50 protein-coding genes, 4 tRNA genes, 1 rRNA gene and 1 pseudogene are annotated in these 55675 nt (G+C 43.7%); 29 read left to right on the forward strand and 27 right to left on the reverse strand.

Annotated features, from left to right (window positions below):
- A pseudogene (locus VJY63_RS04610) lies at positions 1 to 747 on the forward strand (transposase); the annotation flags it as partial.
- A 228-nt stretch (positions 748 to 975) separates the two neighbouring features.
- Here VJY63_RS04610 and VJY63_RS04615 read toward each other — a convergent pair.
- Entirely contained in the window at positions 976 to 1770 is a 795-nt protein-coding gene (locus VJY63_RS04615) for an enoyl-CoA hydratase (RefSeq protein ID WP_324048580.1), read from the reverse strand.
- Between the two features lie 53 nt (positions 1771 to 1823).
- Between VJY63_RS04615 and VJY63_RS04620 the strand changes: the two genes are divergently transcribed.
- Positions 1824 to 2216: a CoA-binding protein gene (locus VJY63_RS04620; RefSeq protein WP_324048581.1), complete on the forward strand. Its 393-nt coding sequence runs from the start codon at positions 1824 to 1826 to the stop codon at positions 2214 to 2216.
- A 12-nt stretch (positions 2217 to 2228) separates the two neighbouring features.
- On the opposite strand, the gene VJY63_RS04625 is transcribed toward VJY63_RS04620, so the two are convergent.
- Complete coding sequence (locus VJY63_RS04625; RefSeq protein ID WP_324048582.1) at positions 2229 to 3161, reverse strand: AEC family transporter; 933 nt, start codon at positions 3159 to 3161, stop codon at positions 2229 to 2231.
- A 95-nt stretch (positions 3162 to 3256) separates the two neighbouring features.
- On the opposite strand from VJY63_RS04625, the gene VJY63_RS04630 reads away from it, so the two are divergent.
- Positions 3257 to 3769 carry a hypothetical protein gene (locus VJY63_RS04630; protein WP_324048583.1) on the forward strand — a complete coding sequence of 171 codons (513 nt, stop codon included), beginning with the start codon at positions 3257 to 3259 and terminating at the stop codon, positions 3767 to 3769.
- Positions 3770 to 3781: 12 nt separating this feature from the next.
- Here the strand turns inward: VJY63_RS04630 and VJY63_RS04635 are convergent, their stop codons facing one another.
- Genes VJY63_RS04635 through metX form a run of 6 tightly spaced genes read right to left on the reverse strand, consistent with a single transcriptional unit; the run spans position 3782 to position 8941 of the window.
- Positions 3782 to 4798 (reverse strand): PHB depolymerase family esterase, encoded by a 1017-nt coding sequence (locus tag VJY63_RS04635; RefSeq protein WP_324048584.1) that lies wholly within the window; start codon positions 4796 to 4798, stop codon positions 3782 to 3784.
- 29 nt (positions 4799 to 4827) lie between these two features.
- Positions 4828 to 6045 (reverse strand): radical SAM family heme chaperone HemW, encoded by a 1218-nt coding sequence (gene hemW / locus VJY63_RS04640; RefSeq protein ID WP_324048585.1) that lies wholly within the window; start codon positions 6043 to 6045, stop codon positions 4828 to 4830.
- Positions 6038 to 6670: an RdgB/HAM1 family non-canonical purine NTP pyrophosphatase gene (gene rdgB / locus VJY63_RS04645; protein WP_324048586.1), complete on the reverse strand. Its 633-nt coding sequence runs from the start codon at positions 6668 to 6670 to the stop codon at positions 6038 to 6040. The genes hemW and rdgB overlap by 8 nt, the downstream gene beginning before the upstream one ends.
- Positions 6671 to 6685: 15 nt before the next feature.
- Entirely contained in the window at positions 6686 to 7150 is a 465-nt protein-coding gene (locus tag VJY63_RS04650) for a DUF4426 domain-containing protein (RefSeq protein ID WP_324048587.1), read from the reverse strand.
- Between the two features lie 21 nt (positions 7151 to 7171).
- Positions 7172 to 7762 carry a methionine biosynthesis protein MetW gene (metW, locus tag VJY63_RS04655; RefSeq protein ID WP_324048588.1) on the reverse strand — a complete coding sequence of 197 codons (591 nt, stop codon included), beginning with the start codon at positions 7760 to 7762 and terminating at the stop codon, positions 7172 to 7174.
- A complete protein-coding gene (gene metX, locus VJY63_RS04660) occupies positions 7763 to 8941 on the reverse strand; it encodes a homoserine O-succinyltransferase MetX (RefSeq protein WP_324048589.1) in 1179 nt (392 codons plus the stop codon). It abuts the gene before it with no gap.
- Positions 8942 to 9152: 211 nt separating this feature from the next.
- On the opposite strand from metX, the gene guaB reads away from it, so the two are divergent.
- The 3 genes from guaB to tadA are packed head-to-tail and all read left to right on the forward strand — an operon-like array spanning position 9153 to position 12679.
- Positions 9153 to 10622, forward strand: a complete 1470-nt coding sequence (gene guaB / locus VJY63_RS04665) for an IMP dehydrogenase (protein ID WP_324048590.1) — start codon at positions 9153 to 9155, stop codon at positions 10620 to 10622.
- A 14-nt stretch (positions 10623 to 10636) separates the two neighbouring features.
- Entirely contained in the window at positions 10637 to 12208 is a 1572-nt protein-coding gene (gene guaA, locus VJY63_RS04670; RefSeq protein ID WP_324048591.1) for a glutamine-hydrolyzing GMP synthase, read from the forward strand.
- A gap of 15 nt (positions 12209 to 12223) precedes the next feature.
- Positions 12224 to 12679: a tRNA adenosine(34) deaminase TadA gene (gene tadA, locus VJY63_RS04675; protein WP_324048592.1), complete on the forward strand. Its 456-nt coding sequence runs from the start codon at positions 12224 to 12226 to the stop codon at positions 12677 to 12679.
- 38 nt (positions 12680 to 12717) lie between these two features.
- Here the strand turns inward: tadA and VJY63_RS04680 are convergent, their stop codons facing one another.
- Positions 12718 to 13902: a GGDEF domain-containing protein gene (locus VJY63_RS04680; protein ID WP_324048593.1), complete on the reverse strand. Its 1185-nt coding sequence runs from the start codon at positions 13900 to 13902 to the stop codon at positions 12718 to 12720.
- Between the two features lie 180 nt (positions 13903 to 14082).
- On the opposite strand from VJY63_RS04680, the gene mutY reads away from it, so the two are divergent.
- From mutY to VJY63_RS04705, 5 genes are all read left to right on the forward strand, one after another.
- Positions 14083 to 15162 (forward strand): A/G-specific adenine glycosylase, encoded by a 1080-nt coding sequence (gene mutY, locus VJY63_RS04685; protein ID WP_324048594.1) that lies wholly within the window; start codon positions 14083 to 14085, stop codon positions 15160 to 15162.
- A gap of 37 nt (positions 15163 to 15199) precedes the next feature.
- On the forward strand, positions 15200 to 15475 hold the full coding sequence (locus VJY63_RS04690) for an oxidative damage protection protein (protein ID WP_324048595.1): 276 nt from the start codon (positions 15200 to 15202) through the stop codon (positions 15473 to 15475).
- A gap of 110 nt (positions 15476 to 15585) precedes the next feature.
- Positions 15586 to 15661, forward strand: a tRNA-Phe gene (locus tag VJY63_RS04695).
- Positions 15662 to 15694: 33 nt separating this feature from the next.
- A tRNA-Gln gene (locus tag VJY63_RS04700) sits at positions 15695 to 15769 on the forward strand.
- 17 nt (positions 15770 to 15786) lie between these two features.
- Positions 15787 to 15862: transfer RNA gene (locus tag VJY63_RS04705), tRNA-Thr, on the forward strand.
- A gap of 99 nt (positions 15863 to 15961) precedes the next feature.
- Here VJY63_RS04705 and VJY63_RS04710 read toward each other — a convergent pair.
- Positions 15962 to 16843: a DMT family transporter gene (locus VJY63_RS04710; RefSeq protein WP_324048596.1), complete on the reverse strand. Its 882-nt coding sequence runs from the start codon at positions 16841 to 16843 to the stop codon at positions 15962 to 15964.
- Between the two features lie 231 nt (positions 16844 to 17074).
- Here VJY63_RS04710 and VJY63_RS04715 point away from each other — a divergent pair, with 231 nt between their 5' ends.
- On the forward strand, positions 17075 to 17677 hold the full coding sequence (locus tag VJY63_RS04715) for a peroxiredoxin (RefSeq protein ID WP_324048597.1): 603 nt from the start codon (positions 17075 to 17077) through the stop codon (positions 17675 to 17677).
- Positions 17678 to 17780: 103 nt separating this feature from the next.
- Positions 17781 to 18737, forward strand: a complete 957-nt coding sequence (gene trxB / locus VJY63_RS04720; RefSeq protein ID WP_324048598.1) for a thioredoxin-disulfide reductase — start codon at positions 17781 to 17783, stop codon at positions 18735 to 18737.
- On the opposite strand, the gene VJY63_RS04725 is transcribed toward trxB, so the two are convergent.
- Genes VJY63_RS04725 through VJY63_RS04735 form a run of 3 tightly spaced genes read right to left on the reverse strand, consistent with a single transcriptional unit; the run spans position 18713 to position 20959 of the window.
- Positions 18713 to 19510 (reverse strand): tRNA-uridine aminocarboxypropyltransferase, encoded by a 798-nt coding sequence (locus VJY63_RS04725; RefSeq protein WP_324048599.1) that lies wholly within the window; start codon positions 19508 to 19510, stop codon positions 18713 to 18715. The two genes, trxB and VJY63_RS04725, sit on opposite strands and share 25 nt — an antisense overlap.
- Before the next feature lie 14 nt (positions 19511 to 19524).
- Complete coding sequence (gene trmB / locus VJY63_RS04730; RefSeq protein WP_324048600.1) at positions 19525 to 20199, reverse strand: SAM-dependent methyltransferase; 675 nt, start codon at positions 20197 to 20199, stop codon at positions 19525 to 19527.
- Positions 20189 to 20959 carry a ParA family protein gene (locus VJY63_RS04735; RefSeq protein WP_324048601.1) on the reverse strand — a complete coding sequence of 257 codons (771 nt, stop codon included), beginning with the start codon at positions 20957 to 20959 and terminating at the stop codon, positions 20189 to 20191. Before VJY63_RS04735 ends, trmB begins: the two co-directional genes overlap by 11 nt.
- Positions 20960 to 21168: 209 nt before the next feature.
- On the opposite strand from VJY63_RS04735, the gene VJY63_RS04740 reads away from it, so the two are divergent.
- From VJY63_RS04740 to VJY63_RS04750, 3 genes are all read left to right on the forward strand, one after another.
- Positions 21169 to 23346 (forward strand): DUF1302 domain-containing protein, encoded by a 2178-nt coding sequence (locus tag VJY63_RS04740; RefSeq protein ID WP_324048602.1) that lies wholly within the window; start codon positions 21169 to 21171, stop codon positions 23344 to 23346.
- Positions 23347 to 23391: 45 nt separating this feature from the next.
- On the forward strand, positions 23392 to 24747 hold the full coding sequence (locus VJY63_RS04745; protein WP_324048603.1) for a DUF1329 domain-containing protein: 1356 nt from the start codon (positions 23392 to 23394) through the stop codon (positions 24745 to 24747).
- A gap of 96 nt (positions 24748 to 24843) precedes the next feature.
- Positions 24844 to 26760: a beta-ketoacyl synthase gene (locus tag VJY63_RS04750; protein ID WP_324048604.1), complete on the forward strand. Its 1917-nt coding sequence runs from the start codon at positions 24844 to 24846 to the stop codon at positions 26758 to 26760.
- A 69-nt stretch (positions 26761 to 26829) separates the two neighbouring features.
- Here the strand turns inward: VJY63_RS04750 and hpaE are convergent, their stop codons facing one another.
- From hpaE to hpaH, 5 genes are read right to left on the reverse strand one after another with little or no spacing between them, the layout of a single operon-like run.
- Positions 26830 to 28365 carry a 5-carboxymethyl-2-hydroxymuconate semialdehyde dehydrogenase gene (gene hpaE, locus VJY63_RS04755; protein ID WP_324048605.1) on the reverse strand — a complete coding sequence of 512 codons (1536 nt, stop codon included), beginning with the start codon at positions 28363 to 28365 and terminating at the stop codon, positions 26830 to 26832.
- An 18-nt stretch (positions 28366 to 28383) separates the two neighbouring features.
- Positions 28384 to 29166 (reverse strand): fumarylacetoacetate hydrolase family protein, encoded by a 783-nt coding sequence (locus tag VJY63_RS04760; protein ID WP_324048606.1) that lies wholly within the window; start codon positions 29164 to 29166, stop codon positions 28384 to 28386.
- A 3-nt stretch (positions 29167 to 29169) separates the two neighbouring features.
- Positions 29170 to 29838: a fumarylacetoacetate hydrolase family protein gene (locus tag VJY63_RS04765; protein ID WP_324048607.1), complete on the reverse strand. Its 669-nt coding sequence runs from the start codon at positions 29836 to 29838 to the stop codon at positions 29170 to 29172.
- Positions 29839 to 29853: 15 nt separating this feature from the next.
- Positions 29854 to 30660, reverse strand: coding sequence for a 4-hydroxy-2-oxoheptanedioate aldolase (hpaI, locus tag VJY63_RS04770; RefSeq protein ID WP_324048608.1), 807 nt, complete (start codon positions 30658 to 30660; stop codon positions 29854 to 29856).
- A 23-nt stretch (positions 30661 to 30683) separates the two neighbouring features.
- Positions 30684 to 31487: a 2-oxo-hept-4-ene-1,7-dioate hydratase gene (gene hpaH / locus VJY63_RS04775; protein ID WP_324048609.1), complete on the reverse strand. Its 804-nt coding sequence runs from the start codon at positions 31485 to 31487 to the stop codon at positions 30684 to 30686.
- 152 nt (positions 31488 to 31639) lie between these two features.
- Here hpaH and mnmC point away from each other — a divergent pair, with 152 nt between their 5' ends.
- Entirely contained in the window at positions 31640 to 33466 is a 1827-nt protein-coding gene (gene mnmC, locus VJY63_RS04780; RefSeq protein WP_324048610.1) for an FAD-dependent 5-carboxymethylaminomethyl-2-thiouridine(34) oxidoreductase MnmC, read from the forward strand.
- 6 nt (positions 33467 to 33472) lie between these two features.
- On the opposite strand, the gene VJY63_RS04785 is transcribed toward mnmC, so the two are convergent.
- Both VJY63_RS04785 and typA read right to left on the reverse strand, forming a co-directional pair.
- Positions 33473 to 33940 carry a hypothetical protein gene (locus VJY63_RS04785; RefSeq protein WP_324048611.1) on the reverse strand — a complete coding sequence of 156 codons (468 nt, stop codon included), beginning with the start codon at positions 33938 to 33940 and terminating at the stop codon, positions 33473 to 33475.
- Between the two features lie 96 nt (positions 33941 to 34036).
- On the reverse strand, positions 34037 to 35851 hold the full coding sequence (gene typA / locus VJY63_RS04790) for a translational GTPase TypA (RefSeq protein ID WP_324048612.1): 1815 nt from the start codon (positions 35849 to 35851) through the stop codon (positions 34037 to 34039).
- A gap of 157 nt (positions 35852 to 36008) precedes the next feature.
- On the opposite strand from typA, the gene VJY63_RS04795 reads away from it, so the two are divergent.
- Positions 36009 to 36440 carry a YqaA family protein gene (locus tag VJY63_RS04795; RefSeq protein WP_324048613.1) on the forward strand — a complete coding sequence of 144 codons (432 nt, stop codon included), beginning with the start codon at positions 36009 to 36011 and terminating at the stop codon, positions 36438 to 36440.
- 143 nt (positions 36441 to 36583) lie between these two features.
- Positions 36584 to 37990, forward strand: coding sequence for a glutamate--ammonia ligase (gene glnA / locus VJY63_RS04800; protein ID WP_324048614.1), 1407 nt, complete (start codon positions 36584 to 36586; stop codon positions 37988 to 37990).
- A 93-nt stretch (positions 37991 to 38083) separates the two neighbouring features.
- Here the strand turns inward: glnA and mltF are convergent, their stop codons facing one another.
- Complete coding sequence (gene mltF / locus VJY63_RS04805; protein WP_324048615.1) at positions 38084 to 39532, reverse strand: membrane-bound lytic murein transglycosylase MltF; 1449 nt, start codon at positions 39530 to 39532, stop codon at positions 38084 to 38086.
- 332 nt (positions 39533 to 39864) lie between these two features.
- Between mltF and purL the strand changes: the two genes are divergently transcribed.
- Entirely contained in the window at positions 39865 to 43773 is a 3909-nt protein-coding gene (purL, locus tag VJY63_RS04810) for a phosphoribosylformylglycinamidine synthase (protein ID WP_324048616.1), read from the forward strand.
- A 1-nt stretch (position 43774) separates the two neighbouring features.
- On the forward strand, positions 43775 to 44002 hold the full coding sequence (locus tag VJY63_RS04815) for a YheV family putative zinc ribbon protein (RefSeq protein ID WP_324048617.1): 228 nt from the start codon (positions 43775 to 43777) through the stop codon (positions 44000 to 44002).
- A gap of 111 nt (positions 44003 to 44113) precedes the next feature.
- Here the strand turns inward: VJY63_RS04815 and VJY63_RS04820 are convergent, their stop codons facing one another.
- The 3 genes from VJY63_RS04820 to rsmD all read right to left on the reverse strand — a co-directional run bounded on the left by VJY63_RS04820 (position 44114) and on the right by rsmD (position 45592).
- A complete protein-coding gene (locus tag VJY63_RS04820; protein WP_324048618.1) occupies positions 44114 to 44368 on the reverse strand; it encodes a YfhL family 4Fe-4S dicluster ferredoxin in 255 nt (84 codons plus the stop codon).
- A 51-nt stretch (positions 44369 to 44419) separates the two neighbouring features.
- Positions 44420 to 44917, reverse strand: coding sequence for a pantetheine-phosphate adenylyltransferase (gene coaD / locus VJY63_RS04825; protein ID WP_324048619.1), 498 nt, complete (start codon positions 44915 to 44917; stop codon positions 44420 to 44422).
- A gap of 81 nt (positions 44918 to 44998) precedes the next feature.
- Entirely contained in the window at positions 44999 to 45592 is a 594-nt protein-coding gene (rsmD, locus tag VJY63_RS04830; protein WP_324048620.1) for a 16S rRNA (guanine(966)-N(2))-methyltransferase RsmD, read from the reverse strand.
- Positions 45593 to 45693: 101 nt separating this feature from the next.
- On the opposite strand from rsmD, the gene ftsY reads away from it, so the two are divergent.
- From ftsY to VJY63_RS04855, 5 genes are all read left to right on the forward strand, one after another.
- Complete coding sequence (gene ftsY / locus VJY63_RS04835; protein ID WP_324048621.1) at positions 45694 to 46839, forward strand: signal recognition particle-docking protein FtsY; 1146 nt, start codon at positions 45694 to 45696, stop codon at positions 46837 to 46839.
- Positions 46840 to 46866: 27 nt separating this feature from the next.
- Positions 46867 to 47535 (forward strand): cell division ATP-binding protein FtsE, encoded by a 669-nt coding sequence (gene ftsE / locus VJY63_RS04840; RefSeq protein ID WP_324048622.1) that lies wholly within the window; start codon positions 46867 to 46869, stop codon positions 47533 to 47535.
- On the forward strand, positions 47532 to 48623 hold the full coding sequence (gene ftsX / locus VJY63_RS04845; RefSeq protein WP_324048623.1) for a permease-like cell division protein FtsX: 1092 nt from the start codon (positions 47532 to 47534) through the stop codon (positions 48621 to 48623). Before ftsE ends, ftsX begins: the two co-directional genes overlap by 4 nt.
- Before the next feature lie 96 nt (positions 48624 to 48719).
- Positions 48720 to 49586 carry an RNA polymerase sigma factor RpoH gene (rpoH, locus tag VJY63_RS04850; RefSeq protein WP_324048624.1) on the forward strand — a complete coding sequence of 289 codons (867 nt, stop codon included), beginning with the start codon at positions 48720 to 48722 and terminating at the stop codon, positions 49584 to 49586.
- 62 nt (positions 49587 to 49648) lie between these two features.
- Positions 49649 to 50785, forward strand: a complete 1137-nt coding sequence (locus VJY63_RS04855; RefSeq protein ID WP_324048625.1) for an NnrS family protein — start codon at positions 49649 to 49651, stop codon at positions 50783 to 50785.
- On the opposite strand, the gene VJY63_RS04860 is transcribed toward VJY63_RS04855, so the two are convergent.
- Positions 50782 to 52683 (reverse strand): diguanylate cyclase domain-containing protein, encoded by a 1902-nt coding sequence (locus VJY63_RS04860; RefSeq protein ID WP_324048626.1) that lies wholly within the window; start codon positions 52681 to 52683, stop codon positions 50782 to 50784. The two genes, VJY63_RS04855 and VJY63_RS04860, sit on opposite strands and share 4 nt — an antisense overlap.
- A 249-nt stretch (positions 52684 to 52932) precedes the next feature.
- Between VJY63_RS04860 and VJY63_RS04865 the strand changes: the two genes are divergently transcribed.
- Together VJY63_RS04865 and yaaA are read left to right on the forward strand one after the other, a co-directional pair.
- Positions 52933 to 53017 (forward strand) — tRNA-Leu (locus tag VJY63_RS04865).
- Between the two features lie 73 nt (positions 53018 to 53090).
- Positions 53091 to 53864 carry a peroxide stress protein YaaA gene (yaaA, locus tag VJY63_RS04870; RefSeq protein ID WP_324048627.1) on the forward strand — a complete coding sequence of 258 codons (774 nt, stop codon included), beginning with the start codon at positions 53091 to 53093 and terminating at the stop codon, positions 53862 to 53864.
- Between the two features lie 70 nt (positions 53865 to 53934).
- Here yaaA and VJY63_RS04875 read toward each other — a convergent pair whose 3' ends face one another.
- The gene (locus tag VJY63_RS04875; RefSeq protein ID WP_324048628.1) at positions 53935 to 54831 is read right to left on the reverse strand and encodes a Tim44 domain-containing protein; all 897 of its coding nucleotides are present in this window, start codon (positions 54829 to 54831) and stop codon (positions 53935 to 53937) included.
- A gap of 140 nt (positions 54832 to 54971) precedes the next feature.
- Here VJY63_RS04875 and VJY63_RS04880 point away from each other — a divergent pair, with 140 nt between their 5' ends.
- The gene (locus tag VJY63_RS04880) at positions 54972 to 55517 is read left to right on the forward strand and encodes a hydrolase (RefSeq protein WP_324048629.1); all 546 of its coding nucleotides are present in this window, start codon (positions 54972 to 54974) and stop codon (positions 55515 to 55517) included.
- A 66-nt stretch (positions 55518 to 55583) separates the two neighbouring features.
- On the opposite strand, the gene rrf is transcribed toward VJY63_RS04880, so the two are convergent.
- Positions 55584 to 55675, reverse strand: a 5S ribosomal RNA gene (gene rrf, locus VJY63_RS04885); the annotation flags it as partial.

Consider the following 55675-nt stretch of genomic DNA (forward strand, 5'->3'; position numbering starts at 1 on the left):
CAGTCAGATGCGTACCGTCATTCTGCAACGCGCTCTGGGCTGGTTTGACCAAAGCGATACTCAGGTTCTGGCTGGTGATCCTCTGTGGCACTTGGCTTGTAGTGATGCACGAGGGCTGACACCACTGGAAGAAAAAGACATTCACTACCTGGGACGCCTGAAAGGCAATTCCCGCCTGCAAAAGCTCGCTCAACCCTACCTGAAAAAACCTGTCGTCCATCTGATGAACTGCGAGAATGGTGCCATGACCTGAGCTATCAGGCCGACAGCTGGGCAAACCCGCGCAGGGTGGTACTGGTCGTGCAGGAAAAACCCGATGACCTTTTCCTGCACGCCTTCTTCATCGTCACCAACCTGCAGGAATATGAGTGCTCTGCCGAACAGTTGCTGGATCTGTACCGCAAAAGAGGCAAGGCCGAAGCCCATATGGGCGAGTTAAAATCCACCCTGGACCTGCACCTGCCTTCAACCAATCGAGGGGCATCAACGGTTCAGCAGGTGATGGCCCGTAATCAGGTTAACCTGCTGCTGAGTCTTTACGCCTATCAGCTGATGCACAGCTTGCGCTACCTGATGGAAGAAAAAACCGGCAAGGGCTGGAGCCTGAGGCGTCTGAGAGAGCAGCTGCTGAAAGTGGCCGCCACCCTGACCGTTCATGCCCGGCAGATCAAGGTCAATCTGGGTGCTGCCGCCAACAAGTGGTGGCCGATCTTGCTGGAAGCCCTTTATCGACCACAAACAGAATAACCACCGTCAGCAGGCAGTCAGGCAGTTATCCACAACGCATTATCGGCAACAGCCGAGAATCACGGCTGCCTGCGAGTCGAAAATCAGGCTCAGGAAAGCTGGAAAGTGACAAAAAATCAGTTAAAAAGGCCACATAGGGTCGCTGGTAGCAGGGTCAAACAGCGGTTCGGAGAGGCTGATTCACAGCCTCATGAATAATGCGGGTTAACCATTATTCATCACACCCCTTTACTTACCCTGCCATTGGGGATGACGCTTTTCAACAAAAGCACAAATGCCTTCTTTGGCATCTAAAATATCTAAGTTTGCCGCCATTACTTTAGCTGTGTAGTTATAAGCTTCACTTAATGACATAGAGTTTTGGGTATAAAAAGCTTCTTTGCCTATCGCCAAGGTTTTAGGTGATTTAGAAGCAATTAACTCGGCTAACTCTAAGGTTTTTTGCTCCAACTCATCATCGGCAACCACTCGGTTAACTAAGCCGATTTGCTCAGCTCGTGCGGCAGAAATCATTTCACCGGTTAACAACATTTCCATAGCATGTTTAGGGTGTACATTACGGGTTAAAGCCACCATGGGTGTAGAGCAAAACAAGCCAATATTTACACCAGGGGTAGCAAAGCGTGCGGTTTCTGCTGCTACGGCTAAATCACAACTAGCCACTAGCTGACAACCGGCAGCGGTGGCTACCCCTCTTACGCTAGCAATCACAGTTAGTGGCAATTCAACAATTTTTTGCATCACTTCGCTGCAACGCTTAAATAATTTTAACTGCGCTTGATGGTCGCCTAGCTGACCTTGCACTTCTTTTAAGTTATGCCCTGCACAAAACACCTTGCCTGCTGCGGCAATAACAATCACTTTAAATGCTTTATCGTCTTTAACTTCATCTAAACGCTGGTCTAATAACTCTAGCATCGCCAGCGATAAGCTATTGCGGCTTTCTGGCTGGTTAAGGGTTAATAAAGCCACACCCTTACCTAAATCAGCTAGCGTAATGGCATCATTTGTTGTATTTGTCATGCTATGCTCTCTTAAAATTGAGTTGTTATTTATCTGCAAAAAAAGGAAGAACTATGAATACCACTGCACAAAAATTGATGCAAGACACAAAATCCATCGCTATTGTTGGTATTTCTAACAAAGCAGACCGTGCCAGTAATCGAGTTGCCGTGTATTTAAAAAATGCTGGCTACAAACTTTACTTTGTAAATCCTCAATATGAAGAAGTCTTAGGTCAGCCTTGTTATGCCAGCCTAAGCGATATTCCTGACCCAGTTGAAATGGTTGATATTTTTCGTAAAGCAGAAGATTGCCTGCCCGTTGCTGAAGAAGCAGTAAAAATAGGTGCTAAGTCTATTTGGCTACAATTAGGTATTAGTAACCCAGACTGCAAAGCTTTAGCCGAGAAGCATGGCATTGCTTATGTTGAAGACGAATGCACAAAAATTGTTCACGCTAATCTTTAAGCCTAACTAACTTTAAACCAAGCCAAACGCCAACTGGTTTAAATAAATAACCAGCGGCAAAGTAACCATCGCTACCAGTGTTTGTGCTGTCACTATCGCCGCCATTAAGGGTGCATCACCGCCTAATTGACGGGCTAGAATATAAGCGCTGGTTGCGGTTGGCATGGCCGCAAAAAGCACCAACATGGCCTGTTCTTGTACTTCAAGTTTAAGTAACAGGCTAATACCCACAGCCACCAAAGGCATTATCAACAGCTTGGCTAAATTAGAATAAAACAGCGCTTTACTAGCCGAGCGCAACGCCTCTAAATTCAGCGCCACACCCACAGCCAATAATCCTAAGGGCAGAGCAGCCCGAGAAATAATTTCCATCACTGGCTGAGTCCAACCAGGCATTCCTATGCCAGTAATATTTAAAAATATACCTAGCAAACAACCCAGTATTAATGGATTTTTAATCACCGTTATAAAGGTTCTACGTGCATTCATACGCTCTTCACCTGCATAAAGTGAAAAGATAAACACGCACAAAATATTCAGCAAGGGAATCATCACTGCCATAATGACTGCTGCCAAAGCTAAACCTAAGCCGCCAAACAATTCAGCCGAAGCCGCTATAGCAACATAGGTGTTAAACCTAATTCCACCTTGATAGATAGAAGTAAACTCTGGCCCAGAGCGGCTAATAAAACGACGTAGAATAACAAGCAGAAGTGTCATTGCTATTAACAATAAAAATACTGCCAGTAAAACTCGACCCACCGCCACACCAGAAAAATCGGCAAGGGCTAGGCGGGTGGCCAGCATGGCAGGGAATAAAAAGTAATAAACTAAGCGCTCTAATTGTGGCCAAAATTCAATGGAAGGAAACCTTATTTTTTTAAGCAATGCGCCAATTAGAATAACCATAAAAACTGGGCCAAGCGCATGGACTAATGACAACATATACTTGAAAATCCTTATTTATGCGTCATCTGACCACAGGCGGTTTAGATAACGCTTTGTTAAGCTGGTGGACTGCTTTTTTGAGATGTTGATTAATGAACTCTATACCGGATAAGCGTAAAACGCCCTACCCTATTAACTTGTTAATACTCATTACTCTTGTGGGTATTTTGTTAGCTATTTGGTATGTCACTAACTACCTCCATACTAAGCAGGCTGGACAAGTCACTTGGTATTCTGCCGCTAGCTGCCAGCTTCCACAAGACACCTGTTTTGTTAAGCTAGATGGACAAAAACACCTAACATTTAGGCTAGACAAACAAGAACCCAAACCCTTAGAGAGTCTACCTATTCGTGTACAGCTAGAAGGTTACAGTGAAGAAGAGCTCAAAAACCTACAGCTAGAAATCGACTTGCAAGGCCGTGATATGTACATGGGTTATAACCGTACACCCATGATTTATCAAGGCGAGGGACTATTTACTGCCAACCCTATTCTTAGCATTTGCACTGAAGCGGTTATGGTGTGGCGAGCTAGTGTATTAATTAATAACCTAACCACTAGCACCACCTACGGCAGCTATTTCGACTTCACCGTTAAAAGCTAATTCAGCAAAACGCTAAGGCGCTGAATTTAAGTGCTGCCACATGGCATGAATTGCCTGCATTTGCGGCCCTTCACGAGTAGCAAAGGCTTTTGATTCATAACCCCACCAATCCCAGCAGCCTTTAGGGTTAGGCAAACTGTTTTTTGCTTGAGGAAAAAGTACAACTAGATCACGAGCATCGGCCTGCTGCAAATAACCACTTAACCGCATAAAGTCTTCGCCTACTTCTTCTGCACCCTGCTCACAACCATGCAAAACAACCTGCAAACCACAGCCACCAGCTACACATTGTTCGGGTACATAATAAAAACCTTCTTCGGCTAAACCTTTGCTTTTTTCTGCCTTAAACGTATTTTGATTAAACGATAATAACTGACCCGTGGCTTCAGCTTGAACCGCTTTTTTGGCGGGTCCATCAAGGTAATTCAAGCTTTCTGCTGCGCCAGAATAGCCACAGGCATTCACATAGGGTGCGGCGGTTTTTTCACAAGCAACACCTTTATCTAAAGTGGGCAAACCATGACCGGCTAAAGCTTGTGTATGAATTTCCAAACCTTCAGGCGCCAGCTGTGCATAAGTTTTTTCTAAGGCAATAGAGACAGCTTGTGCGACCACTGGATCTGCCTCTGCTTTATAAAGATAAACGCGGCTATTGGCCACTAATTTAGGATCACCTAGCTCGTCTTCTTTAGCTGCTTCTTCAATCAGTGCCAAGCTTTTTTCGGCGCTGGGCGCACCACGGCTAACCGCCATGCAGTTGAATAAAGCAGCGGTAACACCGTCTTTAGCACAAGCATAAGGACCTGCCGCAAACACAGCCACGCCACGTATTTCATCCGGCCAAGCTAGGTGTAACTGGTGTGTCAAATAGCCACCTGAAGAAATACCAGCTATGTATAAGCGCTCAGTAGTTGTATTCAGTTTTGGCAACTCTGGGTGCTTTGATTCATTACTAGAACAAGCCGTTAACAGCACTAAGCTTGCTAACAAAAAACTTACACCTAGCCAAGATTTTTTATGTTTTTTCATACTGATCCACCTGTGGATAACTTTGTTAGTTAAATTTTTATAAACTGTTCAAGCGTTGTGTTTAACCAGCGCCAGCCTAAAGCTGAACAAGCAATTCTATTATTGTCATTTGTCCAGAGTTCTCGCTGCTTTAAGGCCTGAATTTGTGGCTGTAAATCGGCTAAATTTAACCCCGTTCTCAGTGGATAACTTTTTGCCTCCACTCCATCGGCTAAACGCAGCGCATTCATCATAAATTCGATGGGTAATTCATCGGCGGTTAAAACTTCCGTACCGGCTAAAAAATCACGATTCTCAATTAAACGTGATAAATAAGCTTGTGGCTGACGGGTTTTCCAACGCCTTTCAATCACCAGTTCGCCTGCCGAATTAAAACGACTTAACTTGCCATGCGCGCCAGCGCCTAGACCTAGGTAATCGCCAAAACTCCAATAGTTCAGGTTATGCCTAGCTTGTTTGCCTTTAAGAGCAAAGGCTGAGACTTCATAGTGAATAAAACCTGCCTGCTGCAAAAGCTCGCTACCTGCATCTTGAATGGCAGCTAGGGTATCTTCTTCTGGCAACTTAGGTGGGCGGCGATAAAATTCGGTATTAGGCTCTAGGGTGAGTTGATACCAAGATAAATGGGTAGGCTGTAAATCTAACGCTTGCTGAATATCCGCCAGCGCCAAGCTTTGAGTTTGTTCCGGCAAGCCATGCATTAGGTCTAGGTTAAAGTTATCAAAGCCAGCTTTGCGTGCTGCGGCAACGGCGGTCACCGCTTCTTGCCCACTATGAATGCGCCCTAGGGCTTTAAGTTGTTTATCTGCAAAAGACTGCACGCCCATGGATAAACGATTAATACCCGCTTCACGATAACCGCTGAACTTGCCTTGTTCTACCGTGCCAGGATTGGCTTCTAGGGTAATTTCACAATCATCAACTAGCTGTAAACGACTTTTTAAACCAGCAAAAAAAGCTTGATAACCTTGCGGTGACATTAAACTGGGTGTGCCACCACCAAAAAATATAGAAACAATCGGGCGCTCGGCTACGTCTGGAAAAGCTTTTAAATCAAAATCTAAATCGGCCAGCAAAGCTTGAACATACTGCTTTTCGACCAAGGTATCTAGGCGAGGTTTAGCGCCTGCGACCGCACTGGTATCTAGCGCATGGGAATTAAAATCACAGTAAGGGCACTTTTGAACACACCAAGGCAGGTGCACATAAAGGGATAAAGGCGGTAAAGGCTTGGCTAACTCAATCATTAGCAGGATAGCGCTGGTTTAATGCCTGAATCAGTTGTTGGCTAGCAATGCCACGGTGCGAGAGCTGGTTTTTTAACTCGCTGCTTAGCTCTGCCGCTGTTTTGCCAAGTTCAGGTAACCAAAATAAAGGATCATAACCAAAACCACCTTCACCCTTGGGCGCAGTTAATATTTGCCCTTCCCAGCTGGCTTGCACAATAACCGGGGTTGGGTCTTCAGCAAAACGCAAAAACACCAGCACACACCAATAACGAGCCGTGCGTTCTGCTGCGGGTACATTTTGGAGTTTTTGTAACAGGTAGGCGTTATTGTCTGCATCTTTACTGCCTTCGCCAGCAAAACGGGCGGAATAAATGCCCGGAGCGCCTTGCAAAGCATCTACTTCAATACCTGAATCATCCGCCAAGGCAGCAAAGCCCGTATGTAGGGCGGCGTTACGGGCTTTAATAATGGCATTTTCAACAAAGGTTAAACCTGTTTCAGCCGCTTCAGGTACTTGGTGCAAGTTTTGTGCTTCTACCTGCCAACCCAAAGGCGCTAATAAGCCTGAAAACTCGCTTAATTTACCAGCATTGCCACTGGCTAGAATTAATTTTTTTTTAGTCATGGTTACAGTAATAGTCATAAAAAATACCTTGGCTTAGTCCATGTAGAGACGGCGAATAAAAGCTAACTCATAGGCGGGCTGTTTAGAAGAATAAGTAACACGCAGGTTAAAACGCATGGGATCATCGTGAACAAAACGGAAAGTGGCTAGATTAAAAATGCCTTGGTTTTGACCCACCTCATGGGTATGAAAACTTAACCCGTTTAACTGCCCTGCCAAGTTACCCGCATGACCTGAAACCCTTGCTTTAACCGGCTCGCTAGAACCATCGGTGAGGCGATGCAAAACAGTAACACGCACCATACCTTGACCTTTACTACGCACCACACTATAACCTTGAGCAACCTGCGGGCTTAAAAAGCTAGTCGGCAATACATCGTAATAAATCTCGTAGTCACCCACCTTTTCCATATTTTTATCTTGAGCCAAAAGCGTAAGTGGTAAAAAGCTTAGAGCAACCAACAAGAATCCTGATAATAAAAAATTCCGACGCAACATAGTGCCTTTCCTCAATAAAAGTTAACGACCAATTCTGTAGATAGCGACTTCACCAAATAAGTTCGGCCATAAACGGGCCTTCCAATGGCTTTTATAAGCAAAATCACCCACGGCTCGATCAAGAATTTTTAAACCTTTTTTATGGCACAAGGCTTCAAAATCTTTAAAGGTAAACAAATGAATATTGGGTGTGTCATACCATTGGTGCGGCAAGGTTTTTGACATAGGCATTTGACCTTTCCAGCTTAAATAAAAGCGATTAGTCCAATGCGCAAAATTAGGAAAAGTCACTATCGCCTCTTGCCCAACACGCAGCATTTCATCAAGGGCTAGGTCTTGTCGCCTTAACACTTGCAGCGCCTGCGTCATAATAACCGTGTCATAACTGCTGTTTGCAAAGTTGCTTAACCCACGGTTCAAGTCTTGCTCTAGAACATCGACACCTCTAGCAATACAAGCGGTAATCTGCTCGGCATCAATTTCTAAACCATAACCCACCACACCTTTGTTTTCTTCTAAATAGTGCAGCAGCTCGCCATCGCCACAGGCGAGGTCTAATACTCGGCTGTTAGGTTCTACCCAATTGGCAATAATGGTTAAGTCTTGGCGCATTTAACTTGCCTCCCCTTGCTTAATTTCTTGGGCAGCACGCTGCATAAAGGCAGTAAAGACAGCTTCATAACGCTCATCGGGAATTAAAAAAGCATCGTGCCCATGCGGTGATTTAATGCGGGCATAGCTAACACGCTTTTGTGCTGCGGTTAAAGCATTCACTAATTCTTCAGAGTGACGTGGTGAAAAACGCCAGTCGGTACTAAAGCTAACCACTAAAAAGCGGCATTGAATAGGTGCTAAGGCCTTAACTAAATCACCATCAAAAGTTTTGGCAGGGTCAAAATAATCTAAAGCTTTGGTCATTAATAAATAGGTGTTGGCATCAAAACGCTCAGAAAAGCTTTTTCCCTGATAGCGCAAATAAGATTCCACTTCAAAGTCGATACCAAAGCCGTAATTGAGTTTATCGGTACGCAGATCACGACCAAACTTTTCGCCCATCGAGTGTTCTGAAAGGTAAGTGATATGTCCCACCATGCGCGCCAAAGCCACACCGTGGCGTGGAATAACATCGGCTTCTTGATAGCGCCCATCACAAAACTCTGGATCAGACATTATGGCTTGGCGCGCCACCTCATTAAAAGCAATGTTCTGTGCCGATAACTTAGGCGAGCTAGCAACAACTACAGCATGGCGCAGGCGTTGTGGATAACGTAACGACCATTCTAAAACCTGCATTCCGCCTAAACTGCCGCCCACTATTGCCGCCCATTGTTGAATACCTAAACGGTCGGCTAAAAGTGCTTGAGAATCCACCCAATCACTCACAGTTAACACTGGAAAGTCTGGACCAAACGGCTGACCCGTAGCTGGATCTATTGAAGAAGGCCCCGTAGAGCCGTGACAACCACCCAAATTATTTAACGAGACTACAAAAAAGTGCTGCGTATCAATCGGTTTGCCAGGGCCGATGTAAGCATCCCACCAACCCGGCTTAGTATCGTCTTCTGAATGGTAACCAGCAGCATGATGATTACCCGATAAGGCGTGACAAATAAGCACAGCATTGCTGGCATCCGTATTTAATTCGCCGTAGGTTTCAATCATTAACTGCCAGTCTTGCAACACGCTGCCGCTGGCTAAATGAAGTGGCTGATTAAATTGGCAAACTTGGGGTTCCACCAATCCAACTGAATGAGTGGGTGGAAAAACTTCTCCGGTGCTGGAGGCGGTCATGTAAGCAGGTATCCTTGTTAAAACAGTAAACCAATAGCAAGCCTGCTAATCTAACATATCAAGGTCAGGATGTTAGCCATCCTTTACACACCTTGTACTGTTTAGACGCTAAATAAGCGATTAACCAAACCCAGCGTTTACGATAATCGCTGGGTCAGCTAAAATAGCACTATTATTTTCTCCCTTCATCCCCCTGAATTGCAGGTCATCTATGTTACGTATCGTTGAAGAAGCTTTAACCTTCGATGACGTTTTGCTGGTACCCGGTTACTCCGAAATCCTGCCTAAAGACGTCAGCCTTAAAACACGCATTACCCGCAACGTAGAGCTAAACATTCCTTTAGTTTCTGCGGCAATGGACACAGTTACTGAAGCGCGTCTTGCCATTGCTATGGCACAAGAAGGCGGCTTGGGTATTATCCACAAAAACATGACCATTACTCAGCAGGCCGCTGAAGTACGCAAAGTAAAAAAATACGAAAGCGTAGTGGTTAAAGACCCAGTGACCGTTGCACCGACTACCAAGCTTCATGAACTACTAAAAATGGCTGAAGAATACGGTTTTTCAGGCTTTCCAGTGGTTGAAGCGGGTAAATTAGTCGGCATAGTGACAGGGCGCGACTTACGCGTGAAACCTTATGAAGGTGATACCGTTGCTGCGATTATGACACCGCAAAACAAGCTAGTAACGGCACTAGAAAATACCCCATTAGAAAATATCAAAGCGCGTCTTTACGAGCACCGCATTGAAAAAATGCTGTTAGTTGATAAAGAATTTAATCTACGCGGCCTAGTCACCTTCCGCGATGTTGAAAAAGCCCAAACTTACCCACTGGCTACCAAAGATAGCAACGGTAGTCTAAGAGTCGGTGCCGCTGTTGGTACTGGTACTGAAACAGCCGATAGAGTTGCAGCACTGGTTGAAGCAGGCGTAGACGTAATTGTAGTGGATACCGCTCACGGTCACTCTAAAGGCGTTATTGATCGAGTGCGTTGGGTTAAAGAAAACTTTCCACAAGTGGATGTCATTGGCGGCAACATTGCCACCGCTGAAGCCGCTGTTGCTTTAGCTGAAGCCGGTGCAGATGGCGTTAAAGTGGGTATTGGCCCGGGTTCTATTTGTACTACGCGCATCGTTGCTGGTGTGGGCGTGCCACAAATCTCTGCTGTTTCTAACGTTGCTGAAGCCCTAAAACCCTATGGCATTCCTTTAATTGCTGATGGCGGTGTACGCTTTTCTGGCGATTTATCCAAAGCCATTGCTGCGGGTGCTCACGTTATTATGGTCGGTGGTTTATTAGCGGGTACTGAAGAAGCACCGGGCGAAATTGAACTCTTCCAAGGTCGTACTTATAAAGCCTATCGCGGCATGGGTTCTTTAGGCGCTATGGGGCAATCTCAGGGTTCTTCTGATCGCTATTTCCAAGATAAAGATGCTGGCGTAGAAAAACTGGTACCTGAAGGCATTGAAGGCCGCGTACCTTACAAAGGTGCTATGAGCGCGATTGTTCACCAGTTAATGGGTGGCTTGCGTGCTTCGATGGGTTATACCGGCAGCAACGGCATTGAGCAAATGCGGGTTAAAACCAGCTTTGTAAAAATTACCGGCGCTGGCATCCAAGAATCCCACGTCCACGATGTACAAATCACCAAAGAAGCACCCAATTACCGTGTCAGTTAAAGAGGTCTAACAGCATGCAAGACATTCACGCGCACAAAATCTTAATTTTAGATTTTGGCTCTCAGTACACCCAACTTCTTGCACGCCGTGTTCGTGAGCTGGGGGTTTATTGTGAAATTCATGCCTACGATATGCAAGAAGCTGATCTGCTGGCGATGGCACCGAAAGGCATTATTCTTGCTGGTGGCCCAGAATCGGTAACAGCAGAAGGTTCACCGCGTGCGCCACAAGCAGTGTTCACTTTAGGCGTACCTGTATTGGGTGTTTGCTATGGTATGCAAACCATGGCAGAACAACTGGGCGGCAAAGTAGAAAGCTCAGAACAACGGGAATTTGGTTATGCACAAATTCAGCTAGCAACAGAAACGGCTTTATTTCACGCCATTAGCGATCACTTAAAAGATGGCAAAAAGCTGCTTGATGTGTGGATGAGTCATGGTGATAAAGTGATTAGTCTGCCCGAAGGCTTTCAGGTAACAGCATCAACACCTAGCTGCCCGATTGCCGCGATTAGCCATGAAGAAAACCGTTTTTTTGGGGTGCAATTTCACCCTGAAGTCACTCATACCTTGCAAGGCAAACGTATGATTGAGCATTTTTTATTAGAAATTTGCAAATGTGAAGCTTTGTGGACACCCGCACAAATCATTGAAGACATGACTCAGCGCGTGCAAGAGCAAGTAGGCAATAAGAAAGTACTGCTGGGACTTTCGGGTGGGGTTGATTCCTCCGTTGTTGCAGCGCTTTTACACAAAGCCATTGGCGATCAGCTAACCTGCGTATTTGTCGATCATGGCCTGCTACGCAAAAATGAAGGCGATCAAGTCATGGAGATGTTCGCCAACAATATGGGTGTACGGGTTATTCGGGTCAATGCAGAACAGCTATTTTTAGACCGACTAAAAGGCGTTAGCGACCCTGAAGCCAAGCGTAAAATTATTGGCAACACCTTTATTGATATTTTTGATGAAGAAGCTACCAAGCTAACCGATGTTGATTTCTTAGCCCAAGGCACTATCTACCCAGACGTTATTGAATCGGCTGCGGTTAAAAATGGTAAAGCGCACGTTATTAAATCGCACCATAACGTCGGTGGTTTGCCTGAAACCATGCGTATGGATTTAGTTGAACCCTTGCGCGAACTCTTTAAAGACGAAGTACGCCGCATTGGTGTTGAACTGGGTTTACCGCATGATATGGTTTATCGCCACCCCTTTCCAGGACCGGGTTTGGGTGTGCGTATTCTTGGTGAAATTAAGCAAGACTATGCTGACATTCTGCGTGAAGCCGATGCCATTTTTATTGAAGAACTGCGTGCTGCCGGTTGGTATGAAAAAACCAGCCAAGCCTTTGCCGTTTTCTTACCCATAAAATCGGTAGGTGTTGTAGGTGATACCCGTCGTTACGAATGGGTGATTGCTTTGCGTGCTGTAGAAACCATCGACTTTATGACTGCACGTTGGGCGCACTTGCCTTACGAGTTATTAGAAAAAGTTTCTAGCCGCATTATTAATGAAATCCCTCATGTATCGCGCGTTGCTTACGATGTTTCATCTAAGCCACCAGCGACTATTGAGTGGGAATAATAGTGAACAGGAATAATGGCTCACAAGCCTGAATACTATATGCACCGAGCTTTAGAGTTAGCTGCCAAGGCAGCTGCTTTAGGCGAGGTGCCTGTAGGTGCGGTTTTAGTCAATGCGGAAGGTGAGATTATTGGACGAGGATTTAACCAATGCATTAGCCAACAAGATGCAACCGCCCATGCAGAAATTCAAGCCATCCGCGATGCCTGCAAAAACACCAGCAATTACCGTTTAAACAACTGCGTGTTATACGTCACCCTAGAACCTTGCACCATGTGCATAGGCGCTATCATCAATGCCCGCATTAAAACCCTTTACTATGGCGCTAAAGAGCCACGTACCGGCGTGATTGCTTCGGTATGTAACTTACCCGCACAACCTTGGTTTAATCACCAACTAGAAGTAAAAAGCGGCTTACTTAAATCTTTTGCTAAAAAGCTTTTAGAGGATTTTTTTCAAGCCAAGCGCTAGTGTTGCTGCTGCTTGATTATTAAATGCCAGTTGAAGTGTTATTCGATGGGGTTTAATGCTAAAGATAAAGAAGGGTCTTTTGTTGGCTTTTTAACATGGTATTCGGGCAATTCTTTTTCACCCACCACACAGTTACGACCACAAGTTTTTGCTGCATAAACGGCTTTATCTGCACGCTGAATTAACACATTAACCAACTCTTCTGGTTGGTAAGTTGCAATGCCAATCGAAGTAGTCAAAGACAAATCAGGGTAACCATCTGCAAGTTTTATCACCAACTTTTCTAAATCGGCACGAAAGCGTTCAGCAATGCGTAAGGCTTCGGTATAACCCGTTTGCGCTAATACCACTACAAATTCTTCACCACCAATACGTGCGACATAATCAACATCACGCAAACTGCGAGAAATTTCTTCAGCAACAGCAATTAATGCTTTATCGCCCGAACCATGACCATAAGTATCATTAACTTGCTTAAAATGATCAAGATCAAAAAAACCGATTGAAAAATGGTAATCACCTCGATCACTTAAACTTTTTTGACGGTGTAAAATCTTCATTAAATGACGACGATTATATAAACCCGTTAACTCATCAGTCACGGCTAACTGTTCATATTTAGCTGTTATAATGGCTAAATATTCATTGCGTTTTTTAAGCGCTACACGCAAATTACCTATTTCAATCCCCAGCAGACTAACCCCGATTAAACCCAGTAAAAAAACAAGGCTAGTCACCAATTCATGCTGCCAATGGATGGTAATAGGACTCCAAATAACCTGTGCTAAAATAACCAATAAATAACTCGTTAACAACACTAAAGACAGGATTGGTAGGCGTTTAGGTGAATAGCGAAAAACAGCGAACAAGAGAATCAGTAAAAAATTAACAATCAACAATTCACGTATACTAGGTGCTGCATACATACATACAGCTACCATTAACAACTGCCAACCTATTTGTTGACTGGTCATGCTGGGATCAGCGTATTTTAAGTTTTTATTGGTGTAAATTAAGAATGGAAACAGGGTATAACCTAGGCTAGAAATAACAAAGTAGACGGCCAGTGATTTTTCACTAAAAAACACATAACCTAACTGCCAAGCAACCAGTATAACTAAACTGTTAGCAAAACCAGCACCAACCGCCATTAAAGAGCGCCTCAACCGTAGTTGTTGAGCAATAATAACTTTTTGGTCATCTTCTATAACTAGAGAATCCATCTCTTGCACTCGCTTAGAGTCTAATGGCGCACTATTTGCTAATCCGCTATTAAAGTTTTTTATTATAAAGTTTGGCTAATTCAAGCAAGCCAATCTAAAGCCAAATAATTTCAAATGCAAATGCTGATAAGTTTAACATACAAGTTAAACTTACCTACCTCAATTAACTTAGAGAAAAGTATGTCGATAGCCACATCCAATCACTTTGCCAACCAATTATTGCACTGGTATCAAACCTACGGTAGAAAAAATTTACCTTGGCAAGAAAACCGCCAGCCCTACAATATCTGGGTTTCTGAAATCATGCTTCAACAAACGCAAGTTATCACTGTCATTGACTATTACCAGCGTTTTATTGCACGTTTCCCCAATGTTAACAGCTTAGCAACAGCCACTAGCGATGAAGTAATGCACCTCTGGGCTGGGTTAGGTTACTACACTCGCGCGAGGAATTTGCACCGCTGCGCCCAACAGGTGGTTAATGAATATCAAGGTGAATTTCCTGTTAATAGCCTAGAAGCAATGAAAAACCTACCCGGTATCGGCCCGTCTACAGCAGCAGCCATTTGTGCATTCAGTACCGGACAAAGGGCGGTCATTTTAGATGGCAATGTTAAGCGCGTGGTAGCGCGTTATTTTGCGATTGAAGGCTGGTATGGCAAATCACAAGTCACCAAACAATTATGGCAAGCTGCCGATAAACTAACCCCTAACGAACAGCTTCCCGAATACACCCAAGCCATAATGGATTTAGGTGCAACGCTTTGCACACGCAGCAAACCCAAGTGCGAACTTTGCCCCGTTGCTAGCGGTTGTGCGGCTAAAGCACAAAACTTAATCGCAATACTGCCCACACCACGCCCTAAAAAAGTATTACCCGAACAAACACGCTATGCTTTAATTCTGTTTGATGCCAACCAAGCCATCCAATTAGAAAAGCGACCCGATAAAGGCATTTGGGGCGGTTTATGGAGCCTGCCAGAATTTGCAAGCCAAGCAGCACTAAAAAACTGGCTGGCAACGCATCAACCTACAGCAAAAATGTTAGATGCAACCAAACCGGCTCAAGAACATATTTTTAGCCATTATCGCTTAACCCTTCACCTTAACATCGCACAACTACCCAAGCAGCAGCTAGCTGAAAACAGCGCCCACTACAGCCAAGGTTTAAACTGGTATGATCAAAATGAATTTGGAAGCATAGGTTTAGCTGCTCCCGTTAAAAAACTTTTGCCTTCTTTACCTTACCTGCTTAGCTAAAAGTTTAATTAACCCGAATAAATTTAGGAGACGATTAATGTCCACCACTGTTTTTTGCCGCAAATATCAACAAGATTTACCTGCGCTTACCGCACCACCTTTACCTGGTCAAAAAGGATTAGATCTACTCAACAGCATTTCCAAGCAAGCTTGGGATGAATGGATGGCCCACCAAACACGTTTAATTAATGAAAAACGGCTAAAGGTTTTTCAGCCCGAAGCACGTACTTATTTACAAGATCAAATGGAAAAGTTCTTCAACAATGAAGCACTCGATCAAATTGAAGGTTATGTACCGACCAACCCAGCTTAAAGCCTCAATAAATAAAGTCTTTAAAAACAACACTTTACAAAATACATTGAAAATAATTTAAAAAATGCTTGACGATTCAGAGGTAAATCTATTTAATACGTTTCCGTTGAGGCCAGATAGCTCAGTCGGTAGAGCAAGGGATTGAAAATCCCTGTGTCGGCGGTTCGATTCCGCCTCTGGCCACCATCAACAAGATGTATAGATACATTAGGTTTAAGTTGGGGTATCGCCAAGTGGTAAGGCAGCTGGTTTTGGTCCAGCCATTCGGGAGTTCGAATCTTCCTACCCCAGCCACCTAAAGTTTTAGTGAAGCCGGTATAGCTCAGTTGGTAGAGCAACTGACTTGTAATCAGTAGGTCCCGAGTTCGACTCTTGGTGCCGGCACCACTAAAACCCCTCTAAGCCTTATGGCATATAGCTTTAAATTCCTTACTAAATTTTAATATCCTAACCCCCCAATTTTATTTAATTGCTTAGCAATTATTTCTACACCAATCTTTTCTTTGACTGGCTGACGGCTATACCAGCAAAAATCACTCCGCAGGCTAACCATTGTTGCAGGTTTAAGCTTTCGTGTAGCAACAACATGGCAAAAAATAAGCTAAATATAGGTATCAAGTTTATATAGGTGCTAACCACCGTTGCCGTTAACTTACTAAGTGCCAAGTTGTACAAACCATAAGCACCCACACTAATTACCACCCCCATAAACACTATCGCCTCTAGTGCCCTAGGCTCAATGCTTGTTGGCAAGGGCTGCATTAACGCTAAAGGAAGAAAGAACAGAGTGCCTAACAGTGTTTGCATGGCAGTTAAGAAGAAAGGGTTATAACGGTGACTAAGGTGTTTAGCTAACAAGGTGTAACCGGTTGCACTTAACACTGCCAAAAACTCTAAAAAATTTCCCAAAGGCGGATTAGATGCATGAGCAGTCACCTGACTATGTAAAGATATCCACAAAACGCCACCTACCGCCAAAGAAAAACCCAGCCATTGACGCCCGGCAATTTTTTCACGTAGAAAAAACCATGCTCCCGCAGCAATCATTAAAGGCAACACGCTAGTCACCAAACCCGCTTGGGTAGCGCTGGTATATTTCATGGCCATGCCTTCAAACACAAAATATAGGCAGGGTTCAAACAAGGCCATGGCTAACAGCCACTTCCAATCACCGGCTTGGTAACTCACGCCGCGTAGCAGCCAGCCTATAAAAGGCAGCAATACCAAACTACCTACTAACAAGCGTAAAAAAATCACCTGCATAGGGTGCATAACTTCAATAGCAATTTTTAAAAATGTAAATGAGCTACCCCAAATAACCATAGCTAAAACTAAAGCTAGGTGGGCATACACAAGGCGGTTTTTCACTGGCTCAACTCTGTAAATACTTAAGATTAGGTTTTAAAAGGCTAGCCAGTATACACTCTTCAATCTAGGCACTATCGACTAGGCAGCAATTACTAAAATCTATCGAATCAATTAGCTTAATGAAGTTGCTTAGCGCCGCCTAAAACCTTATTCTTAATTACATCCTGCTTAGACACCTTAGCTAGTAGGGCTAAAACACACTTTAATTTTGTTCTCAACGGAGAAATAAAGATGAGCGTATTAGTTACTCGCAAAGCACCTGATTTTGATGCACCCGCTGTTAAAGGCGACGGCACGATTGTTGATAGCTTTAAGCTTTCAGACACTAACGGCAAATACCGCATGGTATTTTTCTGGCCTTTAGACTTCACTTTTGTTTGCCCTTCAGAAATTATTGCCCATGACAACCGCATGGCTAAGTTTGAAGAACTAGGCGTTGAAGTCATTGGTGTTTCAATTGACAGCCAGTTTACTCACCACGCATGGCGCAACACTAGCCCAGACAAGGGCGGTATTGGTCCAGTTAAATTCACTATGGTTGCCGACGTTAAGCACGAAATCACTCGCGCTTACGGCATTGAACACCCAGAAGAAGGCGTTGCACTACGCGCGTCTTTCTTAATCGACAAAGACGGCATTGTTCAGCACCAAACCGTTAACAACCTACCCCTAGGTCGTAACGTTGATGACATGATCCGTATGGTTGAAGCACTCCAATTCCACGAAACAAATGGCGAAGTTTGCCCAGCGGGTTGGACACCAGGTCAAAAAGGTATGAAAGCAGACGCTAAAGGCGTTGCAGACTACCTAGCAGAAGCTTCTGACAAGCTGTAAGTTTTAAGCTATAAAAAGCCAATAAGGTAATTAACCTTATTGATGCTAAAATGAGGGGACGGTGCAAACCGCCCCCTTTTTTTATGGTTTTTAAGAGGTCATCATGAACAACAACCGCCACAGTAAACTCATTATTTTAGGCTCAGGTCCTGCGGGTTATACCGCTGCTGTTTATGCCGCCCGCGCTAATTTAAAACCCTTACTTATTACGGGTATGCAAATGGGTGGTCAGCTAACCACCACCACCGAAGTAGACAACTGGCCAGGTGATGAGCAAGGCGTTGAAGGCCCAGTACTAATGGAAAGAATGCGTAAACACGCTGAACGCTTTGATACCGAAGTGCTGTTTGACCATATCAATAAGGTTGAACTAACAGAACGCCCCTTCACCTTAACGGGCGACCAAGGTACTTATACCTGCGATGCGTTAATTATTGCCACTGGCGCCAGCGCTATGTATTTAGGTTTGCCTAGTGAAGAAGCCTTTATGGGGCGTGGTGTATCTGCCTGCGCTACCTGCGATGGTTTTTTCTACAAAAACCAAGAAATAGCTGTGATAGGCGGTGGTAATACTGCGGTTGAAGAAGCGCTGTATTTATCCAATATCGCTAAAAAAGTTACTTTAGTTCACCGCCGTGACAGTCTAAGATCTGAGAAAATCCTGCAAGATCAGCTGTTAGAAAAAGCTAAAAACGGCAATGTAGACATTCTTTGGAATCATCAGCTAGAAGAAGTATTAGGCGATGCTACCGGCGTTACTGGCTTAAAGCTAAAATCAACCACCGATGATTCAACCCAAGAGCTGCTCGTTGCTGGTGTGTTTATTGCTATTGGCCATAAACCCAATACCGAGATTTTTAATGACCAGCTAGCAATGAACAATGGCTACATTAAAATCAAATCGGGTTTAGACGGTAACGCAACAGCCACTAGTGTTGAAGGCGTATTTGCCGCTGGTGATGTTTGCGATCACATCTATCGCCAAGCAGTTACTTCGGCTGGCACAGGTTGTATGGCAGCCTTAGATGCAGAACGCTATTTAGACGCGCTAGCCAACTGATAATCGACCAACCATTGCATGGCATCAGTCAGCTCTAAAGTGGGCTTCTGGTGCCTTGCAGCCGCATAACCTTGGTTAAACACTTTAAAGTAATGGCTTAACACTTCCGCAGCCTCGTTATCGCCTGCCAACTTCAACAATTCCACACCCACTTCAGCCGTGCATAAATGCTCTTCAGACGCAGCTTTACGCAAACGGTAATCGGTTTTTTGGGTGCTGTGTAAAGGCAACACGGGTAAATGATTTAACCAAGGGCTTTTTCTGAACATTCGTCTGGCTTGTCGCCAAGTGCCATCTAATAAAATAAATGCGGGGCGACGCTTTTCCTGCCCTAAACGGGCACTGGATAAGTTAACCACGCGGTCTTGGTAATCGGGCTGGTCGTCTGGAAAAATTAAAAAAGGCTGGTATTCAGGGCTTGCCAATAAATCTAAAAACGCTTGTGGTGGCTGTGTTCTGTCCCAACCAAACACTCGCGTTTCAGTCAAGGTATCGCCTATTAAGCGTGCCGTATTAGTCGGTTTACAGGCTTCATTGGTGTGCATTAATACCCAAAAAACCGCTTTAGCTGTAACTGGGGTACGAAACTTACAAATGCAATATTGGCGAGGCATACGGCAAGCATCGCAGCGAGTAACAAAACTGCCACGCGCTTTAAATGCTTTGCGTGGATAGGCTTCTTTCATGGGATTGATTGAAACACGGCGCACCGCCAGCTCAAAGTCTGAAGGTGTCGATGGGGTAGTGATTGAATCATGGCTATCAGCGGGCATTTTTAGCTCTTATCTTAATCATCGAGTGCTGCATTGAGTTGCGCGGTTAGCTGCCAAAGGTCATGGCCACTCTTCGCGTATTTACGTTCAAAAGGAGTGAGCGGTTCGTCAAGCACAACCAACCGCTGCAAGTTAGCAGCAACGCCCATTAGTTTTAACGCCTGCTGCATTTCAATAACATACAAGGGCCAATTAGTACGGCATTCTAAACGCCCGCCTAAAGCCACTAGGTATTTAAACACCGGATGCCCGTGCCAGCGCAGCTTAAAATCTTTCTTTTTGGGTGAAGGATTAGGGTAAAGCAAAAAGTGGTAGTCAGGCCGCCAATTCGCAGCAGCAGCCAAACGCCAAAAATCCACCAAATCAGCACGAATCAAACAAGCATTGCTGGGCAGCTTGCCTAGTTTTCTTTCTAATCTATCGACTGAACGGTCTATCCCCAATACAAAATGCTTAGGAAACTGTGCTGCTAATAAGCGCGTACTTTGCCCCACACCACAGCAAGAATCTAAAATTAGCGGCCCACCGTGTTCAGCTAAACGCTGCTGTGCTTGTTCAAAGGCTTGTTGATTAAAGCTTGCAATGGGCTTTTGAAAAACCGTTTGCTGATGCCGCTGCACCACTTCAGTAAGTTTTTCATAAGGTGCGGTTTGATTACTAATCACCTGACAAGAATAACTAGCAGGCATGAAGCAACTCAAACAAGGCTTGAAACTGCTGCGTTAATTTATGCTTAGGCGCATAGTGATTTAAGGGTTGCGACACCTGATGCGATTCACGCATTTTAACCGAGCTGCTTAAATGCACCGGCAATACTGGCTGATTTTCTGCTAATAATTCATTAATGAGCTGCTGGGGCAATTTAGCCTGTGCATTAAATTGATTCACGATAATGCCCTCAATAGTTAAGGCATCGTTGTGATCGGCTTTTAACTCTTGCACCGCGTCTTGTAAAGAATATAAAGCTTGGCGAGAAAAAGCATCGCAATCAAAAGGAATTAAACAGGTTTGTGCAGCAATTAATGCTGAGCGGCTAAAAAAATTCAGTGCTGGTGGCGTATCTATCCAAATGGATGGGTAAATTTCTTCTAGCTGCTGTAAAGCTTCTTTTAATTTATAAATTTTATAACGGGATTCTAGTTTAGCTTCTAGGCTTTCTAAATCTGGATGGGCTGCTAACACATACAAATTCTCGTAAGGCGTGGCATAAATCAAATCATTTACCGACTTGCGCCCACCCCCTAAAGTAAGTGACTGTTCAAAAAAATCAAATACGCTAGCGTCTAAATCTTGTGCGGGTTGCCCCATTAAATAATGGGTTGAATTACCCTGTGGGTCTAAATCAATCACTAGGGTTGGTGTGCCTTTTGCAGCACTAATCGCCGCCAAATTACAAGTAATGCTGGATTTTCCAACACCCCCCTTCTGATTAAAAACAACACGACGCATAAGCACTTTCCTCTAAAAAACTTGGCTAAAATGGCATTAATACAGCGTTTGGATTATAGAACATTTGCACTCGATAGTTTAGATACCCAGTACAATCAAACAAATCATCAATTCAAACGCTTGTTTATATGGCAGGGTCATGTAAGTATTAGCTGTGGCAAAATAACTACTTGATAGCAAGCACCGTATAAAAACAAGAGGTGAACATCATGCGTCAGCAATCCTATCCTACTACTTACCCTGCGACTCCCCCTAAGACTCAGCATACTCGTCGTAGTTTTACCCAACACTTACCACGCCTTAGCTTATTAGCTTTAGCGATAGCAGGTATGTCGCAAGTTCAAGCAGCTGATATTGAAATGGGTGAATTTAACCTTAAAGTCGACTCTAAACTAACGCTGGGTTCTAGCTGGCGTACAGAAAAAAGAAACAATGATTACATAGCCGCAGGGACGCTTGGGGCGCAGGGTATAACCTCTGGCATTGCAGGCAATCCCACTTATCAAGGTAACTCTTCTAGCAATACCGATAACGGCAATATGAACTTTGATAAAGGCGACGCTTTTTCGCAGGTTATTACTGGGAATCACACCCTAGGTTTAACCCACAACAAATACCGTAATGTGGGTGCTAAAGTTAGCTTTCGTTATTGGTATGACCATGCATTAAGTGAATTAGACGGCCCCACTAATGCTGGCGTAGTTGATGACTGGAAAGACACAACAGCCTTTGACGATGCTAAAAGTGGTATCGAGCTGATGGATGCCTATGTTTGGGGTGAGTTCGATGTTGCCGGTCGCCCTGCCCAAGCTATTTTAGGTCGCCATGTGCTTAATTGGGGACAAAGTAGCTTTATTCAAGGTGGACAAAACGCGGCTAACCCGATAGATGTTCAAGCCTTACGCCGCCCTGGTGCAGAATTAAGGGATGCTTTACTGCCAGTAAATATGCTTTCTGGTTCGATTGCTTTAGATGAAATGGGCAACTTTAACCTAGAAGGTTATTACCAACTTGAATGGCAACGCACCCGCGCCGATGCTTGCGGTACTTACTTTGCCAATACCGACTTTGCTGCCGAAGGCTGTGACCCAGTTTATTACCAAAGCGGTTTAAGCGAACCTGCTAATGCTGCCGGTACAGTGCTTGGCACACCTTTTGCCGCCTTAGAAGGCGCTTATGCACTAGCCAATGGCTATGGGCAGTTAGGGCTAAGTAAAACTGATATGAACATAGCTAAGCGGCTAGACGATAAAGAACCCAGTTCTAGCGGCCAGTTTGGTATCGCCTTAAAGTGGTATGCCGAACAGCTTAATGGCACCGAATTTGGTTTTTCTTATCAGAATGTACACAGTCGCTTACCTATGGTTGGCGGTAAGGTGAGTGCAGGTTCCGACCCACAAAAAGCAGCCACCTATGCGGGTGCAATACAAGCAGTAGCCGCCGCCGCAACCGGAGGCGATCTAGTGGCAGCAGCAGGCCTACTTAAAAATACCCCAGCAGGTGCTAATGCCACCATTAATGGGGCGCAAGCAATGATTGCCGCAGCGGGTAACAATGACCCAACCCAATACTTTATTGAGTTTCCTGAAGATCAACAAATTATTGCCGCCTCTTTTGCAACACTACTGCCCACAGGTACTGCTTGGTCGGGTGAATTTACCTACCGTCCAGACACCCCGATTCAAATCAATGCCAACGATGTTCTAGTGCGTGGCTTGCTAGGCAATATGGGCTATGACCCTAAGAACCCTAAGCACAACAACCTAGACTTTGTTAATAACTCATCTTATGCGCCACTACTTGCTCGCCTGCCTCAAGAGATTCGAGACTTAGAAGCCGGTATGCAAAAAGGTTACCGTGAGCACGATGTTTTCCAGTTCCAAACAACCTTTATTCACGACATTAACCGTGTATTAGCCGCCGATAACCTACGCATTATTGGTGAGGTGGGCTTTACCTATGTAAACGATTTGCCTGACACTAAAGATATGCGCTTTGGCCGTTCATCTGTTTATGGTTCTTTTGGTAAAGAAGGTTCTGGTCAGGCTTCTGACGTAGTAAACCCAGCCGTTGTGTTTGCCGACAATGGCTATGTTACCGAGTTGTCTTGGGGCTACCGTTTAGTGGGTCAGTTGGAATACACCAATGCGCTAATCAGTGGTTTAACGCTTAAACCCACGCTTTCTTGGAGCCATGATGTTAGTGGTTACGGCCCAGAACCTGGCAGTCAGTTTTATGAAGGTCGCATGATTTTAGGAACGGCTTTAGCTGCTGAATACATGAATACTTACACAGCTAATCTTAGCTACACCAATTACCTAACCACAGACTATTGGGATTTAGATGACCGTGACTTTGTCAGCCTAAGCGTTGGTGTAAACTTCTAACGGTTAACTTTAATAACAAAAATAGTATTAAAAGGATAACGCCTTATGAAACATTCCAATCGTAATTTATCTAAAAGTTTTTCTTTAAACGGGCTAGCAACCGCTTTACTAACAATGGGATTATTAACCTCAACTAGCGCAGTCATGGCTGCTGAAGGTTTAGGTGGTAATCAGCTAACACCTATGGGTGCTGAACGCGCTGCAAGTGCTGACGGTAAAATTCCAGCATGGGACGGCGGTTTAAAACAAACTGTCGGTAATTGGAAAGACGGCTATGGCAACCCTTTTGCTAACGAAAAGCCCTTATTTGTCATTACCGCTAAAAATTACCAGCAATACGCCAACAATATGGCGGCTGGGCAAATTGAAATGCTTAAAAAGTACCCAGACACCTATACGATTCCCGTGTATAAAAGTCACCGTACCGCCAACTACCCACAAGCTGTTTATGACTTAATAAAGAAAAATAGCCAAACTGCTAAATTGGTTGATGGCGGTAATGGCGTTGAAGACTTTACCCAAGTAACGCCTTTTCCACAGCCTAAAACCGGCGTAGAGCTAGTGTGGAACCACTCTACACGCTACCGTGGCGCAGGTGCAGAGCGCGAAGTAACTTTGGCAACGCCACAAGCCAGCGGTAACTTCACAGCCGTTACTCTGTCTGAAGAGTTTATGTTTATTGGTGATCCGGTCGAAAATAGCTTGTTCTACTTTTTGCAATCAGTCACCGCGCCAGCACGCTTATCAGGCACAGTGTTACTGGTTCAAGAAACCATGAACCAAGTTAAAGAACCACGCCGTGCTTGGATTTACAACGCTGGGCAGCGCCGTGTTCGCCGTGCGCCACAAGTTGCTTATGACGGACCAGGTACAGCAGCAGACGGGCAGCGTACTTCTGATGCACTCGACGTTTTTAACGGTGCGCCAGACCGCTACGAATGGAAACTGGTTGGCAAAAAAGAAATGTACATTCCTTACAACGCTTACAAGTTACTCGACACCAACCTAAGTGTTGATGACCTAGTAAAAGCCGGTCACATAAACCCTGATTACACGCGTTATGAATTGCACCGCGTTTGGCAAGTCGAAGGTACGCTTAAAGAAGGCCAGCGGCATATTTATGCTAAGCGCGTAATGTACTTTGACGAAGACACCTACCAAATTGCACACGTCGATCACTATGATGGTCGTGACAATTTATGGCGTGTTGCAGAAGGTCATACCGTGCAATTCCAAGATGTCCAAGTACCTTGGTATTCAGCTGAAACTATTTATGACTTGGTGAACGGCCGCTACATAGTGTCTGGTTTAATTAATGATACACGCGGTTATAACTGGGATTACAAACCTCAACGTAGCAGCTTTACACCTGCTGCATTAAACCGTGCCGGTGGTCGTTAAAACTTAAAAACGGGTGACTGGAGGTTGTGGCTGCATAGCCCGTTTCAAATACCGGTGTTAAGATACACAGACTTTTTTGATCCTGAGGATAGTCTTTTGTCACACCTTCCAGTCATTATCGGTATGGGCGGCGTCAGCCCAGCAGGACGCACATCAGGTCATCATGCCTTTAAGCGCCTCGTGCTTAGCCAACTATCACCCAACAAACAGCAAGCCAGCTTATTATCATTAGCCAGCCTGAGTGGACTTGCTACGCAAACCACACCAGACCAATGGTTAATAACCGCTTCAGGTGAAAGTTTAAATGCTGCCGTATTACTAGAGCGCTATAAACAACAGCTGCTAGACAATACTTTAATTCGCCGCATTCATCCTGACTGGTTCGATGTTCATGCACAACCGGGCAGACGGGCGATCACCTTAAAACCTAGCGATAACCCCATTCGCTTTATTTTGCGTCAGCGTCAGCTACCTGAAAGAATTCCCGTCAGTTGGCAGTTACGCGACCTTTCTGCCACAGAAATTGAAGTAACCATAACCGAGCCACAAGATTTTACGATGGCCGATCCACATGAAGCCCTTGTACAAGCCGCCGGTATGTTGCCCACAGGCTTTAATCCCGGAGCGCATTACCGCAGCGCCAATCACCCACGCGCCTTACAAATGGCCGTGTTTGGTGTATCCGATTTACTGGGGCAAAGTGGTCTTATCTGGCAAGATTTAGCCGCCAAAGTCCACCCTGATCAAATCGGTGTATTTGCCAGCAACTCCATTGGTCAACTCGATCAAGACGGCTGGGGCGGCTTGTTACAAAACCCTACCATCGGTAAACGCACTACCTCTAAGCAAATGCCTTTGGGTTATGCACAAATGACGGCCGACTTTATTAATGCTTATATGTTGGGCAATATTGGTCAATCCAATGGTTCGCTTGGTGCTTGTGCAACTTTTTTATACAACTTACAAACCGCTACTAACGCGCTGCGCTCTGGGCGTTTAAAAATTGCGATTGTTGGTACTTCAGACGCGCCTGTTACGCCAGAAATCATTGAAGGTTTCCGTGCGATGGGTGCTTTGGCTGATAATATCAGCCTACGCAATTTAGATGGTGTAGAACAGCTAACCGACGCGCATTATCGCCGTGCCTGCCGTCCGTTTGCGAATAACTGCGGTTTTACCATTGCTGAATCAGCGCAGTTTATTATGCTAGTTGCCGACGATTTAGCCGTTGCAACCGGCGCACAAATTTTAGGCTCGGTACCTGAAGTATTTGCCAACGCCGATGGTTTTAAGCGTTCCATTTCAGCACCAGGCATTGGTAATTACTTAACTTTAGCCAAAGCAGCAGCGTTAGGGCGCAGTTTATTAGGCGAAAAATCATTGCAAGAACGCAGCTATGTTCATGCACACGGTACCAGCACACCTAAAAACCGTACCACTGAATCCCATGTTATTAATGAAGTTGCCAAAGCAATGGGCATTAGCCATTGGCCCGTTACCGCTATTAAAGCTTATGTCGGGCATTCACAAGGCACGGCTGGCGGCGATCAAATGATGAGCGCTTTAGGCACTTGGGCAGAAGGCTGGTTGCCGGGCATTACGACGGTGGATAGCTTTGCCGATGATATTTATGCGTCTAATTTAAAGCTGAATAATCAGCATGAAGAAATTGGTTGTGAAGGTATGGACATGGCGTTCTTAAATGCCAAAGGTTTTGGTGGCAACAATGCCAGCACTCTAGTGCTTTCACCGCAAATAACACAAAATATGCTAGCCAAACGCTATGGCACTAAAGCCATGCAACAACACCAAACATTGCTAGAAAAAACACTGGCAACCAGCCAGCAACATGATGCAGATTTTACGGCGGGGCGTTTTAACCTTAACTATCAATTTGGCGTTAATGTGTTAGAAGGTGAAGAACTTAAATTCAGCGCTAATGACCTAGAAATTCCAGGCTATACGCAAAAAGTAACTTTAAACCTTAAAAACCCTTTTGAAGATATGCTGTAAACCGCGATAATAGAAGCCATTCGTTATTGGCAAGGTAGCATTGCCACCCTGCCATAACCACTCGCTTACTTAGTGTTTGCCTAGCGTTGGTACTTTATGCGTACCGTGGGCTATACAAATGTTTTTGGTTTCCATATAGAAATCAAAACTCCAGTCACCACCATCACGGCCAATACCCGACATTTTAATGCCACCAAAAGGTGAAGGTAGATTACGGTTGTTCTCTGAGTTAACCCAAAGCATTCCCGACTGAACAGCACGGCCCATACGCATAGCACGACCCGTGTTTTCTGTCCAAATGTAACCTGACAAACCATAGTCGGTGTCATTCGCTATAGCTATGGCTTCTTCTTCAGTTTCAAAGCTAATTGCCGTTAGTACTGGGCCAAAAATCTCTTCTTGGGCAATACGCATACTGCTGGTTGCGCCAGTGAAGAGTGTTGGCTCTAGGTAATTACCTGCCGCAGAGAAATCGCCTTTAGGCTCAGTAATGCGCTTACCGCCCACTGGGGTTTGCGCGCCGTCTTCTTTGGCGATATCAAAGTAGCTGAGTACTTTGTTGTAGTGCTCAACGTGTACTAATGGGCCAACTTCTGTTTCAGGATCAAGTGAATGACCAACGCGTAGGCTACGCACACGTTCTTCTAAAGCAGCTAAGAACTTGTCTTTAATACCGCTTTGAATCAGTAAACGGCTAGAAGAAGTGCAACGCTGACCGTTTAGGCTGTAGATCATAAAGACCACTGCATCTAAGGCGCGTTCAAAGTCGGCATCATCAAAGACGATAACGGGGTTTTTGCCGCCTAGTTCAAAGTGCATACGCTTTAACGTTGCAGCACCCTGACGCATAATGTGTGAACCTGTAGCGCTTTCGCCCACTAGCGCAACCGCTTTAATGGCTGGGTGTTCAGTTAAACGCTTACCGGCGTCTTCACCAAAACCGTTAACCATATTCCACACACCTTTAGGTAATACTTCATCAGCAATTTCAGCCAAAATATAAGCACTTAAAGGGGTAAGCTCAGCAGGCTTATGCACTACCGTACAGCCCGATGCTAGTGCTGGAGCAATTTTCCAAGTCGATAGCATAAAAGGCGTATTCCAAGGGGTAATAATACCCACTGGGCCAATCGCATTACGAATGGTGATGTTGGTGTGTTCTGCTTGATGCGATGATTTACCATCTTGTGCTTCAGGTGCTTTGTCGGCAAAGAAACGGAAGTTAGCTGCGCCACGTAGCGCCGCTTGCTTCATAAAGCGAATCGGTTGACCGCAGTCCATTGACTCGACCAAAGCAATTTCGTCAGCACGCTCAACTAAACGGTCGGCAAATTTGTGCAGCAATTTTTTACGCTCAGCACCGGGTAGATTAGTCCAAGCTTCAAAGGCATTTTCAGCGGCTTCACAGGCAGCATCCATATCCGCCACTGAACCCGCCATAACCTTACCAATAACGCTGTTATCCGTTGGGGTTAGGTTTTCGTATTCACGACCGCCCTGACCCAAGGTAAATTCACCATTAATGTAATGGCCAATCGTATTTTTTTTGAAACGCTCCAGGTACTTGGTGGCGCGTTCCATATTGGTTGCAAATGTATCGCTCATACTTTTCTCCTGAAGCTTTTAGTAGTTTTTACCATAGTAGTCTTGTTCAGAAACAATGCGTGTTTCTAACGAGCAAATGCCTTCGATGCTGCAAACCACTGTGTCACCTGGCTGCATATCGGCAACGCCGTGTGGCGTACCTGTAGCGATCATATCGCCAGGGTTAAGCGTCATAATTTTGCTTAGGTATTCAATCAAGAAAGGCACATCAAAAATCATATCTTTGGTGGAGCCGTCTTGGGTAATCTTGCCGTTTACCGTGGTGGTTAGGCGCAGATTATTTGGCTCAGGCACATCGGCAACATCAACAATCCAAGGGCCCATAGGTAATAAAGAGTCGCGGCTTTTTACACGCAAGTTAGGGCGGTAGTAGTTTTCTAGGTAATCACGAATCGCAAAATCATTACAAACCGTATAACCAGCAACATAATCTAGCGCGTCTTCACGCTTAATATTTTTGCCTTGTTTGCCAATAACGGCAACCAACTCACACTCATAGTGTTGGTATTCAATATTGTCTGGGCGGTAGCTGGTCTGCTTATGGCCCGTTAGCGTGTTAGCGTGCTTAATAAATACTAGTGGCTCTTTGGGTGGCGCAAAGTTTAATTCAGTGGCGTGGTCAGCATAGTTAAGACCTAGCGCAAAAATTGTGCCCGGCTCTTTAACCGGTGGCAGCCAAGTAATTTGGTCTGAATCTAAGGGCAAATCAATTGACTGGCCTTCTTGCGTAGTAATTTTATCTTGTGCATCAATTGTGATATCTAGCTTGCGACCTTCAACAAGAATACGTGCATATCTCATGGCTTAGATTCCTCCCAAAGTGTTGTTCAGGGTACCAATACCCTCTATGGCTGCTTCAATCTTATCGCCTTTAGCTAGGGCGACTCGCTCACCAGCAAAACCTACCGCAATAATTTCGCCTGGCTGCAAAGTCATAATGTTTGAAATAATGCTGATTAGCTCGGCAACGCTGCGCTGCATTTGGTTAAGATCAAAGGTGCTTTTTAGTTCGCCATTCACTTTAATGGTTACGCTTAATGCATCGGGCTGAGCAATTTTTTCTGCCGCTACAAGGCTTGGACCAACAGGAGCGCTGGTGTCTAAGCACTTGCCTTTAATGTCTGGGCGGTAGTAGTTTTCTTCTGGCAATGAATAGTCGGCAACCACTGTGTAACCACGCACAAAGCTTAGCGCTTCTTCTGGTTTAACACGGCAGGTTTCTTTACCTATAACCACACCTAGGCTTGCACCAACCGCCATAGCTGGAACATCTTTACCATCAAAATCTTTTGCCCATTCGACTTCAGCAGCGTCAACACTCCAAGTGTTGCGTGGCTTGTAATAAAGCACTGGCTGAGTGGGTGGTTTATTGTAGGGGGCTTGGTTAAAAGTAGCATCCAAAGCCGCTAGCTGCGCCTTATCATTCAGAGCGACGCAGACCAACTTACTGTTGACTAAAAGAGTTGCTGTCATAGTTAACCTTTACTGTTAGTAACCTGCTTGAGGTTTAGTTTCTGTCATAGGCACACCGTCTTTAAAACTTTGTGCCAGCTTGCGAGTTTCCTGTGCCAAAATCATGGTATCTACACCTACACCGACAAAGTTAGCGCCAGCCTTAACGTAGCTGGCAGTTAGGCTAGGGTCTAAACATAAAAGACCGGCATATTTACCCGCGGCACGAATTTTATTCAGCCCAGTATTAATGGCTTCAACCACCACAGGGTTGCCAGCATCGCCGATATAACCCATAGAAGCAGATAAGTCTGAAGGGCCAATAAAAACACCATCCACGCCTTCAACTTCTAAAATAGCATCGAGGTTTTCTAAGGCGCTGGCGGTTTCTACTTGCACTAATAAACAAATTTCTGCATTGGCTTTTTTAAGGTAGCCAGGCACTTGATTCCAGCGTGCAGCGCGTGCCAAAGATGTACCTAAACCACGAATACCTTCGGGTGGGTAGCGAACCGCGCTGACTAATTGCTTGGCTTGTTCGGCTGTTTCTACCATAGGCACCAATAGAGTTTGTGCGCCGATATCTAGCAATTGCTTAATTAAAGCGGTATTGCCTTCAACGCAACGCACAATAGGCGCTACATCATAGGGAGCTATGGCTTGCAGGTGCGACATAATCGTACGCAGGTCAAAAGGGCCATGCTCACCATCAATTAACAGCCAATCAAAACCTGCCACAGCAGCAATTTCTGCCGCAGAATTGTCGGGCAAACCTAACCAAAGACCATACTGAGGCTTACCTGTGGCTAGACCTTGTTTAAAACGATTTTTAGGTAATTCCATTTGTTGCTTCCTAGATTAGAAGATTATTCAAAATTTAGGGTAACGCCACCTAAAGAACCAAAGTCAGCATGAACGGTATCACCAGCTTTAACAGGTACAGGGCGAATGAAAGAACCCGAAAGAATAATTTGGCCCGGCTCTAAAGAAATCCCGTGGGGCGCAAAACGTTTACAAACCCAGCAAATGCCTTTTAAGGGATTGCCTAGTACGCCACCCGCTAAACCGGTTTCTTCAATTTGACCATTCAAATAGAGCATAGAACCTGCCCAACGTAGGTCGATATCGGTTGGTTTAATTGGACGACCACCTAGCACTATGCCCGCATTAGCAGCGTTGTCGGCGATGGTGTCGTAAACCTTGCGGGTATAACCTGTTTCTGGATCAGTGCGTAAGCAACGTGCAGCGATTAATTCTAAAGAAGGAATGACATAATCGGTGGCATTTAATACATCAAAGATGGTGATATTTTCGCCGGAAAGTGGTTTTTTCAGAACAAAAGCTAGCTCTGCTTCAATGCGTGGGTCTAAAAAGTCAGAGGCTTTAATGGTCGCACCATCTTCAAACAACATATCATCTAGCAGTACGCCATAATCTGGCTCATCAATATTAGAGGACATCTGCATTGCGCGTGAAGTCAGGCCGATTTTATAACCTATAACCTTACGACCCTCAGTAACTTTGCGATCAACCCATTGTTTTTGAACGGCATAAGCATCAGCCATGCCCATTTCTGGGTAATCTAGGGTTAAAGCTGGAATTTGTTGGCGATTAACTTCAGCCTCGTAAAGACGATCGGCTGCGTTTTGAATCTGCTCTTTTGTTAACATACTGGGAGCACCTTATGTAGTTGTGCGATTTATTAAGTTTATTATCCCAGAGCCATAACACAGGCTGCTTCCTAACTAATCAGGCTGGGTGACTTAAAACCATTTTAGTTAATATGTTAACTAAGTCAATATCTAACTTGAAGCCATTATTTATGCCAAGCGCTAAAAACCCTGATTTACCGAGTTATCGTCGACCCACTTGCCTAGCAACAACAACCATTAACTGGCAGCAATGGGCCACTTTTGTGGCAAATTTTAAAAGTACCGCTTCTGCAAATAATCAACAGCAGTCAGAATTTATACCCTTGTTCTTAAAGCAAAATAATTTACCTGAACGCTTTAAAAATTGGCAGCCGCAACGCGCTTTTGTGATGGCTGAAATGGGTTTTAGCACAGGTTTGAACTTGCTTATTGCAATAGATTTTTTTCTTAAAACTGCACCAGCAACAGCACGTTTACACTGGATAAGCACCGAGGCTTATCCGCTAACACCAGAAGACTTACAAAAAGCTCATACTTTTTGGCCAGAATTGGCTGAATACGCAGCGCTTTTGCAAAAAAACTACCCTTTAGCTATTTCTGGTTTTCATCGCCTTAACCTGCATCCGCGAGTTACTGTGGATTTATTGTTTGGCGATGCGAGCATCAATCTAAATGCTGTGGATGCTAAAATAGATGCTTGGTGTAAAACAGCAACGCAAGGTGTTGATGCGACCGTTGAGGTTAATCAACCCGCTATTCAAAACGACTCCACAAAAAAGCATTCAATCGCCATTATTGGCGCGGGATTATCGGGTTTATGCACAGCGCAAGCACTGATTAAACGTGGCTTTAAAGTGGATATGTATGAAGAAAAAGTACCCGCAGCAGGCGGCTCAGGGAATAGGCAAGGGGCGCTGTATATTAAGCTGTCGGTTGATGCCAACCAATCCAGCCGCTTTTATTTAGCAGGGCTAGAATATAGCCGTCGATGGTTAGAAGCATTAGACCCTAAGCAACAACTTTGGTCATCTTCTGGTGTGTTACAGCTGGCGATTACCGAGCAAGAATCCAAGCGCCAGCAGCGTTTTATTGCCACCCAAAACTTACCTAAAACATTGGTTACTGCGGTTGATCAAATTCAAGCCAGCGAATTAGCCGGTAGCCAAACCAGTGCCGGTGGTTTGTTCTTTTCTAGGACAGGCTGGGTAACGCCTAAAGCTTTGTGCGATCACTTAGCACAAACATTAGACGGTCTAACGCTTTATACTCATCAAGCCGTCATCGACATACATTCGCATGAAAAGGCTTGGCAACTAGAAACAACTAAAGGCAGCAAAGTTTATCAACAAGTCATCATCTGTTGCGCTGCTGCAGCTAAGCGCTTTGCACCCAGCCAATGGCTACCCGTGAAATCAGTACGTGGGCAAGTTAGCTATTTAACTTTAGATAAATCATTGGTTGATAAGCCAATAGCGCCACTCACAGTAGTTTGCGGTAAAGGCTATACACTGCCACCTATGGATAACACCCTTTGTTTTGGTGCAACGTTTGATTCAGGCGATACAAATACAGCGATGAACCAAGCAGGGCAACAACAAAACCAACAAGAGCTTGATGCAATACTACCTAATTTACTAACGCAATTATCTACAAGCAACCAAACAACCAACCCCTTAAATGGGCGAGTTAGTTTTCGCTGTGCTTCACCCGATCATTTACCCTTAGTTGGGCGTTTGCCTAAACTAAAAGCATGGCAAGAAAACTACCGTTTAACACAATCCAAGGTTGCTGTTTCAGACTTCCCTAGCGAATGGCAGCACTTAGGACTTTGGTTGAATATCGGTCATGGCTCACGGGGCTTAACCAGCATTCCTATCGCTGCTGAATTGCTGGCAAGTCAGTTAGCAAACGACTCAGCACCTTTTGAAAAAGAGTTGGTTGATTGCTTAAACCCAGCAAGGTTTATTTTAAGGGAACTAAGGCGAAAACAAGACTAATCAACATTAATCGGGCTGATTGGCTAATAGTTTCCAGCTAAATTCAGCTTGATTGTTGATTTGATATTCAAACAACGCTTGACCACGTACCTGACCATTTTCAAGAACCTGACTGCCTTCAAAAACCGCTAGCACCCAATGGCGATTTAAAACCACCGATTCATGCAACACAAAAGCCACTTCTTTACCTAGCGCTGCATTCTTAGGAATAAGCGCTGGATGCTTACCTAGTTCTTGCAAGATACGTCGCTCAGGATTAGCACCTAAATTAAAGTCACGGCGATCCTTGTCGGTTAAACCATAAACGTGCCCCGTACCCGCACCATAGCTACGCACACCATCGGCTAACGGCTGGCTGACAGGTTGTTGCTTGATTTCTACTGCTGGGTCAGATTTTTCACCCCTTGGCAACATCAAGGAAATAATCATTCCCAACAGCACTAACGGGATTAAATAGCGCCGAAAGTCCATCATTAACTCCTGTAAAATTTAATCTTAAAAATCGCGTCATAAAAAAGGCGACCCAATGGCCGCCTTTAATTTTACTCATTTTAAAAACTAAGCAATAACTTAGTTTTTACTCGCACGCTTACGTTCATTTTCATTAAGGTACTTTTTACGCATACGCAAAAAGTTAGGTGTTACTTCAACCAGTTCATCATCATCAATAAATTCTAGCGCTTGTTCTAGGCTATAAACTAATGGTGGTACTAGCTGAATGGTTTCTTCATGGCCTGAAACGCGCATATTATCAAGCTTTTTAGCTTTAGTTGGGTTAACAACCATATCAGCGTCACGCGCATTAATACCCACAATCATACCTTCATAAACATCAACACCAGGACCTACAAATAAACGGCCACGTTCTTGCAATGTTGTTAATGCGTAGGTCAGAATTTTACCTGTCGCCATAGAAACTAACACACCATTCATACGGTGCTCTACAACGCCTTCAGTTAATGGACCATAGTGGTCAAAAATACTGGTTAAAATACCCGAACCTGAAGTAGCCGTCATAAATTGGTTACGAAAACCAATTAAGCCACGCGAAGGAATAATAAAGTCTAAACGTACACGACCTTTACCATCAGGATTCATGTTGGTCATGCGTGCTTTACGCTTGCCCATTTCTTCCATGATAGAACCTTGATGCTGCTCTTCAATATCAATAATTACTTCTTCATAGGGCTCTTGCTTAACGCCATCAATGGTTTTAATAATGACTTCAGGGCGTGAAACACCTAGCTCATAACCTTCACGACGCATACTTTCAATCAAAACAGAAAGGTGAAGCTCACCACGACCCGAAACACGGAAACGGTCTGGGCTGTCAGTTTCTTCAACACGCAATGCAACGTTGTGAACTAACTCTTTTTCTAAGCGCTCTTTAATATTACGGCTAGTAACGAACTTACCATCTTTACCTGCAAAAGGTGAGTTGTTGACTTGGAAAGTCATAGTCACCGTTGGCTCGTCAATGGTTAACGGTATCATTGCTTCTGGATTATTTGGATCGCATAAGGTGTCAGAAATAAATAGTGGATCAACACCAGTAATACAAACGATATCACCCGCTTCAGCACCCTCAGGCGATTCGTTACGCTGCAGGCCATGATAAGTCATTACTTGACCAATTTTAGCTTTACGCTGTTTGCCTGCGTGATCAATAACCACCACTTGTTGGTTAGGCAACACACGACCACGCGTGATACGACCCACACCAATAACGCCAACATAGCTAGAATAATCCAATGCAGAAATCTGCATTTGGAAAGAACCTTCGGCATCAACTTTAGGTGGTGGTACTAGATCAACGATCGCTTGAAACAGTGGATCCATATTATCTGACATTTCTGCTGGATCCATACCAGCAATACCATTAAGTGCTGAAGCATAAATAATCTGGAAGTCCAGTTGATCTTCAGTAGCACCAAGGTTATCGAACAAATCAAAAATTTGATCTACTACCCAATCAGGGCGTGAACCAGGACGGTCAATTTTGTTAATAACAACAATCGGCTTTAAGCCACGCGCAAACGCTTTTTGGGTTACAAAGCGCGTTTGTGGCATAGGGCCATCAATGGCATCTACAACTAATAATACTGAGTCAACCATCGACAAAACACGCTCAACTTCACCACCAAAGTCAGCGTGACCAGGTGTGTCGATAATGTTGATGCGGTAGTCGCTCCAAGTAATAGCAGTGTTTTTGGCAAGAATTGTAATGCCGCGCTCTTTTTCTTGGTCGTTCGAGTCCATAACACGATCGTTTTCAGCTTCACGACGATCAAGGGTTCCAGATTGCTTTAAAAGACTATCAACCAAAGTTGTTTTACCATGGTCAACGTGGGCAATAATGGCAATGTTACGTAGTTTATCTATCACAGGTTACTCCCCGGTCAAACCGGAAGGGTGAAGGAGAGGCTGGCCAAAAATAAAATAGATTAACTTGACCAACCTTAAAAAAAAGGCGAATGAGTATAACGATTTTTGCTACTTATTGATAGTTTTCTGATCTCATTAAATGGAGTAAATGTTTAACATGGCGTGGGAGTTATCAGGTTATTTGGGCTTATTTTTTGCAGCACTAGGCGCAGCAACTTTACTACCAATGCAGTCAGAAGCAGTATTAGCGGGGCTTTTATTAACGGGTAGTTATACAACAGGGACGCTACTCACCGTTGCAACAGTCGGCAACGTATTAGGCTCAATAATAAACTGGGTATTAGGGCGTTCAATTGAACATTACCGCCACAAACGCTGGTTTCCGATTAGCGAAAAAAAATTAGCCCAAGCACAACAAAGCTATCAACGATTTGGGTATTGGTCGCTGCTACTTAGCTGGGCACCCATTATTGGCGATCCGTTAACCTTTGTAGCAGGCATTATGCGCGAACCTTTATGGCGTTTTTTATTAATGGTAACACTGGCTAAATTTAGCCGTTACCTACTGCTAGTCATACTGATTACTTAGCTTACTGCCGACCTATTAAAATACGCAACAGATATAGTGCATTAAAGCTATTTATGGTCTAATCCACAGCACTTACTAGGCTTTAAGCCAGTAATGAATTTCTTTTTTTACACCCAAATTTAACACCCAACATGGAGGCTAGTATGTCCAAGAAGAGCCTGGCTATTATTACTGAACACGACGTAAAATGGGTAGATTTACGCTTTACTGATACCCAAGGTAAGGAACACCACATCACCATCCCTTCCTCTTACGTTGACGAAGAATTCTTCGAAAATGGCCAGATGTTTGACGGTTCTTCGCTACCGGGCTGGAAAGGTGTAGACGAATCAGACATGATTATGCTGCCTGATGATTCCACTGCTGTACTCGATCCTTTCACCGATGAAGTCACTTTAATTTTACAGTGCGACATTATCGAACCTGTCACCATGCAAGGTTACGAACGTGACCCACGCTCCATAGCTTTACGGGCTGAAGAATACTTAAAGTCAACGGGCATTGCTGACATTGCTTATTTTGGCCCTGAACCTGAGTTCTTTATTTTTGACGATGTAAAATGGAAGCTAGGTATGTCAGGTTCGTCTTATTCCATTGGCTCAGAAGAAGCTGCTTGGTCATCTAACGACACAATTGCAGGCGGCAATATGGGGCATCGTCCAAGGGTTAAAGGCGGATATATGCCAGTACCACCCGTCGATTCTTCACATGAAGTACGTGGCGCTATGTGTAATGCTATGACTGCGATGGGTTTAAAAATCGAAATACACCACCATGAAGTGGCAACGGCTAACCAATGTGAAATTGGTGTTGCTTTTAACACGCTGGTTAAAAAAGCCGATGAAGTGCAGCGCTTAAAATACTGTGTGCATAACGTCGCTCATGCTTATGGTAAAACCGCAACCTTTATGCCCAAGCCTTTAGTTGGTGACAGTGGTTCTGGCATGCACGTTCACCAATCATTAACCAAAGATGGTACTAACTTATTTGCAGGTAACGGTTACGGTGGCCTGTCTGAAATGGCGTTATTTTATATTGGCGGCATTATTAAACACGCCAAAGCCTTAAATGCGATCACTAATCCGCTAACTAACTCTTATAAGCGTTTGGTACCCGGTTTTGAAGCACCCGTTATGCTGGCTTATTCGGCTAAAAACCGTTCTGCTTCCATTCGTATTCCTTACGTTAGTAATCCTAAAGCACGCCGTATTGAAGCACGCTTTCCTGATCCAGGTGCTAACCCTTACCTTTGCTTTGCTGCTTTATTAATGGCTGGTCTTGATGGTATTCAAAATAAGATTCATCCTGGCGATGCGATGGATAAAAATCTATACGATTTGCCGCCTGAAGAGGCCGCACAAATCCCACAAGTTGCTGGTAGCCTAGATGAAGCACTGAAAGCTTTAGATGCTGACCGTGATTTCTTAACCAAAGGTGGCGTATTCACAGACGAATTACTGGATGCGTTTATTGAACTGAAACATAAAGAAGTACAGCGTTTAAATACAACCACTCACCCGGTTGAATTTGATATGTACTATTCTGTTTAAAAAGCACTAAACCAAAAAAAACCTGCTGGTTCAAATGGACGGGCAGGTTTTTTTATAACTAAAATTCAAAATTTGAACCGTTAAAAAAACGTGTTAAATGGTTGGCGGAACTTTACGAAACGCTGTTTCAAATTTAACTTTTGCAGCACGTTCTTCAAGCTGCTCAAGAAAATCATCTTGGCTACGCTCATGCCATTCTAAAATTTCTAAATAACGACGAATGTTGTGTACATAAGCAACCGGTTCATTGCCTCTAGCATAGCCATAACGTGTATTACGGTACCATTTACGCTGCGTTAATAATGGCAAATGCTTGGCAACGTCTTCCCAACTATTAGGGTTAAAACCTTGACCTTGGGTTATTTTACGTGCGTCTTCTAAATGCCCAAAACCTACGTTGTAAGATGCTAATGCCATATACAGACGGTCTTTACCCTGCACACCATCTGGCATACGTTTATATAATTGCTTTAAATAGCGCGAACCACCTTCAATACTTTCAAAGGGGTCTAATCTATCAACATTCAACTCATTGGCAGTACGCTGGGTTAACATCATTAAACCACGCACACCCGTTGGTGATACAGCATTACGACGCCAATGCGACTCTTGAAAAGATACCGCTGCTAACAACAACCAATCTAAATCTTGTTCTTTAGCGGCCACTCGAAAATGTGCTTCGTATTGGGGTAAACGTGAACGCACATGGCGTAAAAATAAAGGCGCACCCACATACTCTAAATACTGTTCATGGCGATAATAACGCGCTCTGATTTCGTTAATAGTGCCAAGGTCTTGGGCTAAATTAATGTACTGGGTTGCAGCGCGTTCTAGCTTAGAATACTTTTGCTTAGCATCTTTTTCCTTTGAAAAAAGCCAGACTAAAGCGGATGAAACTTCAGTATCAAAAGCAACCGCCACACGCGGGAAGAAAAAACGATTGATATTAAAATCTTGCGTACTGACAACGGCATAATCTAAATCACCGTCTTGAACCATTTTTAATAAATCGGTCACTTCAAGGTCTGTTGTTTCCATCCAGCTTAAATGTGGATGCCGCACTTGATGACTTTGCAACAATTCAGCTTGACGCGAACCGGCTAGAACAGCTAAAGACGTACCTTGAACAAGATCATCCCAGCTTTTAGGACGAAAATGCCCTGTACGATAAACCACCATTTGTGAACTGTGCAGTAAAGGAATGGATGCTGAGAAACGGCGGCTACGATCAAGCGTTAATCCTAAACTACCGGCAGCCATATCGACGCTACCATCTAATACGGCTTGCTCCATTTCTAGGGCATTAGCAAGATTAACAACGTTTAACTCAACCCCCAAATGCTCTGCAAAAGAACGTACTAGCTCATATTCAAAACCAGCATAGCCTTCACGGTGCTCATAAAACACCGCTGGAGTATTACGCATAGCCACAGTCAACGTACCCGCTTCAAGCACGCCATTGAGTGAGTCAGATTGTTTGCAACCTGCTGTTACTAGAAGTATCAGTAGCAACAAGGGTAATAATAAAAATTTTAATTTCATGTATAAAAGAACTCATCGAATAGTGCTCGATTGAATTTACACTTGGATTTAAGTACCAAGTCTGCCATTGAGTGCCGCAAAAAGTAATAAAGTAGCAGCCAGATCAAAGAGTTGCTAATTAGAAGGTTCTTGTAATTAGAATTTATTTATGGTTAGTGTTTTGTAAGCTTAGCAAATAATGTTTAAAAAAGCCTTCTTACCAATTTTATTTTTGTGACCCACTGTTCAATTTTTGTTCTTTAATAGCTCTAAATGCTTGTTTGCGCTATTATTCGCCTCAAGTTTTACCCTACTTTTTTCTTCTATTATTCCTGCTCTGACGAGGCTTGCTAATGCTCCAACTGCGCGGCGCTCCAGCTCTTTCAGCTTTTCGCTCACAAAAACTCTTGACCCAGCTTCAAGAAATTTCTGCTTCTATTACAAGTATTTATGCTGAGTTTATTCACCTGGCCGACCTGAGTTCTGAGCTAAATTCAGAACAAAACCAAGTACTTGAAGCTTTACTAGACTACGGCCCAACAGGTGAACAGCACCCACCCGAAGGTGTGCTTTTCTTGGTAGTACCACGCTTAGGCACCCAATCGCCTTGGTCTTCTAAAGCAACCGATATAGCCCATAACTGTGGCTTAACACAGGTTACACGTTTAGAGCGCGGTGTTGCTTATTACCTACAAGCTAGCCAAACCCTAACTGCAACCGAACAAGCAGCAGTGGATAGCTTGCTGCATGACCGTATGACTGAATCGCTGCTAACCAGTGTTGAATCGGCTAGCCAGTTGTTTCGCCATGAAAGCCCACGCACGCTTGCCAGCGTTGATATTTTAGGTGGTGGTCGTGACGCTTTAGTTAAAGCCAATACTGAATTAGGTTTAGCGCTCGCGGTTGATGAAATTGATTACCTCGTTGAAAGCTTTATTGGTTTAGGTAGAAATCCGAATGACGTTGAGCTAATGATGTTTGCTCAGGCTAACTCTGAGCATTGCCGTCATAAGATTTTTAATGCGGACTGGACAATTGATGGCACAGATTCACCGCATTCACTATTTGGCATGATTCGTAATACGCATAAACGTTCACCTGAAGGTGTTTTATCAGCTTACAAAGATAACGCTTCGGTGATTGAAGGCTTTTCTGCGCCACGTTTCTTTCCTCAGCCTGAAACCCACAGCTGGCAGCCTGTCGAAGAAGCGGTACATATTTTAATGAAGGTAGAAACCCACAATCACCCAACAGCCATTGCGCCTTTTGCAGGTGCTGCAACGGGTTCTGGCGGCGAAATTCGTGATGAAGGCGCAACAGGAATTGGCTCTAAGCCTAAAGCGGGACTAACAGGTTTTACGGTTTCCAACCTACGCATTCCAGGTTTTACTCAAGCGTGGGAAACAAACGATTATGGCAAGCCTGACCGCATTGTAACCGCCTTAGACATTATGATTGAAGGCCCTTTAGGTGGCGCAGCCTTTAATAACGAATTTGGTCGCCCGAATATCAATGGTTACTTCCGTACTTATGAAGAAAACACCCTTGGTTTAAATGGCAACGAACGTCGCGGTTATCACAAGCCCATTATGCTGGCCGGTGGATTAGGCAACATTCGCCCTAATCACGTTGAAAAAAATGAAATACCTGTGGGTGCTAAGCTGATTGTTTTAGGCGGCCCAGCCATGAATATTGGTTTGGGTGGTGGTGCGGCTTCGTCTATGGCAACGGGTTCTTCCAGTGCTGAATTAGACTTTGCTTCCGTACAAAGAGACAACCCAGAAATGGAGCGCCGTGCTCAAGAAGTGATTGACCGCTGCTGGGCAATGGGTGATGACAACCCGATTTGCTTTATTCACGACGTAGGCGCTGGTGGCCTGTCTAACGCTTTACCCGAATTAGTTAAAGATGGCGAGCGTGGCGGTTTGTTTAATTTGCGTGCCGTGCCTAACGCTGAACCGGGCATGAGCCCGCTAGAAATTTGGTGTAACGAAGCACAAGAGCGTTATGTCTTAGCCATCGCGCCAGCCAGCTTAGAATTATTCGATAAGCTGTGCCGCCGTGAACGTGCGACTTATGCTGTGGTCGGTGAAGCCTTAGCTGAACACCATTTAACGGTAACTGATGGGCACTTTGAAACTAAGCCGGTTGATTTACCTATGAGTGTGCTGTTTGGTAAAGCACCTAAAATGCAGCGCAGCTTTGAGCGCAAAACTTTAGACTTGCCCGAACTAAACCTTGCAGGCATCGCTATTAAAGATGCGGCTGAGCGCATTCTTAGCTTGCCCACTGTCGCCAGTAAACAGTTCTTAATTACCATCGGCGACCGCAGCGTTTCTGGCTTAGTAGCGCGTGACCAAATGGTTGGCCCTTGGCAAGTGCCTGTTGCTAACTGTGCCGTTACCACCGCAACGCCTTTTACCGAAGTCGGGGAAGCAATGGCAATGGGTGAGCGCACACCCATCGCACTCATTAACCCTGCTGCTTCGGGTCGTATGGCGGTTGCTGAATCCATTACCAACATAGCAGCGGCCAGCATTAATCAGCTTAGCGATATTAAATTATCGGCTAACTGGATGTCAGCCGCGAATCACGCTGGCGAAAACCAAGCCCTTTACGACACCGTTTATGCGGTCGGTATGGAACTTTGCCCCGCACTGGGCATTGCCATTCCGGTTGGAAAAGATTCCATGTCGATGCGTACCGTTTGGGAGGATGAACAAGGGCAAGAAAAATCCATTACCTCGCCCCTGTCTTTAGTGGTCACGGCTTTTGCGCCGGTTACTGCAGCTAGAAAAACCCTAACGCCTCAGTTGCGTACCGATAAAGGTGAAACCGATTTACTGCTGATTGATTTAGGTCGCGGTCAAAACCGTTTAGGTGGTTCGGCTTTAGCACAAGTGTATAACCAATTAGGTAATCAAGCGCCTGACTTAGACGACCCTGAAGATTTAAAAGCCTTTTTTGCGGTGATTCAAGGTTTGAACAACGAAGATAAACTGCTGGCTTACCATGACCGTTCTGACGGTGGCTTGTTTGTAACCCTTACTGAGATGGCCTTTGCTGGGCACACAGGTTTAGACATTAAACTTGAAATGCTAGCAGAAAATACCGCCGAAGCCTTAGCAGTACTGTTTAGTGAAGAACTCGGTGCGGTTATTCAAGTGCGCCAAAAAGACACTGAATTTGTGCTGATGCAATTAGCAGCCGCCGGTCTTGGCGAATGCGCTCAAGTGATAGGTCGCCCTGAAACCGATGACTTGCTTAGCTTCTCTTTAGATGGCGAACTGCTGCTACAAGCCAGCCGTGTTGAATACCAGCGCCGTTGGTCAGAAACCAGCTATCGCATTCAAGCACTGCGCGATAATGCAGATTGCGCTCAGGAAGAGTTTGATAGCCTGTTAGATGCCAAAAACCCCGGCCTTAGCCCCAAGGTGAGCTTTGATTTAACCCAAGACCTAGCAGCGCCTTACTTAAAGCTAACACAGCGCCCACAAGTAGCCATTTTGCGTGAACAGGGTGTGAACAGCCAAATGGAAACTGCGGCTGCCTTCTACCGTGCTGGTTTTGATCCCATCGACGTGCATATGAGCGATCTACTTAGCGGTGCTATTCGCTTAGAAAACTTCCGTGGTTTAGCCACTTGCGGTGGTTTTTCTTATGGCGACGTTTTAGGTGCTGGGGGTGGTTGGGCTAAGTCGGTGCTTTTTCATGCAAAAACCCGTGATGCCTTTGCTGCTTTTTTTGAAAGGGAAGACACCTTCACGCTGGGTATTTGTAATGGTTGCCAAATGTTGTCGCAGTTGAAGGATTTAATCCCTGGTGCTGAGCATTGGCCACGTTTTGTACGCAACCTAAGCGAGCAGTTTGAAGCACGGGTTGCAACGGTGGAAATTCAGAAGTCTAAATCAATTCTGCTAGCAGGTATGGAAGGTTCACGCTTACCCATTGCCGTTTCTCACGGTGAAGGCCGCGCTGAATTCCGTGATGCTGAGCACCTTAAAATTACTGAGCAAAGCGGCAGTGTTGCGCTACGCTTTGTCGATAACTACGGCGCGGTAACACAAAGTTATCCAGCCAACCCAAATGGTTCGCCAACGGGCATTACAGGTTTAACCAGTGCCGATGGTCGTGCCACCATTATGATGCCGCACCCAGAACGTGTAGCGCGTACTATCAATAACTCTTGGCATCCAGACAGCTGGGGCGAGCAAGGCCCTTGGCAGCGTTTGTTTGCTAATGCCAGAAAATGGGTCGATTAAAATGACTGAACCTGTAAAGCGCTTTATTGCTGGGGCCGTGTGCCCCCGTTGTAACACTATGGATGTACTTAAATCGTGGCAAGCCGATGGCTTTCAACACCGTGAATGCGTCAGCTGCGACTTTGTTGATGCCATTAGCTTAGAGATGCCTGAAGAGTTACCGACTCGGGTTAATCAAACCAAGCTTGACCCTAAAGATGAAATTCAGGTGGTTAAGTTTATTCCTTAACCTAAGCTGGCTAGTTTAAAATTGATTTAACTTAAAAGTCAGCAACAAAAAAAGGCGGCAAACCCAATCGGTCTGCCGCCTTTTTTATATGATTAATTCAGCGCAGCGATACTAGCCCAGCGCAGCAGTAATCACTTCGTACTTTTCCATCAACTGATCTTTATCTTCAACGTGATTTGGGTCTTTAGGAATGCACTCAACAGGGCAAACGTCCACACACTGAGGCTCGTCATAGTGACCCACGCACTCAGTACACAAGTTAGGGTCTATTTCATAGATTTCATCGCCCTGAGAAATGGCATTGTTGGGGCATTCTGGTTCGCATACATCACAGTTGATGCATTCATCGGTAATGTACAAAGCCATGAGTCATACCTCTTTATCTTATCAATTAGCAAGCGGGGGCTTTTACAAGCCTTATAAATTTATTGCACGCGCACTGGCGTATTTTTTCTGTAAAGCATCAACCACATAAGGGTGTACAAGTTTACTAACATCACCGCCTAAACTAGACACTTCACGCACCAAAGTAGAAGCAATAAATGATAATCGCTCTGAAGGCGGTAAAAAAATACTTTCTAAATTAGGCGCTAGGGTTCGGTTAAGTTGTGCCAGTTGTAGCTCATATTCAAAATCAGCCACACCACGCACGCCGCGTAGAATAATATTGGCATTTTGCTGCTGCATTAGTTCAGTTAATAAGCAGTTAAAACCCACCACTTCAACCTTAGAATTTTTAGCCATCACCTGCTGCACCAGCTGAATACGTTCGGCTAATTCAAATAATGGTTTTTTGCGCGGACTCTCAGCAACGGCAACAATTACGCGGTCAAAAAGGCACGTCGCTCGCTCAATTAAATCGCTGTGCCCTAATGTAACAGGATCAAAAGTACCAGGATAAACCACTGTATTCATATCGACCTCGTACCAGTGAAGTGAATAGCATTTAAAAAAACGCATCTTACCCAAAAGCGCCAAGTGGCTCAAATAACCTTTTCATCTGGTATACAAACTAAAATGCACATCGCCAATTTGCTTATCTTTTTGCAACACCCAGTTAGCGGGAAAAGTCACTAGGCTGGCTGACTGTTTAGCTTGTTCAACATAAATATAAGCGCCTTCGGCTAACCAGCCTTTTTCTTCTAACAATTGGCAAGCAGGCGCTAATAAAGGCTGTCCAAAAGGTGGATCTAAAAAAACCACTTCAAAAGGCGTTGCTGGCTGGCTTTCTAACCAATGCAACGCATCAGTATTGACAAGTGTTAAGCGTTCACCAGCTAAAGGGGTTAATAACACGCTTAATTGCTTGACTACTTTAGTGTCACGTTCAATGGCTGTCACCTGTGCAGCACCGCGGCTTAATGCCTCAACCGCTAGCGCACCACTGCCGGCAAAAGCATCAAGGCAAGTTTTGTTTGCAATAATAAACTGCAACCAATTAAATAAAGTTTCACGAATACGATCAGGCGTTGGCCTTAATCCTTCAACGTCAGGAACAGGTAATTTTCGCCCACGCCATTCACCGCCAATCACTCTTACTTGACCCGTTGCGACTGGTTTGGTTTTTTTCTGTGGTTTATACATCATCATCTCAGCTCGTTTAGCTTATCTTCTACCTTCAAAGGCAGTCAGGTGGTAGGATAACCGATTAAATACCCGTTTAAGACACCTTTTATTAAGATACCAATACCATGTTTGGATTATTTAAACGCAAGAAAAAACAAGCCGAAGCCACGCTAGAGGCTCTATCCGAAAAACCAACAACTATATCAACAACAACACCCGAAGCTGATTTAGAAGCTGATTTAGTTGAAAAAACAGCACCAGAACAACCGATAGAACAACCCGCAGCAGCGGTGATAGAGCCCGTTGTAAAACCTATTACAGAACCCATTATAGAACCCAATCCACCTAAAAAAGTGGGGCTTTTTGCACGTTTAAAACAAGGATTAGCACGCACCGGCAGCGGTTTAGCCGACTTATTTTTAGGTTCGCGTAAAATTGATGATGAGCTATTAGAAGAGCTAGAAACTCGCCTATTAATGGCTGATGTGGGCATGACCGCCACGCGTGAAATTATTACCAATCTAACCGACAAAGTTAAGCGTAACCAATTAAAAGATTCTGATGCTTTATTTGCAGCACTTAAAGATGAACTCAAACTGATTTTACAGCCTGTCTGTAAGCCATTAGTGCTTGTTGATAAACCTGAAAAACCCCAAGTTATTTTGATGATTGGCGTGAATGGTGTGGGTAAAACCACCACTATTGGTAAATTAGCTAAGCGCTACCAAAAAGAAGGCCGCAAAGTTTTGCTAGCCGCTGGCGATACTTTTAGAGCAGCAGCCGTTGAGCAGCTACAAATTTGGGGTGATCGTAATTCAGTCCCAGTCATTGCCCAACACACAGGCGCTGACAGTGCTAGCGTGATTTTTGATGCGCTAAAAGCGGCTCAATCGCGCAAAGCTGACCTTTTAATCGCGGATACAGCAGGGCGTTTGCACAATAAAAGCAATTTAATGGAAGAATTGTCTAAAGTGCACCGTGTTATGCAGAAAATAGACCCCGAAGCACCTCACGAAGTGTTGTTAGTGTTAGATGCAGCTACCGGACAAAATGCGTTAGCTCAGGCACGTCAGTTTAATAAATCAGTGCCTATCACTGGCCTAGTATTAACTAAGTTAGACGGCACCGCTAAAGGCGGCATTGTTTTTGCGCTTGCGCGTGAATTAAATATTCCGGTTAGGTTTATTGGCGTGGGTGAACAAGCCGATGACTTACGTGACTTTGATGCTGATAGCTTTGTTGACGCACTTTTAGCAGTTGAAACCGACTAATAAAATAGCAGGCCAATGGGAGGGCCGATGATCCAATTTCATAACGTCTTTAAACGCTACGAAAGCGGCCATGAAGCGCTGCAAAACATTAGCTTTACCTTAAATGAAGGTGAAATGGCTTTTTTAACAGGCCATTCAGGTTCAGGTAAAAGTACGCTACTCAAGTTAATTATGCGTATGGAAGTGGCAACACGCGGGCAAGTCAATGTCGATGGTATTAACCTTAATCATTTAGCGCGTCGTCATGTACCTTTTTTACGTCGCAAAATTGGTGTGGTTTTTCAGGATCACCAATTACTGTTTGATCGCAGCGTTTACGACAACGTTGCGCTACCTTTAGTGATTGACGGTATGGTGCCGCAAGAAATAGGCCGCCGCGTACGGGCTGCACTCGATAAAGTTGGCTTACTTTCTAAAGAAAAAATGACCCCGATTATGCTATCCGGTGGTGAACAACAGCGCGTAGGCATTGCGCGAGCAGTGGTTAACAAACCGCCTATTTTACTGGCAGATGAGCCGACGGGTAATCTTGACCCACAACTTTCAGCTGAAATTATGCAGCTTTTTCGTCAGTTCAACGCGGTCGGTGTAACCGTACTCATTGCTTCACACGATATTGATTTAATTTCACGCATGGGAATGCGGATAATGGAATTGAATCAAGGTGGCTTGTCTCGCAGTGGAGTAATGGAATGATTAACAAGCGCCCAACCTCTAATCGTCCTAGCGGTGCAACCTTCCCTGATCGCCCGCAACGTGATGCCACTAAAAATGCGACTAAAAAACCACCCAATCGCCTGCGCTCTAACCCAGAACAACGCAGTAAAAGTGCGGTCAGTGGCGCACAAATCAGTAAAGTGAATACCAGCGATCGTATTAAAGCTTGGCGCCGTCATCATTTAAGCGTTGCAGTTGATAGTCTGACTCGATTATTAGCAACACCTTTTGGAAGCTTAATGACTTGGGCAGTGATTGCTATTGCACTGTCTTTACCCGTTGGCTTGTATGTATTTTTAAATAACGCACAGCTAGTTTCTAGTAATTGGGATGGTAGCGCCCAAATCTCACTGTATTTAAAAGAAAATGTGCAAGAATCTGCTGGACAGAATTTAACAAAAACCTTACAAATGGATGGCGAAATAGCTGAAACACGCTATTTATCACGTGAGCAAACCCTAGCTGAATTTAAAGAGTTTTCTGGCTTTGGTGAGGCGTTAGATTACCTAGACGAAAATCCTTTACCGCCGGTTATTATTGTTCGACCAGCGATCTCTGGAATAAACAATCAAACAGCGCTAGTTGGACGCTTACAAGCCTTACCCGAAGTGGAAGAAGCACAGCTAGACCTTGCTTGGGTTAAACGCCTTTATCACATTATGGAATTAGGTCAGCGCACCATTGCTGCTTTAGGGTTTTTGTTAGGCTTGGCGGTTCTTCTAGTCATAGGTAACACCATTCGCCTAGCGATAGAAAACCGCCGCCAAGAAATCGTGGTGGTTAAGTTAATTGGTGCCACTGATGCTTTTGTGCGACGACCTTTTCTTTATACCGGAATTTGGTATGGTTTGGGCGGTGGGTTATTGTCTTGGGTTTTAGTGAATGCATCACTTTATTGGTTAGATGCCCCCGTTCGTTCGTTAGCCAGCGCTTATGCTAGTGACTTCAACTTAATTGGGCTAACCCTGCAAGATTCACTCTTATTATTAATAGCTAGTACACTGCTTGGTTGGCTTGGTGCTTGGATAGCAGTCGGTCGCCATTTAGGAAAAGTAGAGCCACATTAAGGCTTATTAAGGCTTAACAAGGAACTTATCAGACTTAATGGTGGTCTTAGCACCATAATATTTATCTACCAATCTTTAATTTTTACGGAGATATAAATGAGCACCCAACTACAAGTTGCAGGTATTTTATCACCCGGTCGTGACCTTAGTGCCTATATTCAAACGGTTAACACGATTCCTTTGCTAACGGCTGAAGAAGAAAAAAACTTAGGTTATCGCCTACAAGATGCTGGTGATTTAGAAGCCGCTCGTATGTTAGTTATGTCTCACTTGCGTTTTGTGGTTCACATTGCTCGTAGTTACCAAGGTTATGGTTTGCCTCAAGCCGATTTAATTCAAGAAGGCAATATTGGTTTAATGAAAGCAGTAAAACGCTTTGATGCCAGCATGGGCGTTCGCCTCGTATCTTTTGCTGTACATTGGATCAAAGCTGAAATTCATGAGTTTGTATTGCGTAACTGGCGCATTGTTAAAGTCGCCACAACTAAAGCCCAGCGTAAATTATTCTTTAACCTACGCGGTGCTAAAAAAGACTTTGGTTGGCTAAATGTTGAAGAGCTTAAAGCCATTGCGACCGACTTAAATGTTAAGCCAGAAACGGTACGCGAAATGGAAGGCCGATTAGCGTCTATTGATACAGCCTTTGATGGTTATACCGATGATGACGATGATACTTACAATGCAGCACCAGTTAACTATTTGATTGATTCTCGCTATGACCCTGCAATTTTAGCAGAAGATGAAAATAGCGAAACCGATGCTAACACTCGATTGCAAGATGCTTTAGCTTTGTTAGATGAACGCAGCCGCGATATTTTGCAACAACGCTGGTTAACGGATAATAAGTCTACCCTGCATGAATTAGCAGCTATTTATGGCGTATCGGCTGAACGCATTCGCCAGCTAGAAAAAAATGCCATGAATAAAATCCGCACCAGTTTACAGGGTGAACTTATTGCTTAAACTCAATTAAATTTAACTTTGTAACCACTGCTGCCAATATATACCCACCGAGGCTAGTAACAATGGCGTTTTTTGCACTGGGTTTTCGCCCTTTCTTTCTGCTAGCAGCAGTGGGCGGTTTTATGATGATGCTAGTCTGGATTCTTACGCTTTCATTAGGTTACAGCTGGCCAGGTGTAGACAACGTTATTAGCTGGCATCGCCATGAAATGCTGTTTGGTTACACAGGTGCTGTGATTGCTGGTTTTTTACTGACTTCGGTAAGAAATTGGACAGGAAAATCGACACCTAAAGGTAAGCCTTTAGCTGCTCTAGTTATTATTTGGGTAATGGCTCGTTTAGCGCCCTTAGTGAGTGAACAACAACTGCTGTACGTTGCTTTAGACTTACTTTTTTGGGTGGGCTTATTCATTAGCTTATGGCACGCCTTAATTAGCGCTGCATTCCGCAACCGAGTATTTTTACTATTAGTTGGCTTATTAGGCACAGCAGCAGCGTTAAGCCACTGGTCCATTTTACAGCCTGACAATGCAAACCTTAGTTATATTGGTGCTTACCTTGGTTTAGATATTATTCTAATCATTATGTTGATTATGGGTGGACGCGTTATTCCTTTCTTTATTCAACGTGGGCTACAAAAACCTGAACAAGCACGTAACCCTCGGCTAGAAAAAGGTTTGCCACCTTTACTTTTGATAATGCTAGCCATCAACCTTTTACTTGCTAATACACCTTGGGTAGCAGTCATAAACTTTATTTTAGCCTGCTGGTTATTACCCAATCTTTGGCGGTGGCATGATAAGGGTATTTGGCATAAACCGCTGTTGTGGAGTCTATACTTAGCCTACGCTTGGATTATCTTAGGTTTATTATTACGAAGTTTTGGCGTGTTAGGCTGGGTTAGCCCTTATTTAGGTGTTCACGCGCTAACGGTAGGTGGCATAGGCTTGTTAACGTTAAGTATGATGAGCCGAGTTGGTTTAGGTCACACTGGTCGAGCATTAGAACCTACCAAGTTAACAGTCATAGCATTAGGATTAATGATGACAGCAGCTGTGGTTAGGGTATTTTTAGCCAGTAGTTTAGGATTAATCGCTTACCAAATATCAGCAGCACTTTGGATGTTAGCGCTGCTGATATTTGTGGTGGTTTACTTACCGATTCTTACTCAACCTAGACCTGATGGTAAAGCAGGCTAAAGGTCTTCAGCTTCTGAAAAGTAGCGAAAAGTATTGCGCCCACTTTCTTTGGCACGGTACATGGCAATGTCAGCATTTTTAACCAGTTCATCAACAGTGCAGCCATCTTTAGGATAAATAGCGATACCTATGGATACACCAATTTTTATTTCATGACCTGCAAGCATAAAAGATTGCGTTAACGCACTAATTATTTTTTCTGCTACAACACTAGAAGCATCCGGTTTAGCAGAGTGATCCAGTATTGCTAAAAACTCATCGCCGCCTAGTCGACCTAGCGTATCTTGCTCTCTTAATATTGCTTTAAGCCTTTGTCCAACCGCTTGTAAAAGTAAATCCCCCACTGGATGGCCAAGGGTATCATTAACTTCTTTAAAGTGATCTAAATCCATAAAAAGAATCGCCAAACTTTGATTACAATTTAAGGCTTTATCGACTGCTTTTCTAATGCGTCGATTTAATAAAGTACGATTAGGTAAACCAGTCAACTGATCATAATGTGCTAAATAGTTAATGCGTTCTTCATTTGCTTTACTTTCAGAAATATCATTGAAGATATGAATATAGTTAATAACTTGTCCATCTTCACTTAATAAAGCACTAATACTTTGCAAGACAGGCAATAGCTCACTATTTTTATGTTGATACCAAATTTCACCTTGCCAGCTATCTTTAACTTCTAATGATTGCTGTATTTTAGTCTGTAAACGCTCTATAGCTTTCTTTTTATAAAATAAGTTTTGTAAATCTTTACCTAAAACATCCTCCGCAGCAAAGCCTGTAATTTGGCTAAAGGCTGAGTTAACTTTTATTAAGTGCATTTTTGCATCAGTCACCGCAATGGCTTCTCGTGTGCCTTCAAAAACACTGGCAATCAAGCGTAATTCTTCAGTAGAATGTTCTAGCTCTTTAGTTTGAAAAGTTAAACGTCGTATTAATGGGTGTAGTGCTTTACTAATAGCAAAGGCAGCAACGCCTAACATAAATATAATTGCTAGCAGTGGCCATAAAACTTGCTGACGAATGGCAGAATAAAAGCTATTAACAGGAATTTCAGCAACCAATGACCAATTAGAGTCAACTAACGGTATTATAAAAATAATATTTTTACAATTAGAATCAGGTCTTATAGTACATTCTTTATGCTTATTAGCTTTACTCAAGTAAAGCATCTTTTTACTATCAATTTCTTCTACCAAAACAAAATTTTTATTTGATTTATTGTAAGATAAACGCTTTTTATTAACTAAATTTGCTAGGTATACATTTGCTTTATTGTTTAATTGCAACCTATCATTCAATACATCAATAAGTTTTAAACCATTAAAATAAAGTATATCTTGACCAATCAGATCACCTTCCTTAGAAAAAATATTGGCATCAACACGCACAATTAGCAGGCCATTCAGTTGAACAAATGTATAGCCATCTTGCTTGCTTACTGGAAAATTTTTAAACGGAGTAATAATTTCTTCAAGCGTTGCTGGCGTTTGCCCTATTCTAGCTAACACTTCACCTTTAACACCCAAACGAACCAAGCCTAATAATTCATCCGATAAATTCATAGCTTCTTTAAGCCTAGGCTCAGAAAAAGCACTCACATCAGCCAGAGACATATTACCCGCATGATACCTTTCTAAACGTACCCGTATTTCTGTTCTGCCGGTAAACTGTTGAGCAAGGTCTTGATATTTATCCAGTAAATTATCTATGACACTAGCCTGACTCCGAACGCCAGTGAGTGTGATTTGCTCAAGGTTATTACGCGCAGAATAATAAAAAGGAATACTCGTACTTAAACTAGCGACCAAACCAGTGGCTAAAACACCCATTAAGGCAATCAACAAAATACGTTTACGAATTAAAGCTATTCGGTGTGTTTCGTGTGCAAAATTCATAGCACCTCTATAGCTGTAAGAACACAGCAGCATTATTTTAATTTATTGAGTCTAATAGATTCCACAAACTTTAGTAACTGGAACAGCCTACAGCTTCATCTTCATCTTCATCCTCCTAAACCTTGATTTTTAAGTTTTTTTGCTGCTAAATGCGCTTTTTGAAAAACTAAGTATTGACGGCTAACAAAACAGCCTTATAATGTACGTCTTGTTTAGCGTTAGTAAATGCTATTTAAGCTTTTCAAATAAGCCGGTGTGGTGAAATTGGTATACACGACGGATTCAAAATCCGTTGCCGCAAGGCGTAGCGGTTCAAGTCCGCTCACCGGTACCATCTTTTTTCTGTGTTAGTAGTCGATCAGTTGTTATAATAGTATAACTTTTCTCCTTCAATATTTGGAGTATTTATGCTTACTATTTTATCACCAGCTAAATCTTTAGACTTCCAATCCCCCTCAACTAGCCAAATTCATACCCAGCCTATTTTTCAGCAAGAAGCACTTGAACTTGTTGAACAGTTAAGAATACTTGCACCTCAAGACCTTTGCCAATTAATGAAAATTAGCGATAAACTAGGTAGCCTTAACGCGGCACGCTTTCAAGAATGGCAACTGCCCTTTACTTTTGAAAATGCCAAATCTGCTGTTCTGGCCTTTACCGGCGATGTTTATATGGGGCTTGATGCAAGCAGTCTTGATGATTCATCACTTGAGTTTGGGCAGCGGCACTTAGCTATTTTATCAGGGCTTTATGGCTTACTTAAACCTATGGATTTAATTCAAGCGTATCGATTAGAAATGGGTACTAAATTTAGCAACACACGCGGTAAAGATATTCATAGCTTTTGGCGGTCACTGGTAACTAAAGAGCTAAAAAAATGCCTAACAGAGCAAGTAACACCAGTATTAGTTAATTTAGCATCTAAAGAATACTTTCAAGCAGTTGATACTAAGCAGCTTAATAAACGGATTATTACTCCAGTCTTTAAAGATTGGAAAAACAATCAATACAAAATCATTAACTTCTATGCTAAAAAAGCCCGTGGATTAATGACGCGTTTTATCCTACAAGAAAAAATAGACCAACCAGATAATTTAAAAGACTTTGAATTAGAAGGTTATCGTTTTAATCCATCCATGAGTGAAGGCGATAGTTGGGTGTTTACTAGAAGGCTAGCTTAAAAATCAAATAAGCTTAAAAATAAAAAAAGGCACACCAATTAAGGCGTGCATTTTTTGTTAATTTATTATTTTAACTTTCGACTTGCTCAATCCCCTGAATAAGCCAAAGTGCATTCTCTTGATTCATATCACGAATTAGATGCCAAATTTCACAAAAATTTAAATCTTCTTCGCCTTCATTAATAACCCCATGAAACATAATTGCTAACTCAACAAGCTTGCTGGGTAACTGTTGAATATTGGTCATTTCAACAGCAAGCTTATGCACTTGTGTTTCTACATGATTAACTTGAGCAGCACGTTCTTCTTTTAAAAACTTATATAGCTGCGGTGTTACATAGCTTTCAATGGTTGAAAGATCATTAGCATCCCAAGCTTTTTGTAGGTCTAAAAAATGACTACGCGCACCTTCTAAAAAAGTTTTCTCATTAAACCAATCAGGTGCACCATAAATAACTTCCTCATCATTCATTACAGCATCTACTTTAACTTTGGCTAATGAATCAGTAACAGTAGTGTCAGTATTAAAAGATTGGTTTGAAGATGGCGCTTGTATATCTGAATAATTATTTCTAACAAAGCTACTCATTGCTGGTTGCTCATATTGAATATGTTGCTGCTTACGACGACTACGTAAAAAATAAATTAAACCACCTGCAATTAAAGCAATTAGCAAGATATCTAAAAATTGAATACCATCAAATACTCCCCCCATAAAAAGTGCTGCTAACAAACCACCTGCTGCTAAACCCATGAACATACTGCCTATACCACTAAAACCACGACCTGATGCAGATTTAGCAGGGTTTGCTGCTTGTTGTTTTGATGCTTGATTAGAAGCAGGTGTGGCTTGGCTAGAGAAAGTACCTTTAGATCCACCGCCACCAAACCTACGAGCATCAGCATCACCAACACCAAACACCAACAAGAAAACAAAACTTGTAAAAAAAACGACTAGTCGTATCACTTAGCAACTCCCAATATGGACAGCAGCCAGATGGCTGGATTCAAAAATTTGGATGAGGTAAGGTAAGCTAACAATAAGTGAGGCAACTTACCGCATTAGACTCAAGTCTAACAATAATACCCTAAGAGAGGGAGTTTAATATGCTACTTCAAGCATCAAATAGCTTTTTACTAGTCATAGATATACAAAGTCGCTTAGCGCCTTTTATCGACAAAGGTTCGCTAATAATTAACAATAGTTGCTGGCTTATTGAAATAGCTAAAGAATTAGGTATACCTGTACGCGCTACCGAACAATACCCCCAAGGTATAGGTGAAAGCGTTCTACCTATTAAAGAGCGCCTAGAAACCAGTGAGATACTACAAAAGATACATTTTAGTGCATTGAAAGAACCAGAAATAAAAAATCACTTAGCAAATCTAAAACGTAAACAAGTTGTTCTTGTTGGTACTGAAGCACACGTATGCGTATTTCAAACTGCGGTTGAGCTACTTGAAGCAGGTTATCAAGTTTACTTAGTAGAAGAGGCTGTAGGCTCGCGTAAAGCTAGAGATAAAGAATTAGCCTTAAAGCGCCTTAAACAGATGGGCGCACAAATAGTATGTAGAGAAATGGTTGCTTTTGAATGGCTAGAAAAATCAGGTACTGATACTTTTCGAAAAGTTGTTAAAGAATGGATTAAATAATTTCCTGCTTAAATTTTAGGCATAAAAAAACCCCCAGCTTGATAAGCTGAGGGTTATTTTATAAGTGCCTGACGATGACCTACTTTCACATGGGGAGACCCCACACTATCATCGGCGCTAAGCGGTTTCACTTCTGAGTTCGGTAAGGGATCAGGTGG

It is taken from the genome of Marinospirillum sp. (genome assembly GCF_035271045.1).
Taxonomy (GTDB): domain Bacteria; phylum Pseudomonadota; class Gammaproteobacteria; order Pseudomonadales; family Halomonadaceae; genus Marinospirillum.

Excerpts from the sequence above, each read along its gene's own strand:
- VJY63_RS04615 (WP_324048580.1), bottom strand. The coding sequence starts at position 1,770 with ATGACAAATACAACAAATGATGCCATTACGCTAGCTGATTTAGGTAAG.
- VJY63_RS04620 (WP_324048581.1), top strand. The coding sequence starts at position 1,824 with ATGAATACCACTGCACAAAAATTGATGCAAGACACAAAATCCATCGCT.
- VJY63_RS04625 (WP_324048582.1), bottom strand. The coding sequence starts at position 3,161 with ATGTTGTCATTAGTCCATGCGCTTGGCCCAGTTTTTATGGTTATTCTA.
- VJY63_RS04630 (WP_324048583.1), top strand. The coding sequence starts at position 3,257 with ATGAACTCTATACCGGATAAGCGTAAAACGCCCTACCCTATTAACTTG.
- VJY63_RS04635 (WP_324048584.1), bottom strand. The coding sequence starts at position 4,798 with ATGAAAAAACATAAAAAATCTTGGCTAGGTGTAAGTTTTTTGTTAGCA.
- hemW (WP_324048585.1), bottom strand. The coding sequence starts at position 6,045 with ATGATTGAGTTAGCCAAGCCTTTACCGCCTTTATCCCTTTATGTGCAC.
- rdgB (WP_324048586.1), bottom strand. The coding sequence starts at position 6,670 with ATGACTATTACTGTAACCATGACTAAAAAAAAATTAATTCTAGCCAGT.
- VJY63_RS04650 (WP_324048587.1), bottom strand. The coding sequence starts at position 7,150 with ATGTTGCGTCGGAATTTTTTATTATCAGGATTCTTGTTGGTTGCTCTA.
- metW (WP_324048588.1), bottom strand. The coding sequence starts at position 7,762 with ATGCGCCAAGACTTAACCATTATTGCCAATTGGGTAGAACCTAACAGC.
- metX (WP_324048589.1), bottom strand. The coding sequence starts at position 8,941 with ATGACCGCCTCCAGCACCGGAGAAGTTTTTCCACCCACTCATTCAGTT.
- guaB (WP_324048590.1), top strand. The coding sequence starts at position 9,153 with ATGTTACGTATCGTTGAAGAAGCTTTAACCTTCGATGACGTTTTGCTG.
- guaA (WP_324048591.1), top strand. The coding sequence starts at position 10,637 with ATGCAAGACATTCACGCGCACAAAATCTTAATTTTAGATTTTGGCTCT.
- tadA (WP_324048592.1), top strand. The coding sequence starts at position 12,224 with ATGGCTCACAAGCCTGAATACTATATGCACCGAGCTTTAGAGTTAGCT.
- VJY63_RS04680 (WP_324048593.1), bottom strand. The coding sequence starts at position 13,902 with ATGGATTCTCTAGTTATAGAAGATGACCAAAAAGTTATTATTGCTCAA.
- mutY (WP_324048594.1), top strand. The coding sequence starts at position 14,083 with ATGTCGATAGCCACATCCAATCACTTTGCCAACCAATTATTGCACTGG.
- VJY63_RS04690 (WP_324048595.1), top strand. The coding sequence starts at position 15,200 with ATGTCCACCACTGTTTTTTGCCGCAAATATCAACAAGATTTACCTGCG.
- VJY63_RS04715 (WP_324048597.1), top strand. The coding sequence starts at position 17,075 with ATGAGCGTATTAGTTACTCGCAAAGCACCTGATTTTGATGCACCCGCT.
- trxB (WP_324048598.1), top strand. The coding sequence starts at position 17,781 with ATGAACAACAACCGCCACAGTAAACTCATTATTTTAGGCTCAGGTCCT.
- VJY63_RS04725 (WP_324048599.1), bottom strand. The coding sequence starts at position 19,510 with ATGCCCGCTGATAGCCATGATTCAATCACTACCCCATCGACACCTTCA.
- trmB (WP_324048600.1), bottom strand. The coding sequence starts at position 20,199 with ATGCCTGCTAGTTATTCTTGTCAGGTGATTAGTAATCAAACCGCACCT.
- VJY63_RS04735 (WP_324048601.1), bottom strand. The coding sequence starts at position 20,959 with ATGCGTCGTGTTGTTTTTAATCAGAAGGGGGGTGTTGGAAAATCCAGC.
- VJY63_RS04740 (WP_324048602.1), top strand. The coding sequence starts at position 21,169 with ATGCGTCAGCAATCCTATCCTACTACTTACCCTGCGACTCCCCCTAAG.
- VJY63_RS04745 (WP_324048603.1), top strand. The coding sequence starts at position 23,392 with ATGAAACATTCCAATCGTAATTTATCTAAAAGTTTTTCTTTAAACGGG.
- hpaE (WP_324048605.1), bottom strand. The coding sequence starts at position 28,365 with ATGAGCGATACATTTGCAACCAATATGGAACGCGCCACCAAGTACCTG.
- VJY63_RS04760 (WP_324048606.1), bottom strand. The coding sequence starts at position 29,166 with ATGAGATATGCACGTATTCTTGTTGAAGGTCGCAAGCTAGATATCACA.
- VJY63_RS04765 (WP_324048607.1), bottom strand. The coding sequence starts at position 29,838 with ATGACAGCAACTCTTTTAGTCAACAGTAAGTTGGTCTGCGTCGCTCTG.
- hpaI (WP_324048608.1), bottom strand. The coding sequence starts at position 30,660 with ATGGAATTACCTAAAAATCGTTTTAAACAAGGTCTAGCCACAGGTAAG.
- hpaH (WP_324048609.1), bottom strand. The coding sequence starts at position 31,487 with ATGTTAACAAAAGAGCAGATTCAAAACGCAGCCGATCGTCTTTACGAG.
- mnmC (WP_324048610.1), top strand. The coding sequence starts at position 31,640 with ATGCCAAGCGCTAAAAACCCTGATTTACCGAGTTATCGTCGACCCACT.
- VJY63_RS04785 (WP_324048611.1), bottom strand. The coding sequence starts at position 33,940 with ATGATGGACTTTCGGCGCTATTTAATCCCGTTAGTGCTGTTGGGAATG.
- VJY63_RS04795 (WP_324048613.1), top strand. The coding sequence starts at position 36,009 with ATGGCGTGGGAGTTATCAGGTTATTTGGGCTTATTTTTTGCAGCACTA.
- glnA (WP_324048614.1), top strand. The coding sequence starts at position 36,584 with ATGTCCAAGAAGAGCCTGGCTATTATTACTGAACACGACGTAAAATGG.
- mltF (WP_324048615.1), bottom strand. The coding sequence starts at position 39,532 with ATGAAATTAAAATTTTTATTATTACCCTTGTTGCTACTGATACTTCTA.
- purL (WP_324048616.1), top strand. The coding sequence starts at position 39,865 with ATGCTCCAACTGCGCGGCGCTCCAGCTCTTTCAGCTTTTCGCTCACAA.
- VJY63_RS04815 (WP_324048617.1), top strand. The coding sequence starts at position 43,775 with ATGACTGAACCTGTAAAGCGCTTTATTGCTGGGGCCGTGTGCCCCCGT.
- VJY63_RS04820 (WP_324048618.1), bottom strand. The coding sequence starts at position 44,368 with ATGGCTTTGTACATTACCGATGAATGCATCAACTGTGATGTATGCGAA.
- coaD (WP_324048619.1), bottom strand. The coding sequence starts at position 44,917 with ATGAATACAGTGGTTTATCCTGGTACTTTTGATCCTGTTACATTAGGG.
- rsmD (WP_324048620.1), bottom strand. The coding sequence starts at position 45,592 with ATGATGATGTATAAACCACAGAAAAAAACCAAACCAGTCGCAACGGGT.
- ftsY (WP_324048621.1), top strand. The coding sequence starts at position 45,694 with ATGTTTGGATTATTTAAACGCAAGAAAAAACAAGCCGAAGCCACGCTA.
- ftsE (WP_324048622.1), top strand. The coding sequence starts at position 46,867 with ATGATCCAATTTCATAACGTCTTTAAACGCTACGAAAGCGGCCATGAA.
- ftsX (WP_324048623.1), top strand. The coding sequence starts at position 47,532 with ATGATTAACAAGCGCCCAACCTCTAATCGTCCTAGCGGTGCAACCTTC.
- rpoH (WP_324048624.1), top strand. The coding sequence starts at position 48,720 with ATGAGCACCCAACTACAAGTTGCAGGTATTTTATCACCCGGTCGTGAC.
- VJY63_RS04855 (WP_324048625.1), top strand. The coding sequence starts at position 49,649 with ATGGCGTTTTTTGCACTGGGTTTTCGCCCTTTCTTTCTGCTAGCAGCA.
- VJY63_RS04860 (WP_324048626.1), bottom strand. The coding sequence starts at position 52,683 with ATGAATTTTGCACACGAAACACACCGAATAGCTTTAATTCGTAAACGT.
- yaaA (WP_324048627.1), top strand. The coding sequence starts at position 53,091 with ATGCTTACTATTTTATCACCAGCTAAATCTTTAGACTTCCAATCCCCC.
- VJY63_RS04880 (WP_324048629.1), top strand. The coding sequence starts at position 54,972 with ATGCTACTTCAAGCATCAAATAGCTTTTTACTAGTCATAGATATACAA.